This is a genomic window from Paenimyroides tangerinum (assembly GCF_003865405.1).
GTDB classification, from domain to species: Bacteria; Bacteroidota; Bacteroidia; order Flavobacteriales; family Flavobacteriaceae; genus Flavobacterium; species Flavobacterium tangerinum.
In genome coordinates this window covers 1-57,412 of sequence record NZ_RQVQ01000014.1, presented here as the reverse complement: position 1 = coordinate 57,412, position 57,412 = coordinate 1, and the positions used below count along the sequence as shown (strand labels likewise).

Genomic DNA, 57,412 nt, shown 5'->3' with positions numbered 1-57,412 from the left:
TATGGTACTTTCAGATTTGATGAAATATTATAAAAATCCGTGTGAAATTTCATTCGTGAAAATGGCTTCATATGAAGGTACTCAATCTACAAATGAGGTAAAACAATTAATAGGTTTAGATGTTGATGTAACAAATAAAACTGTTGTGATTGTTGAAGATATTGTAGATACGGGGAATACCATCGAAGTTCTTGTACAACTTTTTAATAGATACAAAATCAAAGGGCTGAAAATTGCAACTTTGTTTCATAAGCCAGAAGCTTACAAAAAAGAAATTAAATTGGATTATATTGGTTTCAATATTCCAGATAAATTTATTGTCGGTTACGGGTTAGATTATGACAAACAAGGAAGAAATTTACCAGCTATTTATCAAATCAAATAAACATAATAAGATACTATGATTGCTATTGTTTTATTCGGGAAACCTGGTGCAGGAAAAGGCACACAGGCTGAATTTTTAAAAGAAAAATACAATTTAACTCATATTTCAACTGGTGATATTTTTCGTTTCAACATCAAAAATGAAACGGAATTAGGAAAAAAAGCTCAAGAATTCATTAATAAAGGTGAGTTAGTTCCAGATGAAATAACTATCAATATGTTAAAAGCAGAGGTTGAGAAAAATATGGATAAAGCTGGTTTTTTATTTGATGGCTTTCCAAGAACAATTCCTCAAGCAGATGCATTAGATGCTTTCTTAAAGTCAATTAATTTAGAAATTACTGCTACCGTTGGATTAGAAGCAAATGATGATATTTTAGTTGCTCGTATTCTTGAAAGAGGTAAAACTTCTGGAAGAGCAGATGACCAAGACGAAGCTAAAATCAGAACTCGTTACGAAGAATATAATGAAAAAACTTCTCCGTTAATTGAATATTACAAACAACAAAATAAATATTATGCTGTTGATGGTATTGGTACAATTGCCGAAATCACTGAGCGTTTAAGTAATGTTATTGATAAATTATAATAATAACAAATAAATAAATCTACTTTAATCTTATCTTTGTTTTCAAGGATAAGATTTTGTATTTTAAATAACCTAAATTAAATAACTTTGGAAATACTCATTATTTTCTTTTTAATTATATTAAACGGTATCTTTTCGATGTCAGAAATGGCTTTGGTTTCTGCCAGGAAAAACCGTTTAGAAATTGCTGCCAAAAAAGGAAGTTCAAGTGCAAAAGCGGCTTTAGCTTTAGCAAATAATCCAAATAACTTTTTCTCAACGGTTCAAATTGGAATTACCTTAATAGGAATCTTAACAGGTATCTATTCTGGAGATAATATTACCACAGATGTAAAAGTTTTTATATCACAATTTCCTGTTTTAGCTCCTTATGCAGCTTCTTTAAGTGTTGGTTTGGTTTTGTTTGTTCTTACTTTTTTTACTTTGATTTTAGGAGAATTAGTTCCAAAACGATTAGGTTTAAATTTTCCAGAAGGAATTTCAAAAGCGGTTGCACTGCCGATGACATTAATTTCTAAAATTGCAGCTCCTTTTGTTTGGTTGCTTACTTTTTCAACCGATGGAGTTTTGAAAATTTTAAATATTCGCCCAACTGCTGATGGTAAAGTTACCGAGGAAGAAATTCGTTCGATAATTAGAGAAAGTACTGAAGGTGGAGAGGTTCAAGAAATTGAACAAGATATTGTGGAACGTGTTTTTAATGTTGGAGATAGAAAAGTGAATTCGTTAATGACACACAGAAAATCAGTTGTTTTTCTTGAATGTGATGATGATTTACAGACCTTAAAAGATAAAGTGATTAATGAAATTCATTCGTTTTATCCAGTTTGTGAAGATGGTTTGGATGAAGTAATTGGGATTGTAACTTTAAAAGATTTATTTTTGCTGTTCGAAAATCAAAACACAGATTTACGTACCATAATTAAAGAACCCATTTTTATTATTGAACATACTTCGGCTTATAAAGCCTTAGAAATGTTTAAATCAACCAAAGTTCATTATGCATTAATTACTGATGAATATGGTGTGATTCAAGGAATTATAACTTTGAATGATATTTTGGAAGCCTTAGTTGGCGATGCATCTGAATTTGATGAAGAAGAATACCAACTTCAAGAAATTGAAGATGGAAAATATATAGTTGATGGTTTTTATCCGTTACACGATTTGTTTGCATATTTTGAATTAGACGAATTAATGCAAGATTATGATGTAACTACTGTTAGTGGTTTAGTTATGAAAGAATTATCTTACATTCCAAAAACCGGTGAAAAGTTGATTTGGAATAAAATGGAATTTGAAGTTCTAGAATCAAATGGTGTGAAAATCAGCAAAATTGGAATAAATTTATTAAAAGAATAACTTGATTTTATCAAGTAAAAAAGAATAAAATGACAGAAGGAAATTTCGTAGATTACGTAAAAATATATGTAGCATCTGGTAAAGGTGGTAAAGGTTCAACGCATTTACATCGTGAAAAGTTTATCGAAAAAGGTGGACCTGACGGAGGTGATGGTGGACGTGGTGGACACGTTTATTTAGTAGGTAACGAAAGTTTATGGACTTTATATCACTTGAAATTTGCCCGTCATATCAAAGCTGGTCACGGAGGTGATGGAGGAAGTGCTCGTAGTACAGGGTCTGACGGAGTAGATAGATATCTTGAAGTTCCATTAGGTACCGTTGTTAAAGACAAAGAAACTGGGGAAGTTTTGTTTGAAATTACTGAAAATGGCGAAAAGAGAATTTTAGCTAAAGGAGGAAAAGGTGGATTAGGAAACTGGCACTTTAGAAGTTCAACAAATCAAACACCACGTTATTCGCAACCTGGTATTGCTGGTGAAGAGTTAGATATTATTTTAGAATTAAAAGTTCTTGCTGATGTTGGTTTGGTAGGATTTCCGAATGCTGGAAAATCAACTTTATTGTCCGTATTAACTTCGGCAAAACCTAAAATCGGTGATTATCCGTTTACAACCTTAAAACCAAATTTAGGAATTGTTGCTTATCGCGAATTTAAATCGTTTGTAATTGCTGATATTCCTGGAATTATCGAAGGTGCAGCAGAAGGAAAAGGTTTAGGACATTATTTCTTACGTCACATTGAACGTAATTCAACATTATTGTTCTTGGTTCCGGCTGATGCAAAAGATATCAAAAAAGAATACGATATTTTATTAGACGAATTACGTCGTTACAATCCAGAAATGTTAGATAAAGATCGCTTAATTGCCATTTCAAAATCTGATATGTTAGATGATGAATTAAAAGTTGAAATGAGCGTTCAATTAGATAAAGACTTTGGTGACATTCCGTATATGTTTATTTCATCGGTTGCGCAACAAGGTTTAACTGAATTAAAAGATAAACTTTGGTTGATGCTAAATAAATAAAATTTAAGTCTCTTCGTTTGAAGGGACTTTTTTTATATCTTTAATATTGAAAACCAACCTTATAAATTGGATATGAAAATCAAAATTTTATTTATTTCTTTATTATTAATATCGATGAAGAGTCAAGCTCAAGATGTAACAATTATCGATGTTGTAGAAGATTCTTATAATACTTCTTCGATTGATACCTTACAAATCAAATCCGGAAAACCTCAAGTTTTTTTAATTCAAATCCAAAGTCAGAATGATGGTTATAGCATTGCTGATGATGATATCGAGAAGAAAGAACTTCAAAAAAATTTCAATTCAAAAGATTTTAATCTAAATCACATTACCAAGCAAAGTTATATTCGTTTAGAGAATGGGCAATTTATCGATGTAAGCGATTTGGATAGTTCGTATGGAGCCGTTGCGTTTTGGAACGGAAAACCGAATGATAAGTTAAAAATTCAAGAAGGTATTCGTTTATCAACTGAGTTTGTTTCAGAACAATTAGGACAAAAAAAGAAATCGTCTTATATCACAAATTCTGAATTACAAAAAAAGGAAATTTCACAACTTTCTAAGAATGATAATTTCACTGAAAATTCAAGAAAAGTAATGAATCGTTTTCTAAAAAAATATTCGGTTTCCGAGGTTCTTACAATTAGCGGTTATTTGGTTTTAAATGAAAATCAAACGAAAGTAAAAACGATTACGGGTTATGAAGTAAATTCAAAAGGAAAAAAAATAAAATACGAACAAATTTTTTTAAATGAATTTGAACAACCAACAAAAGTAAATCACTTTGGGGATGACGGAAAAAACGTTTATTATTCTATCGAATTTATCTATGAAAATGGAATTCTAAAAACAATAGTTAATGACGATAGAATTGATAAAATCAGCTATAACGATAATCAACTTTTTTTTACTTCTGATTTAGGCGGTGGAGAAGAAACTTCATTTTATACATTAAAAGATGGTGTATTATTAAGTAAACGTATTTTGATAATGAAAGGCGACGCAGGTTATGAAGAGCAAAACTCAATGGTTGAAGAAAAAATCGAAAAAGGATGTGTAAATTATTACATAAATAACGAACTAAGTTCAATGAATTGTCATTCAGAACTTGGCAAATTTCCATTTACCAATAAATATACATCATTTCAGGATGGTGAAATAATGCAATCAATCGAATATAAAGTCACTAAAATAAATGATTCAAAAATTGAAATTGTTTCAAAAAATTCAAATTCAACTGGAAAAACTACAGCTATTTTAAATTCTCTCGGACTTGTTGAATCTATCGTTTATGTAAGTGGAAATGAAACTGAAAAAATGTTGTTTGAATATACTTATTATGAATAATATTTTTGAGGAATCTTAAAATTTCACCATTTAATGTGTTCTAAAAATAAAAAAATAAGTTAAAAAATCGGTTTCCTTTAGATATAATTCGTTTTTTTTATAAAATCATTTATCTTCGCATTTGAAATCATTTAATTATAATATGAAAAAATTAGTTCTGTTCTTAACAGTTGCTTTGATGGCATTACCATTAAAAGTAAAAGCTGACGAAGGAATGTGGTTTTTAATGTTCATTGAGCGTTTAAATCACCGCGATATGCAAAAAATGGGACTTCAGTTAACAGCTGAAGAAATTTACAGCATCAACAACAATTCATTAAAAGATGCAATTGTACAATTTGATGGTGGATGTACTGCAGAAATTATTTCTAACCAAGGTTTAGTTTTGACTAATCACCACTGTGGATATGATAAAATTGCTGAATTATCTACACCTCAAGACGATATCTTAACAAACGGATTTTGGGCTAAAAACAAAGCTGAAGAGCGTGCTCCAAAAGAAATTTCTGTTCGTTTCTTCGTTCGTATGGATGATGTTTCAAAACGTATTTTAGGTGTTACAAATCCTAAAATGACTGAAGCTGAACGCGAAAAAGCAATTAAAGAAGAAATTGCTAAAATTGAAAAAGAAAACAACGAAGGTGGAAAATACACAGTTTCTGTTCGTTCTTTCTTTCAAGGAAATGAATATTACTACTTTGTTTACCAAGATTTCGAAGATGTTCGTTTAGTTGGAACGCCTCCAAATGCAATTGGTAAATACGGTGGAGATACAGACAACTGGGAATGGCCACGTCATACAGGAGATTTCTCATTATTTAGAGTTTACACAGATGCTAACGGAAATCCAGCACCATATTCTCCAAATAACATTCCAATGAAACCGAAACATCATTTACCTGTTTCTATGGCTGGAGTTCAAGAAGGAGATTTCTCAATGATTTTAGGTTATCCAGGTCGTACAAACCGTTGGATGCCAGCTCAAGGAATCGCTCAAAATGTTTCATTCGCTTATCCTGCTTGGGTTGAAGGTTCTAAGTTAGGAATGGATGTGATGAAAAAATATATGGACCAAAACGATGAAGTACGTTTAAACTATGCTAGTAAATATGCTAGTATTGCAAACTACTGGAAAAATCGTCAAGGTATGATTGATGCTTTAAAAGAGCACAAAACAGTTGATAAGAAAACAAAAGAAGAAAAAGCTTTTGATAAGTGGGCGAACAAAAAAGAAAATAAAGAAGTTTACGGAAATGTAATTAAAGATATTAATGCATATTACGCAGCTACAAACGAAAAATCGCGTCACGATAATTATTTATCTTTAGCTTTAATTCGTGCTTCTGATATGGGAGCTTTACCATATAGTTTCGGAAATGCTTTCTTACAATATATCACAGCAGATGATGCTACAAAAGCTCAAATGAAACCAGCTTTAGAAGAAGCAATTAAAGAAGCTTATGCAACGATGTATATGCCATTAGAACAAGAAATGATGGCTAAACAATTAGGTTTATATGCATCTAAATCTACTGGATATGAAATTGCTCCTTATGTAAAAGAGATTGGTTCAAAATCAAATAACGATTTTACTTCTTATATTAATAATGCATTTGCTAACAGTATTTTTGCCTCAGAAGAAAAAGCATTAGCTTTCTTAAATAATCCAAATGCTGATTTAGTAAATAATGATGAATTATTTAAATTATCTACTGATTTAGTAAGACAATATAACACAGTTCCAGATAACGTAAAAGCGTTACAAAACGATTACCAAAAGTCTTACCGTTTATTAGTTGATGGTTTGAGAAAAGCAAATCCAGATAAAAAATACTATCCAGATGCAAATTCAACTTTACGTTTAACTTATGGTACAGTTCGTGACTTACCAAGAGGAAATAAAGTAAATGATGCTACAGAAAACTGGTACACAACTTTAGATGGAACAATCGCTAAACACAAAGCAGGTGACGAAGAATTCGAAAATCCTCAACGTTTAATTGATTTATACAATGCTAAAGATTACGGTCCTTACGCTGATAAAGATGGTTCTTTACACGTGAATTTCTTAACGGATCACGATATTACTGGTGGTAACTCAGGTTCTCCAGTATTGAACGGAAAAGGGGAGTTAATCGGTTTAGCTTTCGACGGAAACATTGAAGCTATGGCTGGTGACGTAATTTTCGATCCTAAATTACAACGTACAATTAATGTTGATATCCGTTACGTTTTATTCGTTATCGATAAATACGCAGGAGCAACAAACTTAATTGAAGAAATGACAATCGTGAAGTAATTCATATTTTGCAATAAATTTTAAAAACCGTTTCAGATTTTTCTGAAGCGGTTTTTTTATGCGTTTATTTTTGTAAATTTAATCTATGAAAAAAATATATTGGCTTTTTGTTTTATTGATTTCTTCTTTAAATCATGCTCAAACCAAATCTGATTTTAAAACTGAATTCATTTCTTTTATCAAAAGTCAAGATGAGTTTGGGAGTATTTTATATTATGGTCATAAAAATGAAGATTATCATTCAAAAGATACTTTGGTTTTAAGTAATAATACTTCATTTTTTAATGATTTTAAAGCATTTATAACATGGAGTTTTTTATCTAAGAAAACTTTAGGGATTAGTTCAATGCATTATGTAGATGGTACTCATGGTATGATTGCAGCTAAAGTTTTAGAAGAAAAGAACATCTATCAATATAAAATCAAAAAAATTAAAAATGAATCATTTCTTATATTTTATCAGAATCGAAAATTAGTCGAAAAATTCAAAATTATTGATTTCGAGTATAAACCCTTTTTTTTCAAAATGGTTTTAGTTAGGAATAGAGATTAATCGTAAATTTAATCTATGAAAAAAATATATTGGCTTTTTGTTTTAATCGTTTGTATAAGTTGTACTAAGAAAGACGACGATATTGATATGTCCTTTTATTATTGGAAAACAAATTTTAAAATGGATGCTTCAGAACGTGATTTCTTAGCGCAAAATCAAATCAATAAAATGTATGTTCGTTATTTTGATGTTGGTCTAAAAGGTGGAATTCCCGTTCCGATTTCGGCAATTACTTTTGATTCAATTCCTAAAAATTTACAAGTTATTCCGGTGGTTTATATTAAGAACGAAGTGGTTCTCATTCCTAATTTAGATGTAAAAGAACTGGCGGCGAACATTGTCAAATACATCAATCAAATCAACGAGAAAAATCAAATTTCAATGAACGAAATTCAATTAGATTGCGATTGGAGTTTAAATAGTAAAGAACAGTTTTTTGCATTGGTCGATGAAATTAAAAAACAGACAAATTTGAAACTGAGCGCAACCATTCGTTTACATCAAGTAAAATATTTCGAAAAAACTGGTGTTCCGAATGTTGATGAAGGTGTTTTGATGTATTACAATATGGGAAAAATTGCTGCTGATTCTTTAAATTCAATTTACGACAGAGAAGTTGCTAAGAATTATATCAAAAGTTTAAGAGATTATCCACTCAAATTAAATATTGCTTTACCCGTTTATTCATGGTTGGTTCACACGCGAGATAGAAAACCGATTAATCTGATTAGCAGAATTAGAATTGAACAATTAGATACGATTCCAAATTTCAAAAAAATAGATAAAAACCGTTATTTAGTTCAAGAATCAAATTCTTATTTTGGTAGTTATTTCAAAAAAGGCGACATTGTAAAAATCGAAAGTACAACAGCCAAGCAAGTTGAGGAAATGATTACGGATTTGAGTGAAAATATGAAAGAAAATCCAAACGAAATAATTTTTTATGATTTCGATAAAACCAATACCAATTACTATGAAAATGAATTTTTTAAGAAAATCGTTAATCGCTATTAGTTTAACTTCCGTTTTTAGTTACGGAGTTTATTCTTATGGTTGTGCAGACGGCTGGTGGGGCAACGATTTTAATTCGATGTTTGCACCCGAAACGTTTGTAGATAAATCTTATAAACCCATGTTTTACGATTCATATAACTTTTTTTATGATTATAATCCATTACAAGATTATACTTCAAAATTTAGTGATGATATTGTAGCTGATTGGTCTAATTATATCGGAAAATCTGAACCTAAAGAAGCGGTTGCTTATTATTTGTTAAATGATACGGCAGCGCAATACATTCCAAAATTAATTAATAAACAATCGATTTCTGGAGCAAAATACGGGTTGAATTTAAAAAATAAAGAAGCTAAGAATTTTTTAGAGTTTCTACAAATTGCTAAAAAGGTAGAAAAGTATTCTACTTCTCAATATTATTATTGGAATTATGAAAATAGAAATCAAGAAAAAGTAGATGCTAAAGTAATTGCAACCATCGAAGATTATTTTAACAACCTTGGAAATAAAGATGAATTTTATAAAAATAGAATTTGGTTTCAATTAATGAAAGCTAAGTTTTATTCTAATAATGTAAATGATGCAGTTTCTTTTTTTGAAGCAACTAAAAAGAATCAATCTAAAAATCTTTTATATTATCGAGCTTTAGGTTATGTTGCTGGAGCTTATTATCAGAAAAAAGATTACGATAAATCGAATGTTTTATTTGCAGAGATTTTTGATGAAGTTCCTCAGTTACGTCAAGAAGCTTTGTACAATTTCAGACCCGTTGATGAAGCTGCTTTTTTAAAGCAAGTTGAGTCTGTTCCGAGTAAAGAAGTTAAAGCAGCAATGTGGGCTATTTATGGTTATTATGCCGATGAATTTAAAGCAATGCAAGAGATTTATAAAATTGACTCTAAGAGCGAGCATATCAATTTCTTATTGACACGTTGGGTGAACATTCAAGAAAGTAGTATTAATGTTTATCAAGAAAAAGCAATTTCTAATCCAGGAAATTATCACAAAGAAGTTGCAAAAGCAATCAACCAAAAACAATTCAAATGGATTAGTGAAGTCGCTTCAAAACCTGATTTACTTCAAAATCCAGAACTTTGGTTTTTTGCAACCGGTTATCTGAATATTTTTCAAGGAAATTTTAAAGTTGCTGAAAAACAATTCGATCAAGCTAAAATTTATATAAAAGCGGGAGATGAATTAGCAAAAAATCAAATCCGATTGATGCAATTAATTAATAAAGTTTCGCAAGTAAAGACAATCTCAATGAAAGAAGAAGCAACTTTAATTGAAGATTTAAATTGGTTATTATATGAAGTTCCTGAAAATATCAAATACGATAATCCGTTCCGTTTTAATTATGCAACCAATTGGGTAAAAAAATATTTGTCTTCGGTTTATAAAAATCAAGGAAACCAAGTCATGGCTGAGTTATTAAATTCCAACAAAGTTTTTTACGATAGTGAAAATAACGGTCAGGCAATGGAAGAGTTCTTTTTGAAGAAAAACAAAACTGCTTGGGAAGAACTATTTGTTGGCTTGTATCCATATAACATCAGTGATATTTACGAATGTAGAGCCATAAATTTATATTACGCTGGTAAATTAGAAGAATCGATAGCGATGTTTGAAAAAATCTATCCAATTAAGTTAAGACAGTATAATTACGAAACGGATTCATATTCTTATGATTTCGTTGACTACAACAAACGCGAACTTTACGGAAATCCGTTTAATGGAAAAATCAAAGATTGCAACGATTGTGACCATCAGGCGAAGCAATCTGTAAAGTATTCGAGTTTAGATATGCTTCGAAAAATGAAAGAATTAAAAACAAATATCGAAGTCGGCAATGATGTTTATAACAATGCCTTGTTACTTGCAAATGCATATTACAATACTTCATATTACGGAAATGCTCGTTCGTTTTATTATAATTCGATTTTTGGCGAAACTGGAAGTAATTATATTTCAAAAGAAAATCAGTATAAATTATTTGATTTATCTCAAGCTAAAAAATATTATGAGATTGCTTTTCAAGCAGCATCAGATAACGAGCAACGTGCAAAGATTTCATATATGTTAGCAAAAGTTGAACGCAATGAATTTTATTTCAATGAATATTTTTCTCAAAGTACTTATTGGGGATATAATTACGACCAAGTTATGGTAAAGAAATGGGACGGTTTTAAAAGATTAAAACAGGATTATTCCGATACCAAATATTATCAAGAATTAATCAAAGAATGTGGCTATTTTAGAACCTATTTGGGGATGCAAAAATAATTTATTTGTTTAAAACATGAAGCTTTTAAAAAAAATAGGATTGACGTTTTTTATGCTTATTTCTAGTTTAGGAATATATGTTTATGCGTGTGGTTATATTGATTGGTTTGGCTATGATTATCAATCTATGTTCACACCAGAAGTTGTTATAGATAATTCTTATCAATCCATGTTTTATGCACCTCAAAATTTGTTTTATGGCTATGAAAATTTAGATAACGTTGAAAGATTTAATTCTGATTTTGTTTCAGATTGGTCAAATTATATTGGGAAATCCGAATCTAAAGAAGCAATTGCTTATTATTTACTAAACGATTCTGCAGCTCAATATATTCCTAAATTGATTAACAAAAAATCGATTAAAGGTGCAAAATACAATTTGAATCTGAAAAATCAAGAATCAAAAGATTTTTTAGAATTTCTGCAAATAGCTAAGGAAGTAGAAAAATTTTCAGTTCGATATGATTATTATTGGGATTATGAAAATAATGAAAAAGTAGGTATAGATTTAAAGACGATTGCCACAATCGAAAAATATTACAATCAATTAGAAAACAGAAGCAATTTCTATAAAAATCGTATTTGGTTTCAAATCGTAAAAGCTAAATTTTATTCGACTAATTCTGATGATGTTATCGATTTCTTCGAAACAACATCAAATAAACAACCTAAAAACCTGTTGTATTATAAAGCTTTAGAATATGTTGCTGGAGTATATTATAGACAACGAAATTTTGAAAAATCAAATTTATTATTCGCTAAAATTTTTGATGAAGCTCCTAAATTGAGAAAAAACGCACTTTACTTTTTTCATCCTGAAGATGAGGCGACTTTTCAAAAGCAATTACAAAATGCAGACTCTATAGAAACTAAAGCAGCAATGTGGGCAATTTATGGATATTATACGGATGAGTTTAGAGCAATGCAAGAAATTTATAAGTTAGATTCTCAAAGTGAACATATTGATTTTTTATTAAGCCGTTGGGTAAACATTCAAGAAAGTAACATTAATATTTATCAAGAAAATGAAATAACTTCTTTAAAAAAATATCACAAAGAAATTAAGACAACGATAAATCAAAAGCAATTAAAATGGATAACCGAAGTTGCTTCAAAACCAGAATTACTTCATAATCCTGAAATTTGGAATTTGGCAGTTGGTTATCTTGATATTTTTCAAGGAAATTATAAAAATGCTGAAAAACAATTTTCTGATGCAGCCAAAAACATCAACTCTGATAATCAGTTAGCCAAAAATCAAATACGATTATTTCAGTTAATTAATAAAATTTCTCAAATCGAAAAAATAGATAAATCTGCTGAAAGCGAATTGATAGAAGATTTAAATTGGCTTTATCTGAATACTGAAAATGAAAATAGTTTCGGAACTTTACGTATAGATTACGCAACAGTTTGGATTAAAAAATACCTTTCAGCTGTTTATAAAAATCAAAAAAATGATTTGATGTCGGAACTACTTTATTCGGATAGAAATTTCATTCTACAAGAAAAAAATCTAGATAAAGTCATTCAGCTTTTTGAAAGTAAAAATAAAACAGCTTTTGAGAAGTTTATTGTTGATGTTTACAAGTATAATATCAATGATTTGTATGAAAGTAAAGCTATCTTTTTATTTCATACGGGTAATTTAGATGATGCAATTGAATTTTATCAAAAAATAAAACCCATGCCAATCCGAGTTTTTAATTATGGTACAAGAAGATATATTTCAGTAGATAGCGAAAACACAGATAGTAAAATAATTGAATTATATGGAAATCCGTTTAACGGAAGAATTTCAGATTGTAGTGATTGCGACCATCGAGCGAATCAAAAAATTAAATATTCGCCATTGACTATGCTGATAAAAATGAAAGAAATGAAAACGAATATTGATAACAATCATGAAGTTTTCAATAATGCATTGTTAATAGGGAATGCGTATTATAATTCATCTTATTATGGAAATGCAAGAGCCTTTTACTATAATTCAATAATTAATAATAATTTTTTTATGAGCAATTTGAATGTTGATGACGCTAATAGTAATTTAGTTTTAGATTTCAATCAAGCTTTTAAATATTATAATATCGCTTTGAATGCTGCTGAAAATGATGAACAACGTGCAAAAGCAACTTTTATGTTAGCTAAGATTGAGCGCAATAATTATTACTCTAAGAATTATATGGATTTAAAAAGTTTCAATAAAATGAAGTCCAGTAAAATTTTTTCAGATTGGAGTAGTTTTAAAAGCTTAAAAGAAAATTATTCCGATACTAAATATTATCAAGAAGTAATCAAAGAATGTGGTGATTTTAGAGATTATGTTGGAATTTATAAATAAAAAAAATTGTAGTTTTACCGTACTATTTTAGTTTAAAAAAAGAAATCAAATGCGTGTACATTTTATAGCAATTGGCGGAAGCGCTATGCACAATTTAGCATTAGCTTTACATGAAAAAGGTGATGTAGTTACCGGAAGTGACGATGCTATTTTTGAACCTTCGAAAACCCGTTTACAAAACGAAGGTTTATTACCTGAACAAATGGGTTGGTTTGCAGATAAAATAACTTCAGATATCGATGCCGTTATTCTTGGAATGCACGCAAAAGCCGATAATCCCGAACTTTTAAAAGCGCAAGAATTAGGTTTACATATTTATTCATATCCCGAATTTATTTTCGAACATTCAAAAAATAAAACACGCGTAGTTATTGGTGGTTCACACGGAAAAACGACCATTACATCTATGGTGCTTCACGTAATGCATTACCACAATCGTGCGGTTGATTATTTAGTTGGTGCGCAACTTGAAGGTTTTAAAACCATGGTACATTTAACTGAAGATAACGATTTTATTGTTTTGGAAGGTGATGAATATTTATCTTCTCCAACAGATTTACGTCCGAAGTTTCATTTGTACCAACCAAATATTGCTTTAATTAGCGGAATCGCTTGGGATCATATCAATGTGTTTCCAACGTTTGAGAATTATGTAGATCAGTTTAAAATTTTTATTGATAAAATTACCGATGGTGGAATTTTAGTTTATAACGAAGAAGATGCAACGGTAAAACAAATTGTTGAAGATGCTACAAAACCAATTCGTAAAATGCCTTACGAAACTCCTGAATATGCAATTGAAAACGGAATTACGTATTTAGAAACTCCAGATGGACCAATGCCAATTGAAGTTTTTGGAGCGCATAATTTAAATAATTTAGCCGGAGCAAAATGGATTTGCCAAAACATGGGAATCGATGAAGAAGATTTCTACGAAGCTATTCAAAGTTTTAAAGGAGCGGCTAAACGTTTAGAAAAAATTGCAGAAACAACTTCGGCTGTTGCTTATAAAGATTTCGCGCATTCACCAAGTAAAGTTAATGCAACTACGCAAGCGGTTAAAAAACAATATCCGAATAAGAAGTTAATTGCATGTTTAGAATTACATACGTATTCTAGTTTAAATGCCGAATTCTTATCGCAATATGAAGGTGCTTTAGATGCTGCTGATGTTGCTGTAGTTTTCTATTCGCCAGATGCGGTTGCGATTAAAAAATTAGAAGAAATTTCTAAAACACAAATTGAATCAGCTTTCAAAAGAAACGATTTAATTGTTTATACGAATCCAACAGAATTTCAGAATTTCTTAAAAGAGCAAACCTTTAATGAATCTGTTCTTTTATTAATGAGTTCAGGAAATTACGGAGGTTTAGATTTTGACGAAGTTCAAACTATTATTTCATAAACATAAAGCGACTTATCCAGGTCGCTTTTTTGTTCGTAATTTTAAATTTAAATAAAAACTGATTTTATTATTGAACAACAAAACCTATTTCGTAACTTTATTATCTAAGTTGTTGAAATATGGATGATTATCAAGATAAACATTTCTCGATTAAACATTGGTCGGAAGATGATAAACCAAGAGAAAAGCTAATGCTTAAAGGAAAAATCGCTTTAAGCGATGCTGAACTTTTGGCTATTTTAATTGGTTCTGGTAGTAGAAATGAATCCGCTGTTGCTTTATGCAAACGTATTTTAGCTTCAAACGAAAATAACTTAAATCAACTTGGAAAACAATCCATTCAACAATTACTTCAGTTTAAAGGAATTGGTGAAGCGAAAGCAATAACCATTATCGCAGCTTTAGAATTAGGTAAACGCCGCCGTTTAGAAGAAGCAAAACAGTTTACGCAAATTAAATCAAGCAAAGATGTTTTTGAACATATGCAACCATTAATTGGTGATTTGCCAAACGAAGAATTTTGGGTTTTGCTTCTGAATAATAGCAATAAAATCATACAAAAAATACAACTTTCAAAAGGTGGATTGACCGCTACTTTGGTCGATATTCGTTTGCTTTTTAAACAAGCTTTAGAACATTTTGCTACCGCAATTATTTTGGTTCACAACCATCCTTCAGGTCAATTAAAACCTAGTGAAGCCGATAAAAATATCACACGTAAAATTGCCGATGCAGGAAATGTATTGGAAATTAAATTATTAGACCATATCATTGTAACTGAACATGAATATTTTAGTTTTGCCGATGATGGTATTTTATGATTTATTTTGGATTTAAATTCTTAAATTGCAAGCTATTATTAGAAACAAACTTTTTGAAATGATTACGACTCAAAATCTTCAGTTTTCTTATAACAGTAAACAAAATTTTTCGTTTCCAGATTTGAAATGCGAATCTGGCAACACACTTTTGATTACCGGAAATTCAGGAAAAGGAAAAACCACTTTACTACATTTATTAGGCGGACTTTTAACGCCAACTTCTGGTAATATTCAAATTGACGATACTGAAATTTCAAAACTATCGCCATCTAAGCTAGATGCTTTTCGTGGAAAAAATATCGGGATGGTTTTACAAAAATCATATTTTGTTGAAGCTTTATCTGTTTTAGATAATGTGATTTTAGCTTCTTGGCTGGCTACAGGTAAAAAAGCTAAAGAAAAAGCCATTCAACTTTTGACGCAACTTGATTTAGAAAATCAAATTCATAAATTACCTGCTCAATTAAGCATAGGTCAACAACAACGTGTAAATATTGCTCGAGCTTTAATCAATAATCCAAAAGTGATTCTGGCCGATGAACCAACTTCTAGCTTGGATGATGATAATGCGCAAATTGTAGCTGATTTATTAGCTAATTTAGCAAGTAAACACAAAGCTGCGTTGATTATTGTTACACACGACCAACGTTTGAAATCGAAATTTACTAACGCTATAAACTTATAATATGATTGGGAAAATAGCTTGGAAAAATATGTGGTTTAAACCACTAAATACCGTTTTAAGCGTTTTGCTTTTAACGGCATCCGTTTCGATTATAACCGTTTTAATTTTACTTCAAAAACAATTTGAAGAACAGTTTACTTCTTCAATGGATGATATTGATTTGGTTCTTGGAGCAAAAGGAAGTCCGTTGCAGTTGGTACTTTCTTCAGTTTATCAGATTGATGCACCTCCAGGAAATATTAATTATTTAGAAGCGAAACGTTGGATGGAAAATCCGTTTGTTGCTTCTGCGATTCCATTAGCTTACGGAGATAATTACAAAGGATATAAAATCATCGGTACAACTCCTGAATATATTTCAAAATATGGAGGAAAAGTTGCACAAGGAAACGTTTTTCAAAAAGATTTTGAAGTGGTTGTGGGATATGAAATCGCTCAGAATTTAGGATTAAAAGTTGGTGATACGTTTTTAGGAACACACGGTGATGCAGAAGAAGGTGGTGAAGTTCACGAAGATAAACCTTACACCATTGTTGGAATTGCATCAAAAACTGGAAAAATTTTAGATAATGTAATCTTATCAAATATTGAATCGGTTTGGAATATGCACGATCACGATCATAGTCACGAAGGCGAAGAAGAACATGTTCATGCAGATGGAGAAGTTCATAATCATGAACACGACCATGAACATACCGCAGATTGCGATCATGATCATTCTGAAATTGTTTCGTATGAAGGAAAAGAAATTACTGCAGTTCTAATTAAATTTAGAAATAAAATGGGAATTGTAACTTGGCCAAGAATGATTCCACAAAATACAGAAATGCAAGCGGCTTCTCCAGCAATAGAAATCAATCGTTTGTTTTCATTGTTTGGCGTTGGTTTAACCGCATTACAGTATTTAGCTTACGGAATCATGTTGATTTCAGGAATCAGTATTTTCGTTGCATTATACAACACCTTGAAAGAACGAAAATTTGAGTTTGCCTTATTACGCGTTAATGGAGCAACACGTTTTCAACTTTTGAAATTAGTGTTAATAGAAAGTTTGTTACTTTGTATTACTGGTTTTGTTTTCGGAATGATTTTTGGAAGAATCGCATTGTATTTTATATCACTTTCATCACAAGCTGAATTCAAAATGGCATTTAATCCGTATCAATTTATCTGGGACAAAGAAGGAATTTTGTTCCTAATCACATTGTTTGTTGGGGTTCTTGCAGCATTAATTCCTGCAATTAAAGCTTATTATTTAAACATATCAAAAACATTAGCAAATGCTTAAAAAATATATTTTACCTTCTCTTTTGTTTAGCTCATTTTTATTCATGAGTTTTACTACTTTTCATCACGATTCAAAAGAAGAAAACTTTGAATTCTATCAGAAAAAAGATACTGTTACTTGGAAACAATTAGGAAATATTACATTCTTAAAGAAAAAAGATCCAACGTATGGCGAGGTGATGTTTCCTGTTATTAATGCAAATTTAAAAACCAAACAAGGAAAGAAAATTGTTGCTAAAGGTTTTATTGTACCTATTGATAATAAAACTTATGCATTAAGTAAAAATGTTTTTGCACAATGTTTTTTCTGTGGAAATGCTGGTCCAGAAACAATTATGGGCTTAAAATTTAAAGGAGCAACTCCAAAGTTAAAAACCGATCAATATGTTACAATCGAGGGTAATTTCCGTTTTAACGATAAAGATATCGAAGATTGGATTTATCACATCGATAATGCAGTAATAGTAAAAGGAAAATAGTGACAGATTTTAAAAATATTACCGATATTTTTTTTGACTTAGATCATACGATTTACGATTTTGATAAAAATGCGGAATTGACTTTCAATCAAGTTTTTAATGATTTGAATTTAGATGTTCCATCAAATTTCATGGAACATTTCAAACCTATAAACGATTATTATTGGGATTTGTTAGCAAAAAAAGAAATCACTGCAGAATATTTACGTTTTGCTCGATTGAATGATACTTTTCAACAAATTAATTTTCAGGTTTCAGATGAAACTATAAATGAGATTGCAAGTCGATTTATTGAAAATTTAACGAATTACAATCATGTTTTTGAAGGTGCTTACGAAATTTTAGACTATTTAAAGGATAAATATCGATTGCACATTATCACAAACGGTCCAGATAAAGTTCAAGAACTAAAATTAAAGAATTCAAATCTAAATCAATATTTTTGTACAGTTACAAATTCAGAGTTAGCGGGTGCAAAAAAGCCAGATGCACGAATTTTTAAATATGCTTTAAATCTTGCAAATGTTAAACCAGAACATAGTTTAATGATTGGTGATAATTTGGATGCAGATATTAAGGGTGCATTAAATATTGGAATGCAAGTAGTTTGGTTTGATGAATACAGAACAAATCAATTACAAAGTTTCACAACTATTAATAAATTAAATGAGTTAAAAAAAATCTTATAAAATGAAAAAAATCTTGTTATTATTCGCAGTTTTATTCTCTTTGGGAATGACTGCACAAAATCAAAAAGTTAAATATGTAAATCTTAAATGGGCTTATGATTTTCAAGATAAAACTAATGAATACCGTCTTAATACAGCTTTAAAGCAAAAAATGGAAGAATTAGGATATACTGTTTATTTTGATAACGAAATGCCTCAAGAGGTTCGATTAGATCCGTGTGTTGAGTATGTTGGAGATTTAAGCAGAGGTAAGGGAAGTTTATCAACCGAGTTAACTTTTGTATTAAAAGATTGTAAAGGAAACATAGTATTTAATAATAGTGGGGTTAGTCGTTTGAAGAAACATAATAAATCATATATGGATGCGCTTCAGAATATTTTCAAATATTCTACTATCGGAAGATTAAAAATTAATTAAAAAGGAAAAGCACTTCAATTTGAAGTGCTTTTTTAATAATTATATTTTCCTTGCCAACGTTGACGTAAGAAATCTTGGGTTTGTTTTTCACGAGCATTTTCACCTGGTTCATAAAACGGAACGTTACTTAATTCATCAGGAAGAAATTCTTGATAAGCGAAGTTTCCTGGATAATCGTGTGAATATTTATAATCTTCTCCATAACCTAATTCTTTCATCAATTTAGTTGGAGCATTTCGCAAATGAATTGGAACAGATAAATCACCTGTTTGTTTCACAACTTGTTGCGCCTTTCCAATAGCTAAATAACTTGCATTGCTTTTTGGAGATGTTGCCAAATAAATAGCACATTGACTTAATAAGATTCTACTTTCGGGATATCCGATTACAGAAACTGCCTGAAAGATGTTATTAGCCATAATAATTGCCGTCGGGTTTGCCAATCCTATATCTTCAGAAGCTGAAATAACCAATCGTCTTGCAATAAATTTCAAATCTTCGCCGCCTTCAATCATTCGAGCTAACCAATAAACAGCACCGTTTGGGTCACTTCCACGAATTGATTTTATAAAAGCGGAAATTATGTCATAATGTTGTTCACCAGTTTTGTCGTATCTAACCGTGTTTTGTTGAACAACTTGTAAAACTTTATCATTTGTGATTTCGATATCATCACCTGAAATCGAGTTTACAATTAATTCAAAAGTATTTAATAATTTTCTTCCATCTCCACCAGAAATTCGAAACAAAGTTTCAACTTCTTTAAGTTTAATTTTTTTTGTTTTAAGAAACTTATCTGTTGAAATAGCACGTTCTAATAAAGCTTGTAAATGATCTTTTGTAAAAGCATTTAAGGTGTAAACTTGACAACGTGAAAGTAGGGCAGGAATGACTTCAAAACTCGGGTTTTCTGTGGTTGCGCCAATTAAAGTTATCCAACCTTTTTCGACTGCTCCCAAAAGGGAATCTTGTTGAGATTTACTAAATCTGTGAATCTCATCTATAAACAAAATTGGATTTCGAGCCGTAAAAATACCGCCACTGTTTTTTGCCTTTTCTATAACTTCTCGAACGTCTTTAACTCCTGCGTTAATTGCACTTAAAACATAAAACGGACGTTCACTTTCTTTTGCAATAATCTCAGCTAAAGTAGTTTTTCCGGTTCCAGGTGGTCCCCAAAAAATCATTGATGGAATTAATCCACGTTTGATGTTTTGTGTTAAAATACCCGTTTCACCAACCAAATGAGTTTGACTGATGTAATCTTCTAATTGTTTCGGACGTATGCGTTCTGCTAATGGTGCTTCCATTTTGTAAATTTATGAAATCATTTCTATATTTCGATGAGTCTGCTATAATGGCAGTCTTTTTTTTATGGTTAATTTTTTGATTGCTTTTGATTATGCAAGAAAAGAAATTTGAGTTTACTACAAACGTTATATTAATTCCATTTTTGTTCCTTTTGGGAATGTGGTCGGTTTATTATTTAAACTGGCGTTATTTCTTAGAGTTGAATGAATTCGGGATTTATCCTCGAACTTTAGAAGGTTTAAGAGGTGTTTTGTTCAGTCCATTTCTTCACGGAAGCATCAGTCATATCTCAAATAATTCAATAGCCATAATTGTTTTACTTTCTATTTTATATTTCTTTTATAAAGAAGATTTCTGGAAAGTACTTTTGTTTGGTTGGTTGTTTTCTGGATTAGGAACTTGGCTCATCGGACGTGAAAGTTTTCATATCGGTGCCAGTGGAATTATTTATGTGTTAACCAGTTTTATTTTCTTTGCAGGAATGCGAACCAAATATTTTCGCTTGATGGCACTTTCGTTTTTTGTTGTTTTAATTTACGGAGGTTCTATTTGGTATTTGTTTCCGGATGTGGAAGAAGGAATTTCTTGGGAAGGACATTTGGCAGGTTTCTTAACCGGAATTGTTTTAGCATTTACTTTAGAAAAACGTCAATACGAACCGATTTATAAATACGATTGGCAACATCCCGATTTTGATGCTTCTGAAGATAAATTTATGAAACACTTTGATGAAAATGGAAATTTTAATCCGAAACCAAAAAATTATATCGAATTAAATAAACCAAAACGAAGTATTTCTTATTTAGAATATTCGATGATTTATTCGGGTAAAGTTACTTATGAATTCAATTCGTATTCTTGTAATTTCGAATTACAAATTGAATCGCCGTATCTAGAATTTCTCCCATAGTTTCACATTGTTTAAATGCTTTTTCGTGGGTTAGTTTTTGTAGTGCTTTTCTCAGATTTTCTACGTGTTCATAAGGTGCAATATTATCTTTTTTCATCACTGCAATCAAATCATCGAATCGTTCTTTATTTGCTAAAACACGACGTGCAATAACCGAACGTACTTCTCTTCGATATTGTTCCATAGAACCACGAACCAGTTTTTCTAAAACCATTTGAACCATCGGAAAATTTTCTTTGAAATACTGTGGTAAATATATTTTTAAATTTCCTTCGTAATTCTGTTGGTCAAAATCTATCGGTCGAATTCTATAAACCACTTGGTCAAAATCGTGTGTTGGAATAATCACATAATTATACGAACGCATATCGCCTAAAAGACCTAACATACATCGTTCGTTAAACTTTACAAACTCTTTAGAAATCTGTGCTTTTTCTAATTCGGTACAATTTGGTAAATGATTTTTAATAAAAACATCACCCGGAATTCCTAAAATATGTTCTTCAATCAAAGTGTCTTTGTAAACCAAATAATTCATCGGATAAGGTGAAAGCATTTCTTCCAATTCTAATCCGTATAAACGAGAAGCATCGGCACGTTTAATATAAAAATTCGTGTAATTATCATTTAAAATATTACGAACTTTTACACGAAAAGGCTTTGAATTTCCGAACGTACAAAAATCAATACAATCAACTTTTAAATAAGGTAAAACGTCTTTGTCTCCGTTTGAATGTAGTAACGTATAAATCCTATTTAAACTATCTTCAATTTCTTTTTGTTCAAATTCTGGATAATAAACACGTAACCAAAGTGTGTCATTTCCTTCTTTATCTTCTAAAGATATGTAACCTGAAAAGCGCATTAAGTCATCGTAAAAAACACTCGTCTTTGTAGTACGATTGTATTTTTCTAAATATTCCATTAGTTCCGGAATAATCGGATAAATAGGTTTACGATATTCTATTTTTACGTCTTTTTTCATATTGATTTGATTTAAAAAATGAGATACCAAATTTGTATTACAAACTCAATATCTCATTAAATATTTATCTAAAAATCTAAATTTAATTATAATCTTTGGCGAACTGCTTCGTATAAGAAAGCTCCACAAGCAACCGAAACATTCAATGAAGAAATAGTTCCGTACATTGGTAATTTTGCTTTTTCGTCGATGATTTTTAAAACCGACGGATTTACTCCTTTATCTTCTGAACCCATAATGATTGCAATAGGTTGGTTAAAGTTGATGTCGTAAATTCTGTTTTCTGTTTTTTCTGTAGCGGCAACTGTTTTGTAACCTGAACCTTGAAGATAGAAAATAGCGTCTTTAATATGGTCCACTTTACAAATTGGAATATTAAAAACCGCTCCGGCAGAAGTTTTAACTGTATCTCCGTTTACGGGTGCAGCACCTTGTTTCCCGATAATAATTGCGTCAACGCCTGTGCATTCAGCCGTACGGATAATAGCACCAAAATTACGTGCGTCAGAAATTTGATCTAAAATTAAGATTAAAGGTGTTTTTTCTGATTCTGATATTTTTTCAATTAAGCCTTCTAGTTCAACAAACTTGATAGGAGCAATTGAAGCAACAGCGCCTTGGTGATTATTGAATTTACTTAGTTTATTTAATTTTTCAACAGGAACATAGGAGAAATTGATGTTTCCCTTTTTCATTGTTTTCATTAGCTCTTGCATTAATTCGCCTTGAGCTTCTTTCTGGATAAATACTTTATCGATTTCTTTTCCTGCATTTATCGCCTCGATAATTGCACGAATTCCAAATATTTGATGTTCGTTTTGCATAATGCAAAGATATTATTATATTTATAAATTCTAAGAAATTTTATTTCTTAGGTTAAATCTATTTTTATGAAAAAATATTTACTGCTTTCGGTTGGATGTTTGTTTTTTATCTCGTGTAAAACAAATGCAACTTTAGATAAACAATTTTTTAATGAAGATGTTTTAGAAAATGCTATTTCATTAGATGCTGTTCAATTGCACGGTAAGACTTATATGGGACAAGTTCGGAAAACTGATTCTATTTATGTTTATGGAAATGTTCCGCAATCAGTTATCGATTCAGTGATGAATGCAAGAAAACTTGAAAATAAAAAATAAGCAGATTTTAGTTAGTCTTCTTATTTTTTAAAACTGTGTTTTATAACTCAAGTGAATAATTGAATTACTCATCTTAAATTCTTGTTTTGGTTGTAATCCATTTGCGTAAATTAGATTAAACAATCCAGACGGAGTTGCAATTCCAATCCCTAATCCAACCGAATATAGATTGCCTTTTGTGTCTGTAGAATCGTCAATATAATACACATAATCTGTAATTGAATGTGCATATAAAGTCGGAGAAAGTACAAATCGATATTCGGTAAAAATCCCTGCTAATGATTGCGCTTGTAGTGTGTTTTCATTAAAACCCCGAATGTTCTGAACGCCTCCAAAGCGATATAATTCATTGTATAGAATTGAAGGGCTGAAAAGTTGATAGGCTTTACCTTTTAAATAGACAATATTCCGTTCGTCGAGATAGAAATGATGAAACGCTTCTAAATCTACAAACTGTTGGTTTACCTTGGAATTGTCATCCTTCCTATTTCCTGTTCCCGCTAAACCTGTGATTCGTGTTTGTAACGGAAATAATACGTGCTCTCTATAATGAGAAAATTCATAATTCAATGTCAAGAATTGATTTGAATAATTCTGTGCTGCGTATGTGTTAAATTCTCCAGCAACTGAAGTGGTACTTTGATATCCCAATCCAACTTTGTTGTTGTACGTTATATAATATAGGAGTGAAGCGTTAAACTTCGTGTTTTGTTGTGTGCTGTCTTGTTTAAAAATTTGAAGATTTGCTTTCAAGCCAATCGGACTTTGAAATAAATAAGGAAGTTCAGTTCCTAAATTAAAGGTTGACTGCTGATTTCCGTCGTTTCTCCAATATAAATTAAATTGTTCTCCTTTATTTAGAATGTTCATTAGTTTTAAATCTACATTTCCATTAAAACGAACGGTTCCGTTATCGTCATTTGAAAACCCGATTAAGCCATCAAATTGATTGGAATTTGCTTTTTCAAGAAATAGATAAAGAACAGTTTTGTTTTCTGTAAATAAAACTTCGGGTGGTTTTACGGTTTTTATAAATGGAAACTGACTTAATTCTTTTTGAAGTTCTGTAATGGTTTGCTGGTTAAAATCTTTTTTGATGTATTTCTTTAAGAGTTGTTTATTTATTCCTTTGGGGAAATTTGTGTATGGATTTATGGTGATTAAATCGATTTTTCTTTTTTCATCCAAAATGATTTTTAACTGAGCGTTGATTTGGTTGTCAGAAATAATTTGATTGTCAAGTTTAATCTGACTAATTGAATAACCTTGTTTCTCTAATATCTGTAAGTAATTTAAAATATAACTTTCGGTTTTATCGATCGGAATTTGAATAAATGAATCGTTGATGCTTAATATTTTTTTTACATCAGGTTGAATTGAGTCGAAGTTTATTTTTATACTTTTGAAGCGCTTATTTAGAGCGATAACATAAGTGAATGTAGAATCGTTTGTTTTTTCAGACGAAAGTAAGCGTTGGTTTATATATCCATCGTTATACAAGGTGTTTTGAAACTTTTCAAATTCAGAAATAATACTCTTTGCGTTCTCGTGATTTTTTTGATAAGAAATGCTATCTATAATCACATTTTCTTTTTCTGATGTACTATTTATTTTCAGAAGTAGATTCTGAGCATTCATATTAATGCAGCTAAAGAAAAGTAGTATATAGAGAAATTTGTTCAAGAGAATTCGTTTTTATAGTAACGAAATTAAAGTAAAATTTGGTATTCAGGTCAATAAAAATAAAATAGATTTGAAAATAAATAAATTAAGTTTGTTTTCGTTAGAATTATTTATATATTTGCATCCCCGTAAATAGCGGGATTTTAATATTGTATTAAATTATTTAATAAACATTATGCCAACAATTCAACAATTAGTAAGAACAGGGAGAACCCAATTGACTAAGAAGAGTAAATCGGTTGCTTTGGATTCTTGTCCTCAAAGAAGAGGGGTTTGTACGCGTGTTTATACTACAACACCTAAAAAGCCAAACTCTGCGATGCGTAAAGTAGCGCGTGTACGTTTGACAAACGGTAATGAAGTAAATGCTTACATTCCAGGAGAAGGACACAATTTACAAGAGCACTCGATAGTATTAGTTAGAGGTGGAAGGGTAAAAGATTTACCAGGGGTTAGATATCACATTGTACGTGGAGCTTTAGATACTGCCGGAGTTAACGGTCGTACTCAAAGACGTTCTAAATACGGTGCGAAACGCCCTAAAGATGCAAAAAAGTAATAGTTTAAAAAACTTTTAAGAAAAAGACATGAGAAAAAGACAGGCAAAGAAGAGACCTCTTTTACCGGATCCGAAATTTAACGATCAGTTAGTAACACGTTTTGTGAATAACTTAATGTGGGATGGTAAGAAATCGACTGCTTTTAAAGTATTTTATGATGCTTTAGATATCGTTGAGTCTAAAAAACAAGATGAAGAAAAAACTTCATTAGAGATGTGGAAAGATGCATTAACAAATGTTATGCCTCACGTAGAAGTACGTTCACGTCGTGTAGGTGGAGCTACGTTCCAAATTCCTATGCAAATTCGTCCAGATAGAAAAATCTCTATGGCAATGAAATGGATGATTCTTTATGCAAGAAGAAGAAATGAGAAATCTATGGCTGGTAAATTAGCTTCTGAAATTTTAGCTGCTGCTAAAGAAGAAGGTGCTGCAGTTAAGAAAAGAATGGATACTCATAAAATGGCAGAGGCTAATAAAGCATTCTCTCACTTTAGATTCTAATATATATAAAGAACAGAAATGGCTAGAGATTTAAATTATACTAGAAATATCGGAATTGCTGCTCATATTGATGCTGGTAAAACAACAACAACTGAGCGTATTCTTTTCTATACAGGTAAAAATCACAAGATTGGTGAGACTCACGAAGGGTCATCTACTACTGACTGGATGGAACAAGAAGCAGAAAGAGGTATTACAATTACTTCTGCTGCGGTAACTGTTGAGTGGAATTTTCCTATGGAAAATGGAAAACCAACAGATGAAACTAAAAAATATCACTTCAATATTATTGATACTCCTGGTCACGTTGACTTTACTGTAGAGGTAAACCGTTCATTACGTGTATTAGATGGTTTAGTTTTCTTGTTTTCTGCAGTTGATGGTGTTGAGCCTCAGTCTGAAACTAACTGGAGATTAGCTGATAATTACAAGGTTCCTCGTATGGGATTTGTAAACAAAATGGACCGTCAAGGTGCAGATTTCTTAAAAGTTTGTCGTCAGGTAAAAGAAATGTTAGGTTCTAATGCAGTGCCTATCGTTTTACCAATTGGTGATGAAGTTGATTTCAAAGGTGTAGTTGATTTAATTAAAAATCGTGCAATTGTATGGCATGATGATAATCATGGTTCTACATTTGATATTGTTGAAATTCCAGCTGATATGGTTGATGAAGTTAAACAATATAGAGGTCAGTTAATTGAGGAAATTGCTGCTTATGATGAGAATTTATTAGAGAAGTACATGGAGGATGAAAACTCAATTACTGAAGAAGAAGTTAACGCTGCTTTGCGTGCTGCTACTTTAGATATGAGTATTATTCCAATGATGTGTGGTTCTTCATTCAAAAATAAAGGAGTTCAATTTATGATTGATGCTGTTTGTCGTTATTTACCTGCTCCAACAGATAAAGAAGCGATTCATGGTATAAATCCTGATACTGACGAGCCAATTAGTCGTAAGCCTTCTGTTACAGATCCTTTTGCGGCGTTAGCGTTTAAGATTGCTACTGATCCTTTCGTAGGTCGTTTGGCTTTCTTCCGTGCTTATTCTGGTCGTCTTGATGCGGGTTCTTATGTTCTAAATAACCGTTCAGGTAATAAAGAGCGTATTTCTCGTATTTACCAAATGCATGCTAATAAACAAAATCCAATTGAATATATTGAAGCTGGAGATATTGGTGCTGCTGTAGGTTTTAAAGATATCAAAACTGGGGATACTTTATCTGATGAAAAACACCCAATTGTGTTAGAATCTATGGATTTCCCTGATCCTGTAATTGGTATTGCTATTGAGCCTAAAACTAAAGCGGATGTTGATAAAATGGGTATGGCTTTAGCTAAATTAGCTGAAGAGGATCCGACTTTTACAGTTCGTACAGATCAGGCTTCTGGACAAACGATTATTTCTGGTATGGGTGAGTTACACTTAGATATCATTGTTGATCGTATGCGTCGTGAATTCAAAGTTGAAGTGAACCAAGGTGAGCCTCAAGTTGAGTATAAAGAAGCTTTCACTAAATCAGCAGATCACAGAGAAACTTATAAAAAGCAATCTGGAGGTCGTGGTAAATTTGGTGATATCGTATTTAAAATCAGTCCAGCTGACGAGGTTGACGGAAAAGTTCCAATGGGATTACAGTTCGTTAACTCAGTAAAAGGTGGAAATGTACCAAAAGAATATATTCCTGCAGTTGAGAAAGGTTTCCGTGAAGCAATGAAACAAGGCCCTTTAGCTGGATTCGAAATGGACGCATTAAAAGTTACTTTAATTGATGGATCTTTCCACCCTGTGGATTCTGATGCTTTATCATTCGAGTTAGCTGCTAAAATGGGTTATAAAGAGTCTGCGAAAGCTGCTGGTGCTGTAATTTTAGAGCCTATCATGAAATTAGAAGTGTTGACTCCAGAAGAAAATATGGGTGATATCGTTGGGGATTTAAATCGTCGTCGTGGTCAAATCAATGCAATGGATGATAGAAATGGAGCTAAAGTTGTTAAGGCTTCTGTGCCGTTATCAGAAATGTTTGGTTATGTAACAACGTTACGTACATTGTCTTCAGGTCGTGCAACTTCTACTATGGAGTTTTCACACTATGAGCAAACACCATCTAATATTCAAGAAGAGGTTATTAAGAAAGCAAAAGGAAACGCTTAATTTTTAAGAAAATGAGTCAAAAAATCAGAATAAAATTAAAATCTTACGATCATATGTTGGTTGATAAATCAGCAGAAAAAATCGTAAAAACTGTAAAAAGTACTGGAGCAGTTGTAACAGGTCCAATTCCGTTACCAACTCATAAAAAAATCTTTACTGTTTTACGTTCTCCTCACGTTAATAAAAAGTCAAGAGAGCAATTCGAAGTGAGTTCATATAAAAGATTATTAGATATTTATTCTTCTTCTTCAAAAACGATTGATGCTCTAATGAAATTAGAGTTACCTTCAGGAGTTGAAGTTGAAATAAAAGTGTGATAAAAATTTATTTAAAATAGCTTGTATATTTCAAGCGTTGGTATTATATTTGCCGACGCTTGAAATTATTTATGTATAATAATTATTAATTTATATTTATGTCTGGGTTAATTGGTAAAAAAATCGGCATGACTAGTATTTTCGATGAGAACGGGAAGAATATTCCTTGTACTGTAATCGAGGTAGGTCCATGTGTCGTTACCCAAGTCAGAACCAATGAGGTTGACGGGTATGAAGCGTTTCAACTTGGTTTCGATGACAAAGCAGAAAAAAATGCAAACAAAGCTGAGTTAGGTCACTTTAAAAAAGCAGGAACTTCTGTTAAGAGAAAAGTCGTTGAATTCCAAGATTTCGAAAACGCTTATAATTTAGGTGATGTTATCACTGTAGATTTATTTAACGAAGGTGACTTTGTTGATGTTCAAGGTGTTTCTAAAGGTAAAGGTTTCCAAGGGGTTGTTAAGCGTCACGGTTTTGGTGGTGTTGGACAAGCTACTCATGGACAACATAACCGTTTAAGAGCTCCTGGTTCTATCGGAGCTTCTTCTTATCCTTCTCGTGTATTCAAAGGAATGCGTATGGCAGGAAGAATGGGAGGAGTTAATGTAACAGTTCAAAACCTTAGAGTTTTAAAAGTTGTAGCTGACAAAAACTTATTAGTAGTTAAGGGTGCAGTTCCAGGTCACAAAAACTCTTATGTAATCGTTCAGAAGTAATGGAAGTAAAAGTTTTAGATATCAACGGAAAAGAAACTGGAAGAACAGTACAATTAGCTGATTCAGTTTTCGCAATTGAGCCTAATAAACATGCTGTCTATTTAGATGTTAAGCAGTATTTAGCAAATCAAAGACAGGGTACGCATAAGGCGAAAGAAAGAAGTGAAGTTGCGGGTTCTACTCGTAAGATCAAAAAACAAAAAGGAACAGGTACGGCTCGTGCGGGTAGTGCTAAAAACCCTTTGTTTAAAGGAGGAGGTACAGTTTTTGGACCAAGACCTAGAAGTTATTCATTTAAGTTGAATAAATCTTTAAAAAGATTAGCTCGTAAATCGGCGTTCTCTTTAAAAGTAAAAGATGCAAGTTTAATGGTTGTTGAAGATTTTGGATTTGATGTTCCAAATACTAAAAATTTCATTAACGTATTGAAAGCATTAGGGTTAGAAAATAAAAAATCTTTATTAGTGTTGGGTGAGTCAAATAAAAATGTATATTTGTCATCTCGTAACTTACAAAGAGCTTCTGTTGTAACTTCTTCAGAGTTAAGTACTTATGGAATTATGAATAATAATGCATTAGTGTTAACTGAAGGTTCTATAGCAGGAATTGTAGATAATTTAAGTAAATAATAGGAACATGAGTACTATAATTAAACCTATAATTACCGAAAAAATAACTAAAGACGGTGAATTATTCAACCGTTTTGGTTTCATTGTAAATAAAAAAGCAAATAAAATTGTTATCAAGAAAGCTGTTGAAGCAGCTTACGGAGTTTCAGTTGTGTCTGTAAATACAATGAACTATAGAGCGGATAGATCAACTAAGTATACTAAAAGTGGTATGATTAGTGGAAAAACTAGTGCTTACAAGAAAGCAATAGTTCAACTAAAAGATGGAGAAACAATAGATTTCTATACTAATATCTAATAAAAATGTCAGTAAGAAAATTAAAACCTATTACCCCAGGTCAGCGTTTTAGAGTTGTAAATAGTTTTGACGCTATAACAACTGATAAGCCGGAGCGTTCATTAATCGCACCGATAAAAAACTCTGGAGGTAGAAATAGTCAAGGAAAAATGACCATGCGTTATATCGGTGGTGGTCATAAAAGAAGATACCGTATTATCGATTTTAAAAGAACTAAAACTGGAGTTCCAGGTGTGGTTAAAACAATTGAGTACGATCCAAACCGTTCAGCTTTTATTTCTTTAATCGCTTATGCTGATGGAGAAAAAACGTATATCGTTGCTCCGGCAGGATTACAAGTTGGACAAACTGTAGTTTCTGGTGCAGATGTACAACCTGAGGTTGGAAATGCAATGCCTTTAAGTAAAATTCCTCTAGGTACAATTATTTCTTGTATCGAGTTACGTCCAGGACAGGGAGCTGTTATTGCTCGTTCTGCAGGTACTTTTGCTCAGTTAGTTGCTCGTGATGGAAAATATGCTACAATTAAAATGCCTTCTGGTGAGATTCGTTTAATCTTATTAACTTGTATGGCTATGATTGGTGCAGTTTCTAATTCAGATCATCAATTAGTTGTATCAGGTAAGGCTGGTAGATCTAGATGGTTAGGAAGAAGACCTAGAACAAGACCGGTTGCTATGAACCCAGTTGATCACCCTATGGGAGGTGGAGAAGGACGCTCTTCAGGAGGTCACCCACGTTCAAGAAAAGGATTACCAGCTAAGGGTTATAGAACTCGTTCTAAAGTTAAAGCAAGTAGTAAGTATATTGTAGAACGTAGAAAGAAATAATAAGTAAGTATGGCACGTTCATTAAAGAAAGGACCTTTTGTTCACTTTAAACTTGAGAAAAAAGTTTTAGCGAACGCAGAAAATGGAAATAAAGCAGTTGTAAAAACTTGGTCAAGAGCATCTATGATTACTCCTGACTTCGTTGGACAAACAATCGCTGTTCATAACGGTCGTCAATTTGTACCTGTTTACGTAACAGAAAACATGGTAGGACATAAATTAGGAGAATTTTCGCCAACAAGATCTTTTAGAGGTCACGCTGGTGCAAAAAATAAAGGAAAAAAATAATAAGAAGCTATGGGAGTTCGTAAAAGAGAAAGAGCAGAGCAGATTAAAGAAGCAAACAAGAGTATTGCTTTTGCTAAGCTAAACAATTGCCCAACTTCACCTCGTAAAATGCGTTTAGTTGCAGATTTAGTTAGAGGTCAGAAAGTTGAGAATGCTCTTAATATATTAAAATTTAGTACAAAAGAAGCTTCAGGAAGATTAGAAAAACTATTATTATCAGCTATTGCTAACTGGCAAGCTAAAAATAGTGATGCAAATATCGAGGAAGCAGAATTATTTGTAAAAGAGATCCGCGTTGATGGAGGTATGATGTTAAAAAGATTACGTCCAGCACCACAAGGTCGTGCACACAGAATCAGAAAACGCTCTAACCACGTTACTATCGTTTTAGGAGCTAATAATAATACACAAAGCAATTAATAAACAGTATGGGACAAAAGACAAATCCAATCGGAAATCGCCTTGGTATCATCAGAGGATGGGACTCAAACTGGTACGGTGGAAATGATTATGGTGATAAACTTGCTGAAGATGCAAAAATCAGAAAGTATATCCATGCTCGTTTAGCAAAAGCTAGTGTTTCTAAAATAATTATCGAGAGATCTTTAAAGCTTGTAACCGTTACTATCACTACAGCTCGTCCTGGAATCATCATTGGTAAAGGTGGGCAAGAGGTAGACAAGTTAAAAGAAGAACTTAAGAAAATTACTAACAAAGAGGTACAAATCAACATCTTTGAAATTAAAAGACCAGAATTAGATGCTTATTTGGCTGCAACAAGCATCGCTCGTCAAATCGAAGGAAGAATTTCTTATCGTCGTGCTATTAAAATGGCAATCGCGGCTGCAATGAGAATGAACGCTGAAGGTATGAAAGTTCAAATTTCAGGTCGTTTGAATGGGGCAGAAATGGCTCGTTCAGAGAACTTCAAAGAAGGTCGTATTCCTTTATCAACTTTCCGTGCTGATATTGATTATGCTTTAGCTGAAGCTCACACTACTTACGGTAGAATGGGTATTAAAGTATGGATCATGAAAGGTGAGGTTTATGGTAAAAGAGATCTTTCTCCGTTAGCTGGTATGGATAAGCAAAAAGCATCTAAACCTTCAGGATCAGGAAGACCATCAAAACCGAACCAACGCAACAAAAGAAAGTAATTTTTAAACTAAAGAAAAATGTTACAGCCTAAAAGAACAAAATACCGTAAGGTACAGAAAGGTAAAATGAAGGGAGTGTCTCAAAGAGGACATGAGCTTTCAAACGGAATGTTTGGTATTAAATCTTTAGATTATTCATTCATTACTTCTCGCCAAATCGAAGCTGCACGTATTGCTGCAACTCGTTTCATGAAAAGAGAAGGTCAATTGTGGATCAAAATTTTCCCAGACAAGCCTATTACTAAAAAGCCTTTAGAAGTACGTATGGGTAAAGGTAAAGGTGCAGTTGAATATTGGGCTGCAGTTGTTAAACCAGGAAGAATTATGTTTGAAGTAGGAGGAGTGCCATTAGCAGTAGCTAAAGAAGCGTTACGCTTAGCAGCACAAAAACTACCAGTAAAAACTAAGTTTATCGTTGCTAGAGATTTCGAAGCATAATCTAATGAATATTATGAAACAATCAGAGATAATTAATCTATCTGCAGCTGAGTTACAAGAAAAACTTAGTCAGTTAAAGAAAACTTATACCGACCTAAAATCAGCTCACACTATTTCTCCTATTGAGAATCCTCTACAAATTAGATCTTTAAGAAGAACTATCGCTAGAGTTAATACTGAGCTAAGCAAAAAGTTACAATAATTGTATTCTGCTGAAAGATGGAAAAAAGAAATTTAAGAAAAGAAAGAATAGGTGTTGTTACTAGTAACAAAATGACGAAATCAATCGTTGTTTCTGAAACTAAAAGAGTAAAACACCCATTATACGGAAAGTTCGTGTTGAAAACTAAGAAATATGTTGCACACGACGAATTAAACGACTGTAACATTGGAGATACGGTAAAGATCATGGAAACACGTCCTTTATCTAAAAACAAATGTTGGAGATTAGTTGAAATCATTGAAAGAGCGAAATAATTATGTTACAACAGGAATCTAGATTAAAAGTAGCAGATAACACAGGAGCAAAAGAAGTTTTGACTATCCGTGTTTTAGGAGGAACGAAACGTCGTTATGCCTCTGTTGGAGATAAAATTGTAGTAGCTATTAAAGACGCTGCTCCTAACAGTAATGTTAAAAAAGGAACAGTATCTACTGCAGTTGTTGTACGTACCAAAAAAGAAGTGAGAAGAGCTGATGGTTCTTACATCAGATTCGATGATAACGCTTGCGTATTGTTGAATGCTGCTGGAGAAATGAGAGGAACTCGTGTTTTTGGTCCTGTTGCAAGAGAACTTCGTGAAAAACAATTCATGAAAATTGTATCATTAGCACCAGAAGTGCTTTAATTCGTAATTAAGATGATAAAGCTAAAAATTAAATCAGGAGATATCGTTAGAGTTATCGCTGGTGACCATAAAGGTTCAGAAGGAAAGGTTTTACGTGTATTACGTGATAAAAACAAAGCAATCGTTGAAGGTGTAAACATGGTTTCGAAACATACAAAACCAAGTGCTACAAATCCTCAAGGTGGAATTGTTAAGAAAGAAGCTGCAATTCAAATCTCAAACATTCAGTTAGTTGATCCAAAAACTAACGAAACTACTAAAGTAGCTTACAGAATGGAAGGTGATAAGAAAGTAAGAGTTTCTAAAAAATCTAATCAAGTATTATAGTCATGACTTATATACCAAGACTTAAACAAGAATATAGAGACAGAGTTATCTCTGCTCTAACTGAAGAATTCGGTTACAAAAATGTGATGCAAGTTCCTAAACTTGAGAAAATTGTTGTAAGCCGTGGAGTTGGAGCTGCAGTTTCAGATAAAAAATTAGTTGACTACGCTGTAGAGGAATTAACTAAAATTACTGGACAAAAAGCAGTTGCTACAATTTCTAAGAAAGACGTTGCTTCTTTCAAATTAAGAAAAGGAATGCCAATTGGTGCTAAGGTTACTTTACGTGGAGAAAAAATGTACGAGTTTTTAGATCGTCTAGTTACTTCTTCATTACCACGTGTAAGAGATTTTTCTGGTATCAAATCTAATGGATTTGACGGTAGAGGAAACTATAACTTAGGTATCGTTGAGCAAATCATTTTCCCAGAAATTGATATCGATAAAGTTAACAAAATTGCTGGTTTTGATATTACCTTCGTTACATCTGCTGAAACAGACAAAGAAGCAAAATCATTACTTTCTGAACTAGGATTACCTTTTAAAAAGAACTAAAGCATGGCTAAAGAATCAATGAAAGCCCGTGAGGCTAAAAGAGAAGCGTTAGTTGCAAAATATGCTGCAAAACGTAAAGCTTTAAAAGAAGCTGGTGATTACGAAGCGTTACAAAAATTACCTAAAAATGCATCTCCAGTACGTTTACACAATCGTTGTAAATTAACTGGTCGTCCAAGAGGGTATATGCGTCAGTTCGGTCTTTCACGTGTTACATTCCGTGAAATGGCTAATCAAGGATTAATTCCTGGAGTTAAAAAAGCAAGTTGGTAAAAAATTTTAATTGGTTGTAGGTTCAATTAATTTGAAAACCGTAACCGTAAATCATACATTATGTATACAGATCCTATCGCAGATTTCTTAACAAGAATTAGAAATGCAGTTCGTGCAAACCATAGAGTTGTTGAGATTCCTGCATCTAATTTCAAAAAAGAAATTACAAAAATTTTATTCGAACAAGGATATATTTTAAGCTACAAATTTGAAAATGATACTGTTCAAGGTACAATCAAAATTGCTTTAAAATATGATAAAGACACGAAAGAGTCAGTTATCAGAGATATCCAAAGAATTAGTAAACCAGGGTTACGTAAATATGCTTCGTCGGCAGATTTACCTAGAATTTTAAATGGTTTAGGTATTGCTATTGTTTCAACATCTAAAGGTTTAATGACAGGTAAAAAAGCTAAACAGTTAAATGTTGGTGGTGAAGTAATCTGTTACGTATACTAATAAAAAGACTATAGAAATGTCAAGAATAGGTAAAAATCCAATTACAATTCCTGCTGATGTTACAGTTACTGTTAACGAAGGTGTTGTTGTAGTAAAAGGAAAATTAGGAGAGCTTTCACAGTCTTACTCTGATGTAACTGTAAAAGTAGAAGAAGGACAAGTTATCGTTGAGCGTTCTTCTGACGCTAAAGATTTGAGATCTAAACACGGTTTATATAGAAGTTTAATCAACAATATGATTGTTGGTGTAACAGAAGGATTTACTAAATCTCTTGAATTAGTTGGTGTGGGTTACCGTGCATCTAATCAAGGTCAAGTTTTAGATTTAGCTTTAGGTTTTTCACACAATATCGTTTTAGATATTGTTTCAGAAGTGACTGTAGAAACTATTTCTGAAAAAGGTAAAAACCCAATCGTTAAATTAATTTCTTCAGACAAACAACTTTTAGGACAAGTGGCTGCAAAGATTCGTTCTTTCCGTAAACCAGAGCCTTACAAAGGAAAAGGAATTAAGTTTGTTGGAGAAGAGTTAAGAAGAAAAGCAGGTAAATCAGCTTAAAAATTAAGACCATGTCATTAAACAAATCTGAAAGAAGACAAAGAATTAAATACAGAGTTAGAAAAATCGTTAGTGGTACAGCTGCTAGACCAAGATTATCTGTATTTAGAAGCAATAAAGAAATCTATGCTCAAATCGTAGATGACGTAAACGGAACAACTCTAGTAGCTGCATCTTCAAGAGAAGCAGGAGTAACCGGAACAACCAAAATTGAAACTGCTGCATCAGTTGGAAAACTTATCGCAGAGAAAGCTTTAAAAGCTGGTATCGATACAATCTCTTTTGATAGAGGTGGATATTTATACCACGGACGTGTTAAATCATTAGCTGACGGAGCTAGAGAAGCTGGATTAAAATTCTAATTAGTTATGTATCAAAATTATAAAAACGTAGAATTTGTAAAACCAAGTGGTCTTGATTTAAAAGATCGTTTAGTTAGTGTAAACCGTGTTACTAAAGTAACTAAAGGTGGTAGAGCTTTCGGGTTCTCTGCTGTAGTTGTAGTAGGTGACGAAAACGGTGTAGTGGGTCATGGTTTAGGTAAATCAAAAGATGTTTCTGAAGCAATTGCGAAAGCAGTAGAAGATGCTAAGAAAAACTTAGTTCGTATTCCATTAAATGGAAGTACTATTCCTCACGAGCAAAAAGGTAAATTTGGTGGTGCAAGAGTTTTCTTAATTCCTGCTTCATTAGGTACTGGAGTAATTGCTGGTGGTTCTGTACGTTCAGTATTAGAATCTGTAGGGATTCACAATGTATTATCAAAATCTCAAGGATCTTCAAACCCTCATAACGTAGTTAAAGCAACTTTTGATGCTTTATTACAAATGAGAAGTGCTCTTACTGTTGCAAAACAAAGAGGAATTTCTTTAGAGAAAGTATTTAAATCTTAATTTTGAGTATTATGTCAAAAATTAAAGTAAAACAAGTAAGAAGCAAAATCAATTGTCCTGAGAATCAAAAAAGAACGTTAGCGGCTTTAGGATTACGTAAAATGGGACAAGTTGTTGAGCATGATAATACACCAGCTATCAAAGGAATGGTAAATAAAGTTCAACATTTGGTTTCTGTAGAAGAAATTAATTAATTTATTGAATATGAATTTAAGTAATTTACAACCAGCAATCGGTTCTGTACATAATCAAAATAAAAGAGTAGGACGCGGAGAAGGTTCTGGTAAAGGTGGTACTTCTACAAGAGGTCACAAAGGAGCTAAATCTCGTTCAGGTTATTCTAAGAAAATTGGTTTTGAAGGAGGGCAAATGCCTTTACAGAGACGTGTACCTAAATTTGGTTTTAAAAATATCAACAGAGTTGAGTACGTAGGGATTAACCTTGATACTTTACAATTAATGGTTGATAATGGAATTATAACTGACACTGTTGATTTCAACACGTTAGTAGAAAATGGATTAACTTCTAAAAAGAGCTTAGTAAAGATTTTGGGAAGAGGAGAGCTTAAGTCTAAATTGAAAGTTACTGCTCACAAATTTACTGCATCTGCACAAGCGGCTATCGAAGCAGCTGGAGGAGAAGTAGTATCTTTATAAATCTTTATAAAGTATGAAGAAGTTTTTTGAAACATTTGCCAATATTTGGAAAATTGAAGAACTTAAGAATAAAATCTTATTAACTTTAGGATTGTTGCTTGTGTATCGTTTTGGTACACAAGTAACATTACCAGGTATTGATGCTACAAGATTACAAGCTTTAACAGATCAGACAGATCAGGGTATTGGATGGTTAATCAATGTGTTTACTGGAGGAGCTTTTTCACAAGCATCAGTTTTTGCACTTGGAATTATGCCTTATATCTCTGCTTCTATTGTAGTTCAGTTAATGGGTATAGCTGTACCATATTTACAAAAACTTCAAAATGATGGTGAAAGTGGTAGAAAGAAAATGACACAAATCACTAGATGGTTAACAATCGGGATTACCTTGATTCAAGGGCCAGGTTACATCTATAATTTGTACAAACAATTACCTCCTGATGCTTTTTTATTAGGTTTTGATGATTTTTCTTTCTTGTTCTCTTCAGTATTGATCTTGACTACAGGTACAGTATTTGCTATGTGGTTAGGTGAAAAAATCACTGATAAAGGAATTGGTAATGGAATCTCTCTATTAATTATGGTTGGGATTCTTGCAAATTTACCTCAGTCGTTTATCCAAGAGGTACAATCTCGTTTAGCGGCAGGTAACGGTGGTGCAATAATGATAGTAATTGAAATTGTTATTTGGTTACTTATTATCATTGCGTGTATCTTGTTGACTATGGCAGTACGAAAAATTGCAGTTCAATATGCAAGAAGAAGTACTTCGGGAGAATACGACGCATCTGCAGTTTCAGGTAACAGACAATGGATTCCATTAAAGCTTAATGCTTCTGGAGTTATGCCTATTATCTTTGCTCAGGCAATTATGTTCATACCGGCAGCTGTCGCAGGTTTATCTTCTTCAGATACCGCACAATCAATTACTGCAACCTTCAGTAATATATTTGGTTGGGAGTATAATTTAGTATTTGCTTTGTTAATCATAATTTTTACTTATTTTTACACAGCAATTACAGTTCCTACAAATAAGATGGCAGACGACTTAAAACGCAGTGGTGGATTCATTCCGGGTGTACGCCCAGGTGCTGAAACAGCTGATTATTTAGATCGTATTATGTCTTTAATTACATTTCCAGGTTCATTGTTTTTAGCAATAATTGCAATATTTCCTGCAATTGCTGTATCTTTGCTTGGAATTCAACAAGGATGGGCTATGTTTTACGGAGGGACTTCCTTACTAATTATGGTAAGTGTTGCGATAGATACTATCCAACAAGTTAATTCATACTTATTAAACAAGCAATATGATGGCTTGATGAAAAGTGGTAAAAACAGAAAAGCAATCGCTTAGTAATTATGGCAAAACAATCAGCAATAGAACAAGACGGAGCAATTATTGAAGCATTGTCAAATGCTATGTTCCGTGTAGAATTAGAGAATGGACATATTGTAATCGCTCATATTTCTGGAAAAATGCGTATGCATTACATCAAATTATTACCTGGTGATAAAGTGAAGTTAGAAATGAGTCCTTATGATTTGTCTAAAGCAAGAATTACTTATAGATACTAAAGGCTATTAAAATGAAAGTAAGAGCATCAGTTAAAAAAAGAAGTGCAGAGTGCATTATTGTACGTAGAAAAGGAAGATTATACGTTATTAATAAAAAGAATCCTAGATTTAAACAAAGACAAGGATAATTATGGCAAGAATCGCAGGGGTAGATATACCTAAAAATAAAAGAGGAATTATTGCTTTAACTTATATCTTCGGAATAGGTTCAAGTAGATCTAAAGAGATTTTAGCTAAAGCTGAAGTTGACGAGAACAAAAAAGTTTCAGAATGGAATGATGACGAGATCGGAGCAATTCGTGATGCAGTTTCTTATTTCAAGATTGAAGGTGAATTACGTTCAGAGATTTCATTAAACATCAAACGTTTAATGGATATTGGATGTAACAGAGGTATTCGTCATAGAGCTGGTCTTCCATTAAGAGGACAGAGAACTAAAAACAACTCTAGAACAAGAAAAGGTAAAAGAAAAACTGTTGCTAACAAGAAAAAAGCAACTAAATAATAAGTAGTATGGCTAAAGCAAATACAAAAAAACGTAAAGTTATAGTTGAGTCTACTGGAGAAGCTCATATTAGCGCAACATTTAATAACATCATCATTTCGTTAACAAACAAAAAAGGTGAAGTTATTTCTTGGTCATCTGCAGGTAAAATGGGATTCCGTGGTTCTAAAAAGAACACACCTTATGCAGCTCAAATGGCAGCAGAAGATTGTGGTAAAGTAGCGTTAGAAGCTGGACTTAAAAAAGTGAAAGTTTACGTTAAAGGGCCAGGAAATGGTAGAGAATCTGCTATCCGTTCAATCCATAACAGTGGAATTGAAGTGACAGAGATTATTGATATCACTCCAATCCCTCACAATGGATGTCGTCCTCCAAAAAGAAGAAGAGTTTAATAAATAGTATAATATAAGGTAGGAATACGATTATCGGAGGATAAGACCTGAATTCATAATCCCTACCTTTTTTAATTTTTTTAGAAATGGCAAGATATACTGGTCCACAAACTAAAATTGCTCGTAAATTTGGCGAAGCAATATTCGGGGATGATAAATCATTCGAAAAAAGAAATTACCCTCCAGGACAACACGGACAAGCGAAAAGAAGAGGTAAAAAATCTGAATACGCTATCCAGTTAATGGAAAAACAAAAAGCTAAATACTCTTACGGTATCTTAGAAAAACAATTTCGTAACTTGTTTAAAAAAGCATCTGCTTCTAAAGGAGTTACAGGTGAAGTTTTAATTCAATTATGTGAATCAAGATTAGATAACGTAGTTTACAGAATGGGTATTGCTCCTTCTCGTAGAGCTGCTCGTCAAATTGTTTCTCACAGACACGTTACTGTAAATGGTGAATTAGTAAACATACCTTCTTACCAATTGAAAGCTGGTGATAAAGTAGCTGTTCGTGAAAAATCTAAGTCTCTTGAAGCTATAGAGCGTTCGTTATCTAATTCTAGCGCTGTTTATGAATGGATTACTTGGAATAATGATACTAAAGAGGGAACTTTTGTTTCTGTTCCTGCTAGACTTCAAGTTCCAGAAAACATTAAAGAACAGTTAATCGTAGAGTTGTACAACAAATAATAATTGACATTCAGTCGAATTTAATATGGCAATATTTAATTTTCAAAAGCCCGATAAAGTTATCATGATCGACTCAACCGAGTTCAAAGGTAAATTCGAATTTAGACCTTTAGAACCTGGTTACGGTTTGACCATTGGTAACGCACTAAGAAGAGTACTTCTGTCATCACTTGAAGGATTTGCAATTACGTCAGTTCGTATTGAAGGTGTTGATCATGAGTTTTCTACTATCGCTGGTGTAGTTGAAGATGTTACTGAAATTATTTTAAATCTAAAACAAGTACGTTTCAAACGTCAGATTGAAGATGTAGATAATGAATTAGTTAGCATTTCATTTACTGGTAAGGAACAATTAACAGCTGGTGATTTCCAAAAATTCGTTTCTGGATTCCAAGTTTTAAACCCTGAATTAGTTATCTGTAATTTAGAAAGTGATATCACGATCAACATGGAGTTAACTATAGAAAAAGGGCGTGGTTATGTACCTGCAGAAGAAAACAAAAAATCAAACGCTCCAATAGGAACTATTTTTACAGACTCTATTTACACGCCTGTAAAAAATGTTAAATATGCTATTGAGAACTACCGTGTTGAACAAAAAACTGATTATGAAAAATTAGTTTTTGATATCGTTACAGACGGTTCTATTCATCCTAAAGACGCATTGACTGAAGCAGCTAAAACGTTGATTCATCATTTTATGTTATTCTCTGATGAAAGAATCACTCTTGAGGCCGATGAAATTGCTCAAACTGAAACATATGATGAAGAGTCATTACATATGAGACAGCTTCTAAAAACGAAATTGGTAGATTTAGATCTTTCAGTAAGAGCGTTAAATTGTTTAAAAGCGGCTGAAGTTGACACATTAGGCGATTTAGTTTCTTATAACAAAAACGATTTAATGAAATTTAGAAATTTCGGTAAGAAATCATTAACTGAATTAGAAGAACTAGTTCAAGTTAAGAGTTTATCTTTCGGAATGGATCTATCAAAATACAAATTAGATAAAGAATAATCTAGACCTCAAAGTCTAAATTCTAGAAAGCAATGAGACACGGAAAAAAAATAAATCACTTAAGCCGCCAATCTGCACACAGAAAAGCGATGTTGGCTAATATGGCTTGTTCATTAATTGAGCACAAGCGTATTAACACTACAGTTGCTAAAGCTAAAGCTTTGAAACAATATATTGAGCCTTTAGTAACTAAATCTAAAACAGACGACACTCATAACCGTCGTATTGTTTTCTCTTACTTAAAAGATAAGTATGCTGTAACTGAATTATTCAGAGAAGTTGCTGCTAAAGTTGGAGACCGTCCAGGTGGATACACTCGTATTATTAAGTTAGGTAATCGTTTAGGAGATAACGCTGATATGGCGATGATCGAATTAGTTGATTTCAACGAACTTTACAATGCTGGTACTAAAGAAGTGAAAAAAGCATCTACTCGTAGAGGTAGAAAAAAAGCTGATGCTACAACTGAAGCTGCTGCTGAGACTTCAACAGAAACTAATGAATAATTATTTATTCATGAATATTATATTAAAAAGGACATGCTTTTATAGTTTGTCCTTTTTTTTATTTTCTTTTTTAATCTGTAAAATTTATTTGTAATTTTGCAAAGTTTATAACAACTCAACAATGAAATATACTTCAAGAGATAAAGCAATTATCTTATTAAGCGATGGAACCATTTTCTACGGTAAATCTATCGGGATTAAAGGTACAACTACTGGTGAAATTTGTTTCAATACTGGTGTAACTGGTTATCAAGAAATTTTCACGGATCCTTCATATTACGGTCAAATTATGTTATCTACAAATGCACATATCGGAAATTACGGTGTGCATGAAGATGAAGTTGATTCAGATGGAATTAAAATTTCAGGTTTAGTTTGTAAGAATTTTAGTTTTAATTATTCACGTCCTGCTGCATCGGGTTCGTTATATGACTATTTTGAAAAGAAAAATTTAGTTGTAGTTTCTGATGTTGATACTCGTGCTTTAGTTAGTTATATACGTGATAATGGTGCTATGAATGCTGTAATTTCGACTGATGGAAAATCTATCGAAGAATTACAAGCTATTTTAAACGAAGTTCCTAATATGAATGGTTTAGAATTAGCTTCTGCTGTTTCTACAAAAGAACCTTATTTTTATGGTAATGAAGATGCGTTATTTAAAGTTGCTGCGTTAGATTTAGGAATTAAAACAAATATTTTAAGATGTTTCAATGAGCGTGATGTTTATGTAAAAGTATTTCCTTATAACACGCCTTTTTCTGAATTAGCTGCTTTTAATCCAGACGGTTTCTTCTTATCAAATGGTCCTGGTGATCCTCAACCGTTGACTGAAGTTATTGAAGTTGCTAAAGAAATGATTGCTTCAGATAAACCTGTTTTCGGAATTTGTTTAGGACATCAATTAATTGCACTTTCTCAAGGTGTTTCAACTTATAAAATGTTTAACGGTCACCGTGGAATTAATCATCCTATTATGAATGCGATTTCTGGTAAAGGTGAAATTACATCTCAAAATCATGGTTTTGCTGTTGATAGAGCAGAAGTAGAAGCGCATCCGAATTTAGAAATTACTCATTATCACTTAAATGATAATACGGTTGCTGGAATTCGTTTGAAAGATAAACAAGTTTTTTCAGTTCAATATCATCCGGAATCATCTCCTGGACCAAATGATTCAAAATATTTATTTGATGAGTTTGTTCAGAATATGAAAAAATATAAAGAAGCTTAGGCTTCTTTTTTTAAATCAAATAATTACATTTGCAAAAAAAAAACACAACACAATTAAATAATTATGAGTACAATCGTAAAAATTCATGCACGTCAAATTTTAGATTCACGTGGAAATCCAACTGTAGAAGTTGATGTAGTAACAGAAAATGGTATTTTAGGTAGAGCAGCAGTTCCTTCTGGAGCTTCAACTGGAGAGCACGAAGCTGTTGAATTACGTGATGGCAGAAAAAGCTGGATGGGTAAAGGAGTTTTAAAAGCAGTTGAAAACGTAAATACTATTATTGCTGAGAATATTGTAGGATTTGATGTTTTTTCTCAAAATGCGATTGATCTAGCGATGATTGAATTAGATGGAACTAATAATAAATCTAATTTAGGAGCTAATGCAATCTTAGGAGTCTCTTTAGCTGTTGCAAAGGCTGCGGCTAATGAGTTAGGTTTGCCTTTATATCGTTATATCGGTGGAGTTTCTGCTAATACTTTACCTGTGCCAATGATGAATATCATTAATGGTGGTTCACATTCTGATGCGCCGATTGCTTTCCAAGAATTTATGATTATGCCTGTTTCTGCAAAGAATTTTACAGAGGCGATGCAAATGGGTACTGAAATTTTCCATAATCTTAAAAAGGTTTTGCATGATAGAAATTTATCAACCGCAGTTGGAGATGAAGGTGGTTTTGCGCCTAATTTAGCTGGTGGAACTGAAGATGCTTTAGATTCAATTAAATTAGCTGTTGAAAATGCAGGTTATGTATTTGGTAAAGACATTATGATTGCTTTAGATTGTGCTGCGTCTGAATTTTATGTTAACGGAAAGTATGATTATACCAAATTTGAAGGTGATAAAGGAGTGGTTAGAACTTCTGAAGAACAAGCTGATTATTTAGCGGATTTAGCTTCTAAATATCCAATTATTTCTATTGAAGATGGAATGTATGAAGATGATTGGTCAGGTTGGAAATATTTAACCGAGAAAATCGGAGATAAAGTTCAATTGGTTGGAGATGATTTATTTGTAACTAATGTTGAGCGTTTGTCTAGAGGTGTTTCTGAAAATATTGCCAATTCAATTTTGATTAAGGTGAATCAAATCGGAACGTTATCTGAAACAATTGCTGCAGTAAATATGGCTCATAATGCAGGATTTACCTCAGTAATGTCTCATCGTTCTGGAGAAACTGAAGATAATACAATTGCTGATTTGGCTGTTGCTTTAAATTGTGGTCAAATTAAAACGGGATCGGCTTCTCGTTCAGATCGTATGTCAAAATATAATCAATTATTAAGAATTGAAGAAGAGTTAGATTCAGTTGCTTATTATCCTCAAATGAAAGCGTTTAAGGTTAAGTAATTGTTATAAAAATTATATTTTTATGCATCTTGGAAACAGGATGCATTTTTTATGTTATTTAGCAATATTTAGTAATAGAAAAGTAAATTAATCGATATTGAAGTTATTTTGATTGTTATATTAATAAATATTTATTTTTTTCTTAAATTCATTCAATTAATTTTTGTTAAATGTCTGTAATTGCTATGATATTCGAATAAATTTAAAGACTTTTTTGGTTTTTATTTTCTTTTTTTTTGGTTTTATTTCGTAGAAAATGCGTAAATTCGCTGTTAGCAATAAAAAAACAAATAATTTATAATATGTCAAAAAATGCAACTTTAGAGATAGATGGCAAAAAAGTTGATCTACCTTTAATCGTAGGTAGTGAGAACGAAGTTGCTATCGACATTGAAAAGCTACGTGCTTTAACTGGGGCAATTACTTTAGATCCTGGTTACAAAAATTCAGGTTCTTGTAAAAGTGCAATTACTTTCTTAGATGGTGAAGAAGGAATTTTGCGTTATAGAGGTTATTCTATCGAAGAATTAGCTGAAAATTCTAACTTTTTAGAAGTAGCTTATTTAATTATCTTCGGAGAATTACCAACTCAAGATCAAATCGAAAAATTTGAAACAGATATCCGTAAGCATACATTAGTAAACGAAGAGATGAAGAATATCATCGATGGTTTTCCTAAAAATGCTCATCCAATGGGAGTTTTGTCTTCATTAACTTGTGCTTTAACAGCGTTCAATCCTGGTGTTGTAAATGTTGAAAATGACGAGAAAATGTATGAAGCAATCTGTAAAACAATGGGTAAATTCTTAGTGATTGCTACTTGGACTTACAGAAAAGCTAAAGGATATCCGTTGAATTACTATGATAATACAAAACCTTATGTTGATAATTTCTTGCGTTTAATGTTTGAGTTACCAACTGGTCCTTATACAATCAATAAAACGGTTTTAAACGCAATTGATAAATTATTTATCTTACATGCTGATCACGAACAAAACTGTTCTACTTCTACAGTAAGAATGGTTGGTTCTTCACATGCTGGCTTATTCGCTTCAATTTCTTCAGGTGTTTCTGCTCTTTGGGGACCATTACATGGTGGTGCTAACCAAGCAGTTTTGGAGATGTTAGAAGAAATCGAAAAAGATGGTGGAGATGCAGATAAATATTTAGCAAAAGCTAAAGATAAGAATGATCCATTCCGTTTAATGGGATTCGGACACAGAGTTTACAAAAACTTCGATCCACGTGCTCGCATCATCAAAAAAGCTGCTGATGAAGTTTTAGCTGAATTAGGAGTTAATGATCCAATCTTAAAAATCGCTAAAGATTTAGAAGAAAAAGCATTAAAAGATGAGTATTTCGTAGCTAGAAATTTATATCCAAACGTAGATTTCTATTCAGGAATTATTTACCGTGCTTTAGGTATTCCAACTGAAATGTTTACGGTAATGTTCGCTATTGGACGTTTACCAGGTTGGATTGCTCAATGGAAAGAAATGCGTGTTAACAAAGAACCAATTGGTCGTCCTCGTCAAGTATATGTAGGTGAGCCATTACGTTCTTTCAAAAAAATGAACGAACGATAGACAGATACAATTTTTATTTATAAACTCTTCAAAAGCCAGACTTATCATCTGGCTTTTGTTGTTTATATAATAGATATATTTTAAAAAAAGCTTTGAATTGTATTTTCATTTTATATATTTGTGAAAAAACACCCGTTATGTTACAGTTAAATGTAAAAAATGAATCGTCTCGTTTAAGGGCTGTTGTTTTGGGTACTGCTAAAAGTAACGGACCAACGCCTACTATTGAAGAAGCTTATGATCCTAAATCTTTAGAGCATATAATTGCTGGGACATATCCAGTTGAGCAAGATATGATTCTAGAAATGGAAGCTTTTAATAAAGTATTTCAAAAATATGACGTTAAAGTTTATCGTCCAGAAATTATCGAAAATTGCAATCAAATTTTTACTCGCGATATTGGTTTCGTTATTGATGATATTTTTATTAAAGCAAATATTCTTCCTGATAGAGAAAATGAATTAGATGCAATAAATTATATTATAGAAACGATGCATCCTGATAAGGTTGTTCGTCCGCCAGAAGAAGTTCATATCGAAGGTGGTGATGTGATGCTTTGGAATGATTATATTTTTATCGGAACTTATAAAGGTGCTGATTATAAAGATTATATTACAGCAAGAACAAATATGCAAGGAGTGGAATACATTAAAAAAATATTTCCACATAAAATCGTAAAAGAATTTAATTTAAGTAAATCTAGAACTGAACCACGTGATAACGCATTACATTTAGATTGTTGTTTTCAGCCTGTTGGAGAAAATAAAGGCATAATTTATAAAGGCGGCTTTCTAGATGAAGCGGATTATCAATATTTAGTTGAATTATTTGGTATGGAAAATTTATTCCATATCGAAAGAGAAGAAATGTATCATATGTTCTCAAATGTTTTTTCAATAGATAAAAATGTTGTAGTTTCGGAAAAGAACTTTATAAGATTAAACAATTGGCTTCGTGAAAACGGATTTGTTGTTGAGGAAATTCCTTATGCTGAGATTTCTAAACAAGAAGGACTTTTACGTTGTTCAACTTTACCATTAATAAGAGATTAAAAAATGAGCCAGATTACAAATTCTGTTTTAATGATTCGTCCGGTTGCCTTTCGTATGAATGAGCAAACGGCTGTAAATAATTATTATCAAAAAGTATTAGAAAATACGACTCCTGCAACTGTTAACGCAAAAGCTCAACTTGAGTTTGATGCTTTTGTTGAAAAATTAGGTTCTGTTGGAGTGAATGTTGTTGTGGTTGAAGATACTATAGAACCAAACACACCAGATAGTATTTTTCCTAACAATTGGATATCTTTTCACGAAAACGGTGATGTTGTTTTATATCCGATGTTTGCTCAGAATCGCAGACAAGAACGTCGTGAAGATATTTTGGATATGTTGGAAGAAAAAGGTTTCATAATAGAAAATATCATTGATTATACTTCAGCCGAAGAAGATAATATTTTCTTAGAAGGAACTGGAAGTATGATTCTGGATCGAGAAAACGAAAAAGTTTATGCAGCTTTATCACCTCGTGCTGATGAAGAATTAATCATTGAGTTTTGTGAAGAATTCTTTTCTGATCCGGTGATTTTTGAAGCTTATCAAGATACGCCAGATGGTAGAAAATTAATTTATCACACCAATGTAATGATGTGTGTTGCTGATGAATTTGCGGTAATTTGTGCCGATTGTATTGATGATAAACAAGAACGTAAAATTGTTTTAGATCATTTAAAGAAATCTGGCAAAGAAATTATTTATATCACCGAAGATCAAGTCAATAATTTTGCAGGAAATATGTTGCAAGTTTTAGGTGCTAATGATAAAAAATATTTGGTTATGAGTACACAAGCTTATAACAGTTTAAATAAAGGTCAGATTAATGCAATCGAAAAACATTGTGAAATCTTACATTCTTCTTTAGATACGATTGAAGCTTGCGGTGGTGGAAGTGCTCGCTGTATGTTAGCTGAGATTTTCTTACCTCAAGAATAATATAACTAAAAAGGTTTCTGAATTCAGAAACCTTTTTTTATATTTTGAAAATAGCTACTAGTGAATTTACGATGTACTGAACTCCGATAGCTAAAACTAAAAAACCAATGATTCTTGAAATAGCTACGATACCTGAAGCTCCTAAAAGTTTAGATAAATAATTCGCACTTCTTAAAATCAAAAATACGCTTAAAGATAGAATTAAAATAGCTCCAACAATAATTGCTTTGTCTGAGTATTCTGGGTAATCTTGATACATCGCAATTAGTAATGACATTGAACCTGGTCCTGCCATCATCGGAATTGCAAGTGGAGTTAAGGCAATATCACTTCTGTGTTGTGCATCGTCTGTTACTTTTTTGCTAACGCCTCGTTTTTTACTAAAAGTTCCAGAAAGTAATCCAAATCCAGAAGTACAAATAATAATACCTCCAGCAATCCTTAAAACATCAATGCTAATGCCGAAAAATTTTAGTACATATTCTCCAATAAAGAACGAAATTATTAAAATAATACAAACATTTATAGCTGCCCATAATGCTGTTTTGTTTTTTGATTCTTTCGAATCATCTTGAGTTAATCCTAAAAAAATGGGAACACTTCCTAATGGATTTATTACCGAAAAAAGTGCTGCAAATGTGAGTAAAAATAAATCCATATTTGTATTTTGAGTTTCATTAAAAGTAACCAAAATCAGTCTTATTTACAATAGAAATTAGTTTTACTTAGAAATTTTTTTAAGAAAACATTTTGGAATAATTATTTTATAAACTTTAATTTTATTAAAAATTTTGAGATGATTAAATATTCTTTTTTAGATTTAGCATATGTAACCGAAGACGCAACAATTGCAGAAACTTTTGATAAAACATTAGAATCCGCAAAACACGCAGAGCTTTTAGGTTTTGAGCGTTTTTGGTTGGCAGAACATCACAATATGGATGGAGTCGCGAGTTCAGCGACTTCTATTTTAATTGGTTTTGTAGCAGGAAATACCCGTAAAATTCGCGTTGGCTCAGGTGGTTTGATGTTGCCAAATCATTCTCCATTAGTAGTTGCCGAACAGTTTGGAACATTAGCAACTTTATATCCTAATCGAATTGATTTAGGTTTAGGACGTGCGCCAGGAACAGACCATTTGACTGCTTCGTATATTCGACCTGATTTTTATGAAAATGCTCAGAATTTCCCGAAGAACGTTTCGTTGTTGCAGCAATTTCTTTCATCAGAAAATAAGAATTCAAAAGTTAGAGCAATTCCTGGAGAAGGAGTTGATGTTCCCATTTGGATTTTAGGTTCAAGTACTGAAAGTTCAGTTTTGGCAGCGTCCTATGGTTTACCTTATGCATTTGCTAGTCATTTTGCACCAGCTCAGATAAAAAATGCTTTTGATTTTTATAAGAATAATTTTCAAATTAATGATGTTCTTCAAGCTCCATATACATTAGCTTGTGTAAATGTTATAATTGCTGATTCACTTCAAGAAGCGCAACGTTTAGCAACTTCTTTTTATATGATGTTTTTAGGAGTAATTCGCAATGAACGAAGAAAAATGCAAGCACCAATTGATTCGATGGACGGAATATGGAATGTAAACGAAGAAGCGATGGTGCGTCAAATGTTGACCTGTTCTTTTATTGGAACTAAAGAAATTGTAAAACGAGAATTGTCTAATTTCTTAAACAAAATTCCGTGTGATGAAATTATGATGAGTTGTCCAGTTTATGATTTAGAAGCTCGAAAAATTTCGATGACCTATTTTTCTGAAATTTTGTCTGAATTAAATGTATAAAAAAATCTTCCAAGCGGAAGATTTTTTTATTTATGCAATTGAATTTAAAAAAGTAGCAAATTTAATTAAGTCTGCATCGTCTTTAAAATTGATTTTATTTGATTTAAAATACTCTTTAATTTGAGCTTCTTTTCCTGGGAATAATTTAATGTATTCTTTTTGTTTTGTTGGTAACTCAGAAACCACATCACCAATTTTTAGAAAGAATGTATCCGAAGCTTTTTTGTATTGAGCTAGGGTTGCAGTATCGTATGTGTTTGAAGCGGCTCTTGCTTCTACAAAGTTTATTTTTTCTAACTTGTAGATGCTTACATTTTCTGTTTTTTTAATTGCTGCTAAATATGCTTCAGTACCTTTTCCTTTTTTATCGTTATAAGAAATTAATTCATAGCTTTTGCCATCTGTAAATTCAATTAATGTGTTGTTTTTTTTGATAAGAATTAATTCTTCATTATCTTTTTTATATTCCATCACATTTGTATGTGCATTGAAACGAATTTGAAAAGGTTGAGTTCCTCCATTAACTCTTGCAGGTTTAAATTCTTCAATTATATATTCAGAACCTACCACTGCTGGTTTTTCGTTCGAGTTGTTTTTGTAAAAAGTTAAAACACCTGTTCCTGTAACTCCTTGTGCATTTATTTGAGCAAAAGTATTTGAGAATGTAAATAATGCGATTGCACTAAGTGCGATTTTTATTTTTTTCATAATATTGATTGGTTTTATAAAACGAAACGCTAAATTAGTTAATAATTGTTTGATTTAAAAATAGTTAATTGTTAATGTTTTCGTAATAAATCGAAAATTCTTCAATTGAGTTTATTGGTTTTAAACAATTTTTGTTTGTACAAATGTAAATATCTGTAGTTTGATTGAATGAATAATCTTTTAAAAATGGCACATTCGATTTGCACTTACTTCCAGAAATAATACTATTTGGTATAAAGAAATTATTTATTTCATTATTGTATTCATTTGCTTTATCTCCAATAATTGTAATTTCAGTGAAAGATTTTTCTGTTTTCAAAAAAGCTAACAACCAATGAGAAAACGCTGAAGCATAATCAATAGTTTCCAAGATATGATTAGTCATCTTTTTTGCTGTTTCTGTAAAATAAGAATTTTCAAAAAGTAATCCTAAAACAATTAAATTATTTGCCATTACTGAATTTGAAGCAGGAACAACATTGTCTTCTATTTCAAAATGTTTGATAATTAAATTTGGGTCATTTTTATGTGAACAGAAAAATTGTTTTTCTACATCATAGAATAAATCAAAAGCTACGTGTGTATAATTTTTCGCTTTTTGTAAATAGGATTCATCAAAAGTTGAAGAATACAAATCAATATAAGCTTGAATTACAAATGCATAATCTTCAAATAATCCATCTATATAAAGTTGATTGTTTTTGTAAACGTGGCCTAAATGATAATCTTCTTTTGTTAATTGATTTGATATAAATGTTTCTAAGGAAGTAATCGTATTTTCTAAGGCGATATCGTTTAAAATACTATTTGCATGAACTAATCCAGATAATAACATAGCATTCCATGAAGTGATAATCTTGTCATCAAGTCTTGGTTTTTGTCTTTTATCTCGAATTTGTTTTAATTGTATTTCCCAAATACGTTTTTTCTCAACTAATTCCTCTAACGGAATATTCGCTTCTTTTGCGATTAGTTCAAGTTCTTCATTTTGAATTAAAACATATAAATCTTCTTCCCAAAAGCCAAAAGAATTAATATTGAAAACTTTACTAAACAAATCAAAATCATCAGAAATTATGTTTTTTAACTCTTCAATTCTCCAACTGTAAAAAGCACCTTCAACCAATTTGTTTTCTTTTGTTAACGAATCGGCATCAAAAGCTGAGTAAAATCCGCCTTGAGCGTTATAAAATTCATTATTCAAAAACTGAATTGTTTTTGTAATAACTTCTTTATATAAAGGTTTGTTGGTTCTTTTGTATGCATCTGAATACGTTTTTAGCAGCAAAGCATTGTCATATAACATTTTTTCGAAATGCGGAATGTGCCATTTTACATCAACTGAATATCTGCTAAATCCACCATGAACTGTATCAAATAATCCGCCCCAAGCCATTCTTGTTAAGGTTAAATCTACATAATCTAAAATAGCATTGTCTTTTTTTAGAAATCCAAAAGTTTGAAGAAAATCTAAATTTGTTGGCATCATAAATTTAGGTGCACGTGAATATCCACCAAATTCCAAATCAAAACTTCTTTTCCATTTGTTGACTAATTCATCTAAATCAAACGAAGTTTTGCTTTTAGGAAGTTCATTTGTATCACTCATGATTTCTATTCCGTTTAAAAGTTTATCGGCATAATCAATCATTTTTTCAGGGTCATTCTTATATAAATCTGCTAATTGCGACAATACATTTATCCATTCATTTTTGTTTACATAAGTGGCTCCCCAAACTGGTTTTCCGTTAGGAAGTGCTACAATGTTTAACGGCCAACCACCTTGTTTAGTCATCAATTGTAAAGCCTTCATGTAAATTGCATCGACTTCGGGTTGTTCTTCACGATCAATCTTAATTGAAATAAAATCCGTATTCATGACTTCTGCAACTTCAAAATCCTCAAAGCATTCATGTTCCATTACATGGCACCAGTGGCAAGCAGAATAACCTATACTTATAAGGAGTAACTTATTTTCTTTTAAGGCGTTTTCTAATGTTTTGTTATTCCAAAATTTCCAATGCACTGGATTTTCGGCATGCTGAAGTAAATAGGGTGAATGGGCGTTTTTTAGCTGATTCATTTGTTGAATAGTTTAATATGTAAAAATACACTTTCGAATGGTATAAAAAAAACGTTCACTTTTTAAGGTGAACGTTTTAATTTTTTATCCGTTGTTAGCTTCTACGATGATGTCGTTATCGTTAAGCATTTGACGTAACATGTTTTCAATTCCGTTTTTAAGTGTGAAAGTAGAAGAAGGACATCCGCTACAAGCACCTTGTAAAGTTACCGAAACAAGTTTCGTTGCGTCATCATAACTATTGAAAGAAATGTTTCCACCATCTGCAGCAACAGCTGGTTTAACGTATTCTTCTAGAATATTAATGATTTGTTGTGATGTAACATCCAATTTATCGAAATATTCTTCTTGCGCTTTTTCGTGTACTTCGGTTTTAACGATTAAATCTTCCTCGATAACTGTTCCACCGTTTTCAATGAAATTTTTGATAAAACTGCGAACTTCAATTGTGATGTCGTTCCAGTCGTACGAATCGTATTTAGAAATTGACACGTAGTTTTCATCAATAAACACTTCTTTTACATAAGGAAATTTAAATAATTCTTTTGCTAAAGGAGAAACTTCTGTTTGGTCGATGTTTTTAAACTCAATTGCAGTCTGAGTAAGTTTTTTATTGGCAACAAATTTTAGAACTGCTGGGTTTGGAGTTGTTTCTCCGTAAACCGTTACTGGAATTTTTTTGTTTTGAGAATTGTCTTTTTCAATTAAAACTTTCCCACCGTCAATTACAAATTTTTCAATTTCTTCAGCAACAGCATCTTGAACATCTGCCCATTCTACGATTGAAAAACGCTCAATGGCAATAAAATTACCTGAAATGTAAACCGTTTTAACAAAAGGTAAATAAAAAAGTTTTTTTGCTAAGGGCGAATTTTCTGTTTCATCGATGTTTTTATACTCGAAATTTGAGCCGTAGCTTAAGAAATCTGGGAATTCAAACTTCAGAATGGCAGGGTTTTGCGTTTCTTTTATATTGACTTTAAACATTTTTTAAGATTTTTTACAAAATTAACAAAGAAATATGGATTGATTATTTATATTTGGAATTTAAACGAAAAATTAACATTTGTTTAAATTAAATTTATCTTAAATCAACTTACTAATATAAATTTATGAAAAAGTACTTTTTGTTTTGTTTGCTCTTTTCCTGTTTTTGGGGGATTTCTCAGCCAATTGCAGTTAGTACAACGCAATATACAGTGGATCAACTAGTCACTGAAGTTTTGATAAATACGCCTTGTGCTATTATTACTAATATAACTTCAAATACAGGAAGTAATCACGGGTCTGTTAATGGAATTGGATATTTTCAAAACACAAATCCTAATTTTCCAATGACAAACGGTATCATTTTGAGCACAAGTGCAGCTATTGATGCTCCAGGACCTCAAGGGTCTCCTACTTTGTCAGGAGGTTGGCCAGGAGATCAACAATTGTTTGATTATATGACAGCCTTGGATATTGATCCAGGTTTGCTTGGTTATAGAGATGCTTCAATTATAGAATTTGATTTTACTCCTTTTACAGATCACATGAGTTTTAATTTTTTATTTGCTTCTCGTGAATATGGATTCTATCAATGTGATTTTTCGGATGCCTTTGCATTTTTTTTGACAAATACAGTTACAGGAGAAATTACAAATTTGGCATTAGTACCAAATACAAATGATCCTATATCAGTTATTACTATTCGTGATTCGCAATTTAATATAGGCGGTCAAAGTGAAGACGATTGTCCATCCATGAATCCTGAATATTTTGGTTCATATAATGTTGGTGATCCTGTTGGTGCGATAAATTACAATGGACAAACAGTTAAAATGGTTGCGGCTTCTGATGTTACTCCAGGTGTTCAATATCACATAAAGTTAGTTATTGCTGATAGGAATGATAGTATGTTGGATTCTGCAGTTTTTATTGAAGGAGGTAGTTTTGATATTGGTCAGCCAAATTTGGGTGAAAATAGATTGATAGAAGATGGATCAGCAATGTGTTCTGCTGAAGAATACGAGTTATCGACTGGTTTAAATCCCGAACAATATTTGTTTCAATGGACTAAAGATGGTGAATTGATTCCTGGTGCGACAGATCCTACTTATACTGTTACAGAGTCTGGTTTATATGGTGTTCTTATTACTGCAGTTTTTGGATCTTGTGAACAAAATCCTGAACCTGTAAGGATTGAGATTTTTAATGAATTAGAGATTACAAATTTACCTCAAAATCTTAATTCTTGTCCTAACAAAGGAGATGTTACTTTTTTTGATTTAAGAGATTCTGAAATAGGGGTAACTAGTGAGCCTGTTATTTTTAGTTATTTTTTATCTGAAGAAGATGCTTTAAATAATATGAATTCTATTTCTCCAATCTTTGAGTTAGATAATGATATTACTCTACCTGTTACTATTTGGGTTCGTATTACTGGATTAACTTTGCCATGTTCAAGAGTTGAGTCATTTACAATTGTATTAGATAACTGTGTTTTACAATTAGAACATTTACCTGATTTGTCTATTTGTGTCGGATCTCAACCAAATTCATTTGATTTTATTCCTTATAAGGATCTGGTTTATCATGGGATAATTGGTTATACCGTAACTTTTTATAATTCGGAAGACGATGCTTTGTTACAGACAAATCCAATAGACAATAATATCATTTCAAATTATACAGCTACAAATGGAGAAACGATTTGGGTTAGGGTTCAAGATGATAATGATATTGAAATCTATGGAATAGAATCGTTTAGTTTACATTTATATGATTTGCCAGTTGTTAACACACCACAGGCTCTAAGTTCTTGTGAAGTAAATGGTTTAGGTTTTGCAACATTTGACCTTAGTGTAAATGAAGTAGATATTATTGGTAATCAATCGAACATAGCATTAGAGTATTATAGAACTTATGCTGAAGCTGAAATTGGTAATGCCGCTGCTAGTTTACCTTTATTATATACTGGAGCTCAAGGTGATATTTATATTAGAGTTATTAATTCAAAAACGGGATGTTACATTATTCTTACTCAAGCTTTATTAATTGTTGAAGTTCCGGTTTTAAGTAATATAGCTCCGTTGGAAATTTGTGATTCTAATAATGATGGTTACGGTATTTTCAATCTTATTCCAACTACAACTGCTATTACTGGAAATCCTGTTCCTGCTGGTTTGATAATTTCGTATCATGAAACAATAGGTGATGCAAATAATAATGCAAATAGAATTCAAAACATTGGTGCATATGAAAATATTGTTCCAAATATTCAAACTATTTATGTTAGGGTTTCGCGTGTAAATTCAAATTGTTATGCAACAATGCCAATTGATTTGATTATAAAACCAACTCCAAATATTACAATTTCAACTCCATTGACAACTTGTGATTCAAATAACGATGGTGTTGCAGATTTTGATTTAACATCTAAAGTATCAGAAGTATTAAACGGATTAGATCCTTTAGATTATATCGTAACGTTTCATATAAATGAAGAAAATGCTCTGTCAGGAATTAATGAAATATCGAATCCGTCGAGTTATTCTAATTTAACATCTAATTCCGTTTTTGTTAGAGTAGAATCAATTGGTGGAGGATGTTCAAAAGTTGTAAGATTGTTTTTAGTAACAAATCCAACGCCTGTAATTGTAAATCCAATTGCTACATATTCTTCATGTGACGATAATTTCGATGGATTCCAAGTATTTGATATTGCTAGTAAAATTCCATTAATTACTGGAACACAAACTGGTTTACAAGTAACTTTCCATTATACTTTAGCTGATGCTAATTCAGGATCAAATCCATTAGCTTCACCTTATCAGAATGTAGTTCAAAATGTACAAACACTTTTTGTTCGTGTTCAAAGATTAAGTACTGGTTGTTTTACAACAACAACAATGGATATTCGTGTATCACCTGTACCAGTATTAAATGTACCAGTTACTCCATTTGATATTTGTAGTGATACAGATACTAGTTTTGGAACTGTTAATTTATCAAGTTTCAATGCGCAACTTTTAAATGGTGGCCCAGATCATGATTTAAAATATTTCGAAACACAAGCTAATGCTCAAAATAACGTGTTACCTATTTTAAATCCAGAAGCTTATAATAATTTAGAACCTAATAATTCATCGGTTTGGGTTAGAGCAACTAATAAAATTACTGGATGTTTCTCTGTTTACAAAATTAATTTCCGAATATTAGTTTCACCTAAGATGCCTGTAACTTTACCAAATATAATTACATGTGACGTTCAAAATGATTTATTTGATGGTATAACGCCAATTGATTTAACTCAGCAAACGCCATTGATTCTTGCAGCTCAGACGATTGCAGGTAATTATGAAGTTCGTTATTTTACATCATTAGTGTTAGCTAACGTTGGTACTAATTGGATTGCAAATCCACAAGCTTATATGAATTCAACAAATCCTCAAACGATTTGGGCTCGTGTTCAAAATACTGCGCATCCAACAACTTGTTTTG

At 31.9% G+C, this 57,412-nt stretch carries 66 protein-coding genes (1 of these 66 cut by a window edge); 58 read left to right on the top strand and 8 right to left on the bottom strand.

The genetic code is table 11. The annotated features are described in order from the left end of the window. From hpt to EG240_RS07675, 17 genes are all read left to right on the top strand, one after another. On the top strand, positions 1-385 hold the 3' portion of the coding sequence (gene hpt / locus EG240_RS16815) for a hypoxanthine phosphoribosyltransferase (RefSeq protein WP_125018851.1). 146 nt of this gene lie to the left of the window's left edge; only the last 385 of its 531 coding nucleotides appear in the window; its start codon lies off the left edge, out of view; it ends in the stop codon at positions 383-385. 15 nt (positions 386-400) lie between these two features. Then, on the top strand, positions 401-973 hold the full coding sequence (locus EG240_RS16810; RefSeq protein WP_125018825.1) for an adenylate kinase: 573 nt from the start codon (positions 401-403) through the stop codon (positions 971-973). An 87-nt stretch (positions 974-1,060) separates the two neighbouring features. Continuing rightward, the gene (locus EG240_RS07745) at positions 1,061-2,335 is read left to right on the top strand and encodes a hemolysin family protein (protein ID WP_125018824.1); all 1,275 of its coding nucleotides are present in this window, start codon (positions 1,061-1,063) and stop codon (positions 2,333-2,335) included. 29 nt (positions 2,336-2,364) lie between these two features. Beyond that, a complete protein-coding gene (gene obgE, locus EG240_RS07740) occupies positions 2,365-3,366 on the top strand; it encodes a GTPase ObgE (protein WP_125018823.1) in 1,002 nt (333 codons plus the stop codon). 72 nt (positions 3,367-3,438) lie between these two features. Beyond that, entirely contained in the window at positions 3,439-4,716 is a 1,278-nt protein-coding gene (locus tag EG240_RS07735) for a hypothetical protein (protein ID WP_125018822.1), read from the top strand. 142 nt (positions 4,717-4,858) lie between these two features. Beyond that, positions 4,859-7,015, top strand: coding sequence for a S46 family peptidase (locus EG240_RS07730; RefSeq protein WP_125018821.1), 2,157 nt, complete (start codon positions 4,859-4,861; stop codon positions 7,013-7,015). 85 nt (positions 7,016-7,100) lie between these two features. Further along, entirely contained in the window at positions 7,101-7,568 is a 468-nt protein-coding gene (locus EG240_RS07725; RefSeq protein ID WP_125018820.1) for a hypothetical protein, read from the top strand. Between the two features lie 15 nt (positions 7,569-7,583). Further along, complete coding sequence (locus EG240_RS07720; RefSeq protein WP_125018819.1) at positions 7,584-8,582, top strand: hypothetical protein; 999 nt, start codon at positions 7,584-7,586, stop codon at positions 8,580-8,582. Next, on the top strand, positions 8,542-10,866 hold the full coding sequence (locus EG240_RS07715; RefSeq protein ID WP_158612004.1) for a hypothetical protein: 2,325 nt from the start codon (positions 8,542-8,544) through the stop codon (positions 10,864-10,866). The genes EG240_RS07720 and EG240_RS07715 overlap by 41 nt, the downstream gene beginning before the upstream one ends. A gap of 16 nt (positions 10,867-10,882) precedes the next feature. Continuing rightward, complete coding sequence (locus tag EG240_RS07710; RefSeq protein WP_125018817.1) at positions 10,883-13,210, top strand: hypothetical protein; 2,328 nt, start codon at positions 10,883-10,885, stop codon at positions 13,208-13,210. 49 nt (positions 13,211-13,259) lie between these two features. Next, positions 13,260-14,615, top strand: coding sequence for a UDP-N-acetylmuramate--L-alanine ligase (locus EG240_RS07705; protein WP_125018816.1), 1,356 nt, complete (start codon positions 13,260-13,262; stop codon positions 14,613-14,615). Between the two features lie 119 nt (positions 14,616-14,734). Beyond that, complete coding sequence (gene radC, locus EG240_RS07700) at positions 14,735-15,436, top strand: RadC family protein (protein ID WP_125018815.1); 702 nt, start codon at positions 14,735-14,737, stop codon at positions 15,434-15,436. A gap of 58 nt (positions 15,437-15,494) precedes the next feature. Beyond that, a complete protein-coding gene (locus tag EG240_RS07695) occupies positions 15,495-16,121 on the top strand; it encodes an ABC transporter ATP-binding protein (RefSeq protein ID WP_125018814.1) in 627 nt (208 codons plus the stop codon). A gap of 1 nt (position 16,122) precedes the next feature. Then, positions 16,123-17,409 carry an ABC transporter permease gene (locus EG240_RS07690; RefSeq protein ID WP_125018813.1) on the top strand — a complete coding sequence of 429 codons (1,287 nt, stop codon included), beginning with the start codon at positions 16,123-16,125 and terminating at the stop codon, positions 17,407-17,409. Beyond that, a complete protein-coding gene (locus tag EG240_RS07685; protein ID WP_125018812.1) occupies positions 17,402-17,887 on the top strand; it encodes a hypothetical protein in 486 nt (161 codons plus the stop codon). Before EG240_RS07690 ends, EG240_RS07685 begins: the two co-directional genes overlap by 8 nt. Then, the gene (locus tag EG240_RS07680; protein WP_125018811.1) at positions 17,887-18,576 is read left to right on the top strand and encodes a YjjG family noncanonical pyrimidine nucleotidase; all 690 of its coding nucleotides are present in this window, start codon (positions 17,887-17,889) and stop codon (positions 18,574-18,576) included. The genes EG240_RS07685 and EG240_RS07680 overlap by 1 nt, the downstream gene beginning before the upstream one ends. 1 nt (position 18,577) lies before the next feature. Continuing rightward, on the top strand, positions 18,578-18,994 hold the full coding sequence (locus tag EG240_RS07675) for a hypothetical protein (protein ID WP_125018810.1): 417 nt from the start codon (positions 18,578-18,580) through the stop codon (positions 18,992-18,994). Between the two features lie 32 nt (positions 18,995-19,026). Here EG240_RS07675 and EG240_RS07670 read toward each other — a convergent pair whose 3' ends face one another. Next, the gene (locus EG240_RS07670) at positions 19,027-20,304 is read right to left on the bottom strand and encodes a replication-associated recombination protein A (RefSeq protein WP_125018809.1); all 1,278 of its coding nucleotides are present in this window, start codon (positions 20,302-20,304) and stop codon (positions 19,027-19,029) included. 92 nt (positions 20,305-20,396) lie between these two features. On the opposite strand from EG240_RS07670, the gene EG240_RS07665 reads away from it, so the two are divergent. Beyond that, positions 20,397-21,215, top strand: a complete 819-nt coding sequence (locus EG240_RS07665; RefSeq protein WP_125018808.1) for a rhomboid family intramembrane serine protease — start codon at positions 20,397-20,399, stop codon at positions 21,213-21,215. Here the strand turns inward: EG240_RS07665 and EG240_RS07660 are convergent. Together EG240_RS07660 and rlmB are read right to left on the bottom strand one after the other, a co-directional pair. Further along, positions 21,151-22,200, bottom strand: coding sequence for a hypothetical protein (locus EG240_RS07660; protein WP_125018807.1), 1,050 nt, complete (start codon positions 22,198-22,200; stop codon positions 21,151-21,153). The genes EG240_RS07665 and EG240_RS07660 overlap by 65 nt on opposite strands. Positions 22,201-22,286: 86 nt before the next feature. Next, positions 22,287-23,024 (bottom strand): 23S rRNA (guanosine(2251)-2'-O)-methyltransferase RlmB, encoded by a 738-nt coding sequence (gene rlmB, locus EG240_RS07655; protein WP_125018806.1) that lies wholly within the window; start codon positions 23,022-23,024, stop codon positions 22,287-22,289. 66 nt (positions 23,025-23,090) lie between these two features. On the opposite strand from rlmB, the gene EG240_RS07650 reads away from it, so the two are divergent. Next, entirely contained in the window at positions 23,091-23,342 is a 252-nt protein-coding gene (locus EG240_RS07650) for a hypothetical protein (protein WP_125018805.1), read from the top strand. A 27-nt stretch (positions 23,343-23,369) separates the two neighbouring features. Here the strand turns inward: EG240_RS07650 and EG240_RS07645 are convergent, their stop codons facing one another. Continuing rightward, entirely contained in the window at positions 23,370-24,980 is a 1,611-nt protein-coding gene (locus tag EG240_RS07645) for a BamA/TamA family outer membrane protein (RefSeq protein ID WP_125018804.1), read from the bottom strand. 220 nt (positions 24,981-25,200) lie between these two features. On the opposite strand from EG240_RS07645, the gene rpsL reads away from it, so the two are divergent. From rpsL to ctlX, 37 genes are all read left to right on the top strand, one after another. After that, the gene (gene rpsL, locus EG240_RS07640) at positions 25,201-25,584 is read left to right on the top strand and encodes a 30S ribosomal protein S12 (protein ID WP_125018803.1); all 384 of its coding nucleotides are present in this window, start codon (positions 25,201-25,203) and stop codon (positions 25,582-25,584) included. 28 nt (positions 25,585-25,612) lie between these two features. Beyond that, positions 25,613-26,089 carry a 30S ribosomal protein S7 gene (gene rpsG / locus EG240_RS07635; RefSeq protein WP_125018802.1) on the top strand — a complete coding sequence of 159 codons (477 nt, stop codon included), beginning with the start codon at positions 25,613-25,615 and terminating at the stop codon, positions 26,087-26,089. A gap of 18 nt (positions 26,090-26,107) precedes the next feature. Next, positions 26,108-28,243, top strand: coding sequence for an elongation factor G (fusA, locus tag EG240_RS07630; protein WP_125018801.1), 2,136 nt, complete (start codon positions 26,108-26,110; stop codon positions 28,241-28,243). A gap of 11 nt (positions 28,244-28,254) precedes the next feature. After that, entirely contained in the window at positions 28,255-28,560 is a 306-nt protein-coding gene (gene rpsJ / locus EG240_RS07625) for a 30S ribosomal protein S10 (RefSeq protein ID WP_023579610.1), read from the top strand. Positions 28,561-28,658: 98 nt separating this feature from the next. Continuing rightward, a complete protein-coding gene (gene rplC, locus EG240_RS07620) occupies positions 28,659-29,276 on the top strand; it encodes a 50S ribosomal protein L3 (RefSeq protein WP_125018800.1) in 618 nt (205 codons plus the stop codon). Continuing rightward, positions 29,276-29,905, top strand: coding sequence for a 50S ribosomal protein L4 (gene rplD, locus EG240_RS07615; RefSeq protein WP_125018799.1), 630 nt, complete (start codon positions 29,276-29,278; stop codon positions 29,903-29,905). The genes rplC and rplD overlap by 1 nt, the downstream gene beginning before the upstream one ends. Positions 29,906-29,912: 7 nt before the next feature. Next, the gene (gene rplW / locus EG240_RS07610; protein ID WP_125018798.1) at positions 29,913-30,203 is read left to right on the top strand and encodes a 50S ribosomal protein L23; all 291 of its coding nucleotides are present in this window, start codon (positions 29,913-29,915) and stop codon (positions 30,201-30,203) included. A 5-nt stretch (positions 30,204-30,208) separates the two neighbouring features. Beyond that, a complete protein-coding gene (gene rplB, locus EG240_RS07605; RefSeq protein ID WP_125018797.1) occupies positions 30,209-31,033 on the top strand; it encodes a 50S ribosomal protein L2 in 825 nt (274 codons plus the stop codon). 9 nt (positions 31,034-31,042) lie between these two features. After that, positions 31,043-31,321, top strand: coding sequence for a 30S ribosomal protein S19 (rpsS, locus tag EG240_RS07600; protein ID WP_125018796.1), 279 nt, complete (start codon positions 31,043-31,045; stop codon positions 31,319-31,321). Between the two features lie 9 nt (positions 31,322-31,330). Then, positions 31,331-31,741, top strand: coding sequence for a 50S ribosomal protein L22 (rplV, locus tag EG240_RS07595; RefSeq protein WP_125018795.1), 411 nt, complete (start codon positions 31,331-31,333; stop codon positions 31,739-31,741). Between the two features lie 8 nt (positions 31,742-31,749). Further along, a complete protein-coding gene (rpsC, locus tag EG240_RS07590) occupies positions 31,750-32,478 on the top strand; it encodes a 30S ribosomal protein S3 (RefSeq protein WP_125018794.1) in 729 nt (242 codons plus the stop codon). Between the two features lie 18 nt (positions 32,479-32,496). Beyond that, positions 32,497-32,916 carry a 50S ribosomal protein L16 gene (gene rplP / locus EG240_RS07585; RefSeq protein ID WP_125018793.1) on the top strand — a complete coding sequence of 140 codons (420 nt, stop codon included), beginning with the start codon at positions 32,497-32,499 and terminating at the stop codon, positions 32,914-32,916. A 13-nt stretch (positions 32,917-32,929) separates the two neighbouring features. Continuing rightward, on the top strand, positions 32,930-33,118 hold the full coding sequence (gene rpmC, locus EG240_RS07580; protein ID WP_125018792.1) for a 50S ribosomal protein L29: 189 nt from the start codon (positions 32,930-32,932) through the stop codon (positions 33,116-33,118). Between the two features lie 17 nt (positions 33,119-33,135). Further along, positions 33,136-33,393, top strand: coding sequence for a 30S ribosomal protein S17 (gene rpsQ, locus EG240_RS07575; protein ID WP_125018791.1), 258 nt, complete (start codon positions 33,136-33,138; stop codon positions 33,391-33,393). A gap of 2 nt (positions 33,394-33,395) precedes the next feature. After that, positions 33,396-33,764, top strand: a complete 369-nt coding sequence (gene rplN, locus EG240_RS07570) for a 50S ribosomal protein L14 (protein ID WP_125018790.1) — start codon at positions 33,396-33,398, stop codon at positions 33,762-33,764. A gap of 12 nt (positions 33,765-33,776) precedes the next feature. After that, positions 33,777-34,091: a 50S ribosomal protein L24 gene (gene rplX / locus EG240_RS07565; protein ID WP_125018789.1), complete on the top strand. Its 315-nt coding sequence runs from the start codon at positions 33,777-33,779 to the stop codon at positions 34,089-34,091. A gap of 2 nt (positions 34,092-34,093) precedes the next feature. Then, on the top strand, positions 34,094-34,645 hold the full coding sequence (rplE, locus tag EG240_RS07560) for a 50S ribosomal protein L5 (RefSeq protein WP_125018788.1): 552 nt from the start codon (positions 34,094-34,096) through the stop codon (positions 34,643-34,645). 3 nt (positions 34,646-34,648) lie between these two features. After that, on the top strand, positions 34,649-34,918 hold the full coding sequence (rpsN, locus tag EG240_RS07555) for a 30S ribosomal protein S14 (RefSeq protein WP_125018787.1): 270 nt from the start codon (positions 34,649-34,651) through the stop codon (positions 34,916-34,918). A 60-nt stretch (positions 34,919-34,978) separates the two neighbouring features. Continuing rightward, a complete protein-coding gene (gene rpsH, locus EG240_RS07550) occupies positions 34,979-35,377 on the top strand; it encodes a 30S ribosomal protein S8 (RefSeq protein WP_125018786.1) in 399 nt (132 codons plus the stop codon). Positions 35,378-35,393: 16 nt separating this feature from the next. Beyond that, positions 35,394-35,936, top strand: coding sequence for a 50S ribosomal protein L6 (gene rplF, locus EG240_RS07545; RefSeq protein WP_125018785.1), 543 nt, complete (start codon positions 35,394-35,396; stop codon positions 35,934-35,936). A gap of 11 nt (positions 35,937-35,947) precedes the next feature. Next, complete coding sequence (gene rplR / locus EG240_RS07540; RefSeq protein ID WP_125018784.1) at positions 35,948-36,298, top strand: 50S ribosomal protein L18; 351 nt, start codon at positions 35,948-35,950, stop codon at positions 36,296-36,298. A 6-nt stretch (positions 36,299-36,304) separates the two neighbouring features. After that, complete coding sequence (gene rpsE / locus EG240_RS07535) at positions 36,305-36,829, top strand: 30S ribosomal protein S5 (protein WP_125018783.1); 525 nt, start codon at positions 36,305-36,307, stop codon at positions 36,827-36,829. A gap of 11 nt (positions 36,830-36,840) precedes the next feature. Then, positions 36,841-37,023, top strand: a complete 183-nt coding sequence (gene rpmD / locus EG240_RS07530) for a 50S ribosomal protein L30 (RefSeq protein WP_125018782.1) — start codon at positions 36,841-36,843, stop codon at positions 37,021-37,023. A 10-nt stretch (positions 37,024-37,033) separates the two neighbouring features. After that, positions 37,034-37,486: a 50S ribosomal protein L15 gene (rplO, locus tag EG240_RS07525; protein ID WP_125018781.1), complete on the top strand. Its 453-nt coding sequence runs from the start codon at positions 37,034-37,036 to the stop codon at positions 37,484-37,486. 13 nt (positions 37,487-37,499) lie between these two features. Then, positions 37,500-38,846, top strand: a complete 1,347-nt coding sequence (secY, locus tag EG240_RS07520; RefSeq protein WP_125018780.1) for a preprotein translocase subunit SecY — start codon at positions 37,500-37,502, stop codon at positions 38,844-38,846. Positions 38,847-38,851: 5 nt separating this feature from the next. Continuing rightward, entirely contained in the window at positions 38,852-39,067 is a 216-nt protein-coding gene (infA, locus tag EG240_RS07515) for a translation initiation factor IF-1 (RefSeq protein ID WP_011963449.1), read from the top strand. Positions 39,068-39,078: 11 nt separating this feature from the next. After that, entirely contained in the window at positions 39,079-39,195 is a 117-nt protein-coding gene (gene ykgO, locus EG240_RS07510) for a type B 50S ribosomal protein L36 (protein WP_002987490.1), read from the top strand. Between the two features lie 2 nt (positions 39,196-39,197). Further along, positions 39,198-39,572 (top strand): 30S ribosomal protein S13, encoded by a 375-nt coding sequence (rpsM, locus tag EG240_RS07505; RefSeq protein ID WP_125018779.1) that lies wholly within the window; start codon positions 39,198-39,200, stop codon positions 39,570-39,572. Positions 39,573-39,580: 8 nt separating this feature from the next. After that, a complete protein-coding gene (gene rpsK / locus EG240_RS07500; protein ID WP_091522117.1) occupies positions 39,581-39,964 on the top strand; it encodes a 30S ribosomal protein S11 in 384 nt (127 codons plus the stop codon). A gap of 86 nt (positions 39,965-40,050) precedes the next feature. After that, positions 40,051-40,656: a 30S ribosomal protein S4 gene (gene rpsD, locus EG240_RS07495; RefSeq protein WP_125018778.1), complete on the top strand. Its 606-nt coding sequence runs from the start codon at positions 40,051-40,053 to the stop codon at positions 40,654-40,656. A gap of 25 nt (positions 40,657-40,681) precedes the next feature. Further along, positions 40,682-41,674, top strand: coding sequence for a DNA-directed RNA polymerase subunit alpha (locus EG240_RS07490; RefSeq protein ID WP_125018777.1), 993 nt, complete (start codon positions 40,682-40,684; stop codon positions 41,672-41,674). Between the two features lie 32 nt (positions 41,675-41,706). Continuing rightward, on the top strand, positions 41,707-42,180 hold the full coding sequence (rplQ, locus tag EG240_RS07485; RefSeq protein WP_125018776.1) for a 50S ribosomal protein L17: 474 nt from the start codon (positions 41,707-41,709) through the stop codon (positions 42,178-42,180). Positions 42,181-42,301: 121 nt separating this feature from the next. Further along, positions 42,302-43,414, top strand: a complete 1,113-nt coding sequence (carA, locus tag EG240_RS07480; protein WP_125018775.1) for a glutamine-hydrolyzing carbamoyl-phosphate synthase small subunit — start codon at positions 42,302-42,304, stop codon at positions 43,412-43,414. 63 nt (positions 43,415-43,477) lie between these two features. Beyond that, a complete protein-coding gene (gene eno, locus EG240_RS07475; RefSeq protein WP_125018774.1) occupies positions 43,478-44,770 on the top strand; it encodes a phosphopyruvate hydratase in 1,293 nt (430 codons plus the stop codon). A 302-nt stretch (positions 44,771-45,072) separates the two neighbouring features. After that, positions 45,073-46,356, top strand: coding sequence for a citrate synthase (locus EG240_RS07470; RefSeq protein WP_125018773.1), 1,284 nt, complete (start codon positions 45,073-45,075; stop codon positions 46,354-46,356). A 137-nt stretch (positions 46,357-46,493) separates the two neighbouring features. Next, positions 46,494-47,408, top strand: coding sequence for a dimethylarginine dimethylaminohydrolase family protein (locus EG240_RS07465; RefSeq protein WP_125018772.1), 915 nt, complete (start codon positions 46,494-46,496; stop codon positions 47,406-47,408). 3 nt (positions 47,409-47,411) lie between these two features. Then, the gene (ctlX, locus tag EG240_RS07460; protein ID WP_125018771.1) at positions 47,412-48,347 is read left to right on the top strand and encodes a citrulline utilization hydrolase CtlX; all 936 of its coding nucleotides are present in this window, start codon (positions 47,412-47,414) and stop codon (positions 48,345-48,347) included. A 37-nt stretch (positions 48,348-48,384) separates the two neighbouring features. On the opposite strand, the gene EG240_RS07455 is transcribed toward ctlX, so the two are convergent. Then, positions 48,385-49,005, bottom strand: a complete 621-nt coding sequence (locus EG240_RS07455) for a MarC family NAAT transporter (RefSeq protein ID WP_125018770.1) — start codon at positions 49,003-49,005, stop codon at positions 48,385-48,387. A gap of 138 nt (positions 49,006-49,143) precedes the next feature. Here EG240_RS07455 and EG240_RS07450 point away from each other — a divergent pair, with 138 nt between their 5' ends. Next, the gene (locus EG240_RS07450; RefSeq protein WP_125018769.1) at positions 49,144-50,139 is read left to right on the top strand and encodes an LLM class flavin-dependent oxidoreductase; all 996 of its coding nucleotides are present in this window, start codon (positions 49,144-49,146) and stop codon (positions 50,137-50,139) included. Between the two features lie 30 nt (positions 50,140-50,169). Here the strand turns inward: EG240_RS07450 and EG240_RS07445 are convergent, their stop codons facing one another. From EG240_RS07445 to EG240_RS07435, 3 genes are all read right to left on the bottom strand, one after another. Further along, the gene (locus tag EG240_RS07445) at positions 50,170-50,847 is read right to left on the bottom strand and encodes a hypothetical protein (protein ID WP_125018768.1); all 678 of its coding nucleotides are present in this window, start codon (positions 50,845-50,847) and stop codon (positions 50,170-50,172) included. A gap of 64 nt (positions 50,848-50,911) precedes the next feature. After that, entirely contained in the window at positions 50,912-52,930 is a 2,019-nt protein-coding gene (locus EG240_RS07440) for a thioredoxin domain-containing protein (RefSeq protein ID WP_125018767.1), read from the bottom strand. A gap of 84 nt (positions 52,931-53,014) precedes the next feature. Next, entirely contained in the window at positions 53,015-53,917 is a 903-nt protein-coding gene (locus EG240_RS07435) for a NifU family protein (RefSeq protein ID WP_125018766.1), read from the bottom strand. A 125-nt stretch (positions 53,918-54,042) separates the two neighbouring features. On the opposite strand from EG240_RS07435, the gene EG240_RS07430 reads away from it, so the two are divergent. Then, the coding region (locus EG240_RS07430; RefSeq protein ID WP_148096341.1) for a choice-of-anchor L domain-containing protein at positions 54,043-57,412 on the top strand (3,370 nt) is incomplete at its 3' end.

What these genes read in the sequence shown, in the direction of transcription:
- EG240_RS16810 (WP_125018825.1), top strand. Translation starts at nt 401, where the DNA reads ATGATTGCTATTGTTTTATTCGGGAAACCTGGTGCAGGAAAAGGCACA.
- obgE (WP_125018823.1), top strand. Translation starts at nt 2,365, where the DNA reads ATGACAGAAGGAAATTTCGTAGATTACGTAAAAATATATGTAGCATCT.
- EG240_RS07735 (WP_125018822.1), top strand. Translation starts at nt 3,439, where the DNA reads ATGAAAATCAAAATTTTATTTATTTCTTTATTATTAATATCGATGAAG.
- EG240_RS07730 (WP_125018821.1), top strand. Translation starts at nt 4,859, where the DNA reads ATGAAAAAATTAGTTCTGTTCTTAACAGTTGCTTTGATGGCATTACCA.
- EG240_RS07725 (WP_125018820.1), top strand. Translation starts at nt 7,101, where the DNA reads ATGAAAAAAATATATTGGCTTTTTGTTTTATTGATTTCTTCTTTAAAT.
- EG240_RS07720 (WP_125018819.1), top strand. Translation starts at nt 7,584, where the DNA reads ATGAAAAAAATATATTGGCTTTTTGTTTTAATCGTTTGTATAAGTTGT.
- EG240_RS07715 (WP_158612004.1), top strand. Translation starts at nt 8,542, where the DNA reads ATGAAAATGAATTTTTTAAGAAAATCGTTAATCGCTATTAGTTTAACT.
- EG240_RS07710 (WP_125018817.1), top strand. Translation starts at nt 10,883, where the DNA reads ATGAAGCTTTTAAAAAAAATAGGATTGACGTTTTTTATGCTTATTTCT.
- EG240_RS07705 (WP_125018816.1), top strand. Translation starts at nt 13,260, where the DNA reads ATGCGTGTACATTTTATAGCAATTGGCGGAAGCGCTATGCACAATTTA.
- radC (WP_125018815.1), top strand. Translation starts at nt 14,735, where the DNA reads ATGGATGATTATCAAGATAAACATTTCTCGATTAAACATTGGTCGGAA.
- EG240_RS07695 (WP_125018814.1), top strand. Translation starts at nt 15,495, where the DNA reads ATGATTACGACTCAAAATCTTCAGTTTTCTTATAACAGTAAACAAAAT.
- EG240_RS07690 (WP_125018813.1), top strand. Translation starts at nt 16,123, where the DNA reads ATGATTGGGAAAATAGCTTGGAAAAATATGTGGTTTAAACCACTAAAT.
- EG240_RS07685 (WP_125018812.1), top strand. Translation starts at nt 17,402, where the DNA reads ATGCTTAAAAAATATATTTTACCTTCTCTTTTGTTTAGCTCATTTTTA.
- EG240_RS07675 (WP_125018810.1), top strand. Translation starts at nt 18,578, where the DNA reads ATGAAAAAAATCTTGTTATTATTCGCAGTTTTATTCTCTTTGGGAATG.
- EG240_RS07670 (WP_125018809.1), bottom strand. Translation starts at nt 20,304, where the DNA reads ATGGAAGCACCATTAGCAGAACGCATACGTCCGAAACAATTAGAAGAT.
- EG240_RS07665 (WP_125018808.1), top strand. Translation starts at nt 20,397, where the DNA reads ATGCAAGAAAAGAAATTTGAGTTTACTACAAACGTTATATTAATTCCA.
- EG240_RS07660 (WP_125018807.1), bottom strand. Translation starts at nt 22,200, where the DNA reads ATGAAAAAAGACGTAAAAATAGAATATCGTAAACCTATTTATCCGATT.
- rlmB (WP_125018806.1), bottom strand. Translation starts at nt 23,024, where the DNA reads ATGCAAAACGAACATCAAATATTTGGAATTCGTGCAATTATCGAGGCG.
- EG240_RS07650 (WP_125018805.1), top strand. Translation starts at nt 23,091, where the DNA reads ATGAAAAAATATTTACTGCTTTCGGTTGGATGTTTGTTTTTTATCTCG.
- EG240_RS07645 (WP_125018804.1), bottom strand. Translation starts at nt 24,980, where the DNA reads ATGAATGCTCAGAATCTACTTCTGAAAATAAATAGTACATCAGAAAAA.
- rpsL (WP_125018803.1), top strand. Translation starts at nt 25,201, where the DNA reads ATGCCAACAATTCAACAATTAGTAAGAACAGGGAGAACCCAATTGACT.
- rpsG (WP_125018802.1), top strand. Translation starts at nt 25,613, where the DNA reads ATGAGAAAAAGACAGGCAAAGAAGAGACCTCTTTTACCGGATCCGAAA.
- fusA (WP_125018801.1), top strand. Translation starts at nt 26,108, where the DNA reads ATGGCTAGAGATTTAAATTATACTAGAAATATCGGAATTGCTGCTCAT.
- rpsJ (WP_023579610.1), top strand. Translation starts at nt 28,255, where the DNA reads ATGAGTCAAAAAATCAGAATAAAATTAAAATCTTACGATCATATGTTG.
- rplC (WP_125018800.1), top strand. Translation starts at nt 28,659, where the DNA reads ATGTCTGGGTTAATTGGTAAAAAAATCGGCATGACTAGTATTTTCGAT.
- rplD (WP_125018799.1), top strand. Translation starts at nt 29,276, where the DNA reads ATGGAAGTAAAAGTTTTAGATATCAACGGAAAAGAAACTGGAAGAACA.
- rplW (WP_125018798.1), top strand. Translation starts at nt 29,913, where the DNA reads ATGAGTACTATAATTAAACCTATAATTACCGAAAAAATAACTAAAGAC.
- rplB (WP_125018797.1), top strand. Translation starts at nt 30,209, where the DNA reads ATGTCAGTAAGAAAATTAAAACCTATTACCCCAGGTCAGCGTTTTAGA.
- rpsS (WP_125018796.1), top strand. Translation starts at nt 31,043, where the DNA reads ATGGCACGTTCATTAAAGAAAGGACCTTTTGTTCACTTTAAACTTGAG.
- rplV (WP_125018795.1), top strand. Translation starts at nt 31,331, where the DNA reads ATGGGAGTTCGTAAAAGAGAAAGAGCAGAGCAGATTAAAGAAGCAAAC.
- rpsC (WP_125018794.1), top strand. Translation starts at nt 31,750, where the DNA reads ATGGGACAAAAGACAAATCCAATCGGAAATCGCCTTGGTATCATCAGA.
- rplP (WP_125018793.1), top strand. Translation starts at nt 32,497, where the DNA reads ATGTTACAGCCTAAAAGAACAAAATACCGTAAGGTACAGAAAGGTAAA.
- rpmC (WP_125018792.1), top strand. Translation starts at nt 32,930, where the DNA reads ATGAAACAATCAGAGATAATTAATCTATCTGCAGCTGAGTTACAAGAA.
- rpsQ (WP_125018791.1), top strand. Translation starts at nt 33,136, where the DNA reads ATGGAAAAAAGAAATTTAAGAAAAGAAAGAATAGGTGTTGTTACTAGT.
- rplN (WP_125018790.1), top strand. Translation starts at nt 33,396, where the DNA reads ATGTTACAACAGGAATCTAGATTAAAAGTAGCAGATAACACAGGAGCA.
- rplX (WP_125018789.1), top strand. Translation starts at nt 33,777, where the DNA reads ATGATAAAGCTAAAAATTAAATCAGGAGATATCGTTAGAGTTATCGCT.
- rplE (WP_125018788.1), top strand. Translation starts at nt 34,094, where the DNA reads ATGACTTATATACCAAGACTTAAACAAGAATATAGAGACAGAGTTATC.
- rpsN (WP_125018787.1), top strand. Translation starts at nt 34,649, where the DNA reads ATGGCTAAAGAATCAATGAAAGCCCGTGAGGCTAAAAGAGAAGCGTTA.
- rpsH (WP_125018786.1), top strand. Translation starts at nt 34,979, where the DNA reads ATGTATACAGATCCTATCGCAGATTTCTTAACAAGAATTAGAAATGCA.
- rplF (WP_125018785.1), top strand. Translation starts at nt 35,394, where the DNA reads ATGTCAAGAATAGGTAAAAATCCAATTACAATTCCTGCTGATGTTACA.
- rplR (WP_125018784.1), top strand. Translation starts at nt 35,948, where the DNA reads ATGTCATTAAACAAATCTGAAAGAAGACAAAGAATTAAATACAGAGTT.
- rpsE (WP_125018783.1), top strand. Translation starts at nt 36,305, where the DNA reads ATGTATCAAAATTATAAAAACGTAGAATTTGTAAAACCAAGTGGTCTT.
- rpmD (WP_125018782.1), top strand. Translation starts at nt 36,841, where the DNA reads ATGTCAAAAATTAAAGTAAAACAAGTAAGAAGCAAAATCAATTGTCCT.
- rplO (WP_125018781.1), top strand. Translation starts at nt 37,034, where the DNA reads ATGAATTTAAGTAATTTACAACCAGCAATCGGTTCTGTACATAATCAA.
- secY (WP_125018780.1), top strand. Translation starts at nt 37,500, where the DNA reads ATGAAGAAGTTTTTTGAAACATTTGCCAATATTTGGAAAATTGAAGAA.
- infA (WP_011963449.1), top strand. Translation starts at nt 38,852, where the DNA reads ATGGCAAAACAATCAGCAATAGAACAAGACGGAGCAATTATTGAAGCA.
- ykgO (WP_002987490.1), top strand. Translation starts at nt 39,079, where the DNA reads ATGAAAGTAAGAGCATCAGTTAAAAAAAGAAGTGCAGAGTGCATTATT.
- rpsM (WP_125018779.1), top strand. Translation starts at nt 39,198, where the DNA reads ATGGCAAGAATCGCAGGGGTAGATATACCTAAAAATAAAAGAGGAATT.
- rpsK (WP_091522117.1), top strand. Translation starts at nt 39,581, where the DNA reads ATGGCTAAAGCAAATACAAAAAAACGTAAAGTTATAGTTGAGTCTACT.
- rpsD (WP_125018778.1), top strand. Translation starts at nt 40,051, where the DNA reads ATGGCAAGATATACTGGTCCACAAACTAAAATTGCTCGTAAATTTGGC.
- EG240_RS07490 (WP_125018777.1), top strand. Translation starts at nt 40,682, where the DNA reads ATGGCAATATTTAATTTTCAAAAGCCCGATAAAGTTATCATGATCGAC.
- rplQ (WP_125018776.1), top strand. Translation starts at nt 41,707, where the DNA reads ATGAGACACGGAAAAAAAATAAATCACTTAAGCCGCCAATCTGCACAC.
- carA (WP_125018775.1), top strand. Translation starts at nt 42,302, where the DNA reads ATGAAATATACTTCAAGAGATAAAGCAATTATCTTATTAAGCGATGGA.
- eno (WP_125018774.1), top strand. Translation starts at nt 43,478, where the DNA reads ATGAGTACAATCGTAAAAATTCATGCACGTCAAATTTTAGATTCACGT.
- EG240_RS07470 (WP_125018773.1), top strand. Translation starts at nt 45,073, where the DNA reads ATGTCAAAAAATGCAACTTTAGAGATAGATGGCAAAAAAGTTGATCTA.
- EG240_RS07465 (WP_125018772.1), top strand. Translation starts at nt 46,494, where the DNA reads ATGTTACAGTTAAATGTAAAAAATGAATCGTCTCGTTTAAGGGCTGTT.
- ctlX (WP_125018771.1), top strand. Translation starts at nt 47,412, where the DNA reads ATGAGCCAGATTACAAATTCTGTTTTAATGATTCGTCCGGTTGCCTTT.
- EG240_RS07455 (WP_125018770.1), bottom strand. Translation starts at nt 49,005, where the DNA reads ATGGATTTATTTTTACTCACATTTGCAGCACTTTTTTCGGTAATAAAT.
- EG240_RS07450 (WP_125018769.1), top strand. Translation starts at nt 49,144, where the DNA reads ATGATTAAATATTCTTTTTTAGATTTAGCATATGTAACCGAAGACGCA.
- EG240_RS07445 (WP_125018768.1), bottom strand. Translation starts at nt 50,847, where the DNA reads ATGAAAAAAATAAAAATCGCACTTAGTGCAATCGCATTATTTACATTC.
- EG240_RS07440 (WP_125018767.1), bottom strand. Translation starts at nt 52,930, where the DNA reads ATGAATCAGCTAAAAAACGCCCATTCACCCTATTTACTTCAGCATGCC.
- EG240_RS07435 (WP_125018766.1), bottom strand. Translation starts at nt 53,917, where the DNA reads ATGTTTAAAGTCAATATAAAAGAAACGCAAAACCCTGCCATTCTGAAG.